Genomic DNA, 40426 nt, shown 5'->3' with positions numbered 1-40426 from the left:
AACCATGAACGCATCAAACAAAAATTGGCCGGCATGAGCCCGGTGAACTACCGGATTCATGCCAGCCAATCAGCTGCATAATTGAAACTCTAACTTTAAGGGGTCACTACCTTAGGGTCTTTTTTTAATTAATAAGATTCCAGTTAAAATCACACCACATAAAAACAAGGAAGCCGTGGTGAGAAGCAATTCATCGGTTCCATGTTTTACTGCAATTCCGACAAATGCCCAGATGAACACCAATGCATATGGAACATCGGAATAATGGAACCGGATATGAAGTGCCAGCGCTGTGGCGATTGTCAGCATGATGACGGCCCAGAGCTGATCGCTCAGTCCCCAGCCGCCCCAGTTATAGTAGGTGAGCACAAAACTGATATTGGCAATGGTGGCTATACTGATCCACCCTAAATTAATCGAAATTGGAAAACGTTCCATAATGCTTCTTTCTTCATTGCCATATTGAAGGTAAAGCCCAATTAAAGAAAGCAGGTATCCGATCATTGCAATAATCGACGATCCGAAAAACTCGTAATGCCAAAGAAACAGCCAAATAATATTAAAAAGGGCACTTAAAGCGAAGAATAGGGCTATTTTAGTTGAGGGAACTTGTCCTTTTTTCAGGCGCACCCAAAAACCGATAATCCAGATAGCAAGCAGTATGTAAATAAGTGACCAGATTGAGAATACATAACCAGCAGGTGTGAACAGTACAGGAACCCGATTAGAAATTTCCCCAGTTGTCTGGCCATTGAGTGGTAGAATATTTGCCAAAGCATTGACAATGATGACAGCTATAAAAGCAATCGTCATCAGCAGTATCCGAAACATAAGAAATCCCTCCTCTTCTTTAAGTATACCTGTCCTTGTTTAGTACAACAAACTGCAATTTCCAAGAAAATTGAAATAAAAGGGAATTTGTGAAATGTCGGACACTTTTCCGCAAAATATTGAATAGTGGGAGTCCGTTCATTTGTTCCGCCTGCCGAATAAAAATGATATACTAATAAGTGTTTTTAGAAAATTTAGTTTACCAGGGGGTAACACAATGACGGTGAAATTTCCGGAAGTATGGGATTTAGATGTGCTTTTCCCAGGGGGAAGCGATTCAAAAGATTTGCGCATACATATAGCCACCACAGAATCTGCCTTAAAGGAATTTGAAGGAATGTCCCAAAGCTTTGAAGTGCCAGCTTCTTTAGAAGATGCTTCACGGATTGTAGACCTGCTGGAACAAGCCAAAAAAGTCATGCAGCAATTGAACCAAGCGGGATCATTTATCGGCTGTTTGATGGCTCAAAATACAGAAGATAAAAAAGCGGCAATTTTGCAGAGTGAAGCATCCGCACTGAATGCTGAATTTCAGACTTCGCTTCAAAAAATCCAGCAGCAATTAGCGAAAGCCGAAGACAGTGTCTGGAATGAGCTTCTTGCGACTGAATCCTTGAAAGACTTCAGCTTCGTGCTGAACGAATGGCGAAAAGAAGCAAATATGCTGCTATCTGAAAAAGAAGAAAATATCATCACCTCGCTTAGTACAGATGGTTACCACGGCTGGAGCCAGCTCTATGATATGCTCGTCGGAGATATCAAAATAAAAATGATCATTGAAGGGGAAGAAAAAATTCTTTCTGTTGGCCAAGCCAATAATTTAAGTTCACATGCTGAAGCAGCTGTCCGACAGCAGTCATACGAAAAACTGGAAGAAGCTTGGACTGAAAAAGAGGAGTTTTTTGCGAAGACGCTGAATTCGATTGCCGGATTCCGTTTGGAAGTATATAAAAAACGCGGATGGGAAAGTGTTCTCCAAGAGCCGCTTCACATCAATCGCATGAAACAAGAAACATTGGATGCCATGTGGGGCGCCATCAGCAAAAACAAGCAGCCTTTTGTCAATTACTTGAACAAAAAAGCCGAGATTCTTGGAAAAGATGGATTGGATTGGTTTGATGTTGATGCTCCTGTAACTGAAAGTACACAGCATTTTTCCTATCAGGAAGGAGCGGAATTCATATTAGAGCATTTTGGAAAATTTGGTCCGGAACTCCAGCAATTTGCTGTTCAAGCATTTGAAAAAGGCTGGATTGAAGCGGAGGACCGGCCGAATAAGCGTCCAGGCGGTTTCTGCACAGGACTTCCGATGACAGACGAATCCCGAATTTTCATGACTTACAGCGGGACAATGTCCAATGTAGCAACATTAGCGCATGAGCTGGGCCATGCTTTCCATACTTATGCCTTGCGTCCTGTCCACCCGTTGAACCGTTCATATGCAATGAATGTAGCCGAAACAGCTTCAACATTTGCAGAAATGATTGTTGCCGATGCTGCAGTTAAAAATGCTCAAGCAAAAGAAGAGAAAATCGCATTGCTTGAAGATAAATTACAGCGAAGCGTAGCTTTCTTTATGAATATCCATGCACGTTTCTTGTTTGAAACCCGACTTTACGAGGAACGGAAAAAAGGAGTTGTTTCATCTGCCAGGCTGAATGAATTGATGGAAGATGCGCAAAAAGAAGGGTTTGCTGGAGGATTAAAATCAACGCACCCACATTTCTGGGCGTCAAAACTCCATTTTTACATTACTGATGTACCGTTTTATAACTTCCCTTACACTTTCGGGTATTTGTTCTCGCTGAGCATTTATGCAAAAGCTTTAGAAGAAGGCAGTGGTTTTGAAGAAAAGTACACAGCATTACTTCGTGATACAGCGATTATGACAGCTGAAGATTTAGCGCTGAAGCATTTGGATGAAGACATCACACAAGAAGCGTTCTGGGAAAAAGGAATTGCTTTATGTGTAAAAGATGCTGAAGAATTTAATGCGCTCGTTTCTTCTGTGGAATAATGCTATGAATTTAACTTTTGAAGGGAATACATGTTATATTCGGAATTTAACAGTTGATGACGCGGAAGAGATGGTACAACTTTTGGTGCGCAACCGGGAGTATTGGGCTGTCTATGAGCCGCGCCATCAAGACAGTTATTTTACTGCCATGGTTCAGCGGGAAAAAATAAGGGAATCAATTTATCAAGCAAGAGAAAACCGTGAATACAGTTTTGGGATATTTGAGCATGAATCTAATAAAATGATTGGCCATATTTCAATATATGGTATCAAACGCCTTCCTTTCCTCAGTGCGCTGGTCGGCTATTCTATCGATCAAGCATGTATCGGCAAAGGGATCGCCACAGAAGCGGTCCAGCTAGTCGTAGCTTTTGGGTTTGAACAACTCCATCTCCATCGGATTGAAGCTTATGTGTCCCCAAGAAATATTGGCTCGATTCGTGTATTGGAAAAATCCAGCTTTCTAAAAGAAGGGTTGTTGCGAGAATTCCTGTATATTAATGGAGTATGGGAAGACCACTTTCAATATGCGTTATTGGAAGGTGAATTTTGAAAGGGCAAGGCCGCCTATAAAAAATGGTGGAAATCAGTTGCCAGATGGTTTTTTGAATAGAAGCAAAGAGAGGGAAGATAAACTATGGATAGAAATAAGCTATTTTCCTATCATCAATGGGCTACTCTTGAATGCCTTCGCCATGTTGGGACTTTTGGTCAAGAGCTTTACCAGAGGGAAGGGCAAAATTCCTTTTCTTCGATTGAAAAAACAATGGAGCATGTGATTGGTGTGGAAAAACTATGGCTGCTTCGGATGATTGGAACAGAGAGCCCGGCATTTGAATATTTTGATGTGTCGACAACTGAAAAAGCAATTGAAGCCTTTATGCTATTGCATGCTGAGATGGAGCTGTACATGTCCTCGCTGTCAGAAGAACAATGGCAGGAGCCGTTGAAATTCAAAAATTTACGCGGTGATGATTTCGAGAATACACGTGATGAAATGCTGTTCACTATCATTAACCATGGGACTTACCATAGAGGGCAAGTAACATCTTTTCTGCGCCAATTCGGTAAGGAAGGAATCGCGCTCGATTATTTATATTTCAAAAAAAGGCGCTAGCCAGTAATCCTTTAATATAACTGCGCTGCTGAATGCAAGCACCGAATCGTTTGAATGAAAAAAACCGCTGAGAAATTTCTCAGCGGTTTTCGTTTCCATCGACGATAATTTCAAGCTTTCCGGTTGTAGGGTCGATGACCAGGCCGTGAACCGGCACTTTACTATCCATTAGCGGATGGTTCTTGACCATATTTACCCCATGTCGGACACTTTCTGTAACATCGTCGAATCCACGGAGCCACTCTTCGAGATTAACTCCGGAATATTCCATTTGTTCAATTGTTTTTTCATCTATTCCACGAGCTTTCATTTTAGCTAAAATGGTGGTAGGATCGATAGCGGCCATTCCACAGTCATGATGGCCGATTATGTAAATTTCCTCTGCATTCAGCTCATAGACAGCTACAAACAGACTGCGCATAATTCCTCCGAAAGGATGGTTGATCACGGCGCCAGCGCTTTTTACAATCTTCGCATCGCCATTTTTTAAATTCATCGCTTTTGGCAGCATTTCGAGAAGTCGGGTATCCATACAAGTGAGAATGACAATTTTTTTATCAGGGAATTTCGTAGTGATGTACTTTTCGTATTCTTTATTATTCACAAACGACTCATTGTACTCTAAAATTTCTTCTAATCTGGTCATGGCGGTTCCTCCTTCAGAAATCTATTCTTATCATAATACTTTTTACTGAAAAAAACAGCCCAGAAGCATATTGCCTCCGAGCTATCTAGATTAACGTGCGATTTTATCCAATTTATTAAGCATTACAAGTGACTTTCCTGTACCGACTGCGACAGATTCAAGCGGCTGTGGTGCAATATGGACGGGCACTGAAATTTCTTCTGACAGCCATTGCTGCATTCCTTTAAGCAAAGCACCGCCTCCGGAAATTACAACTCCTTGGTCTACGATATCGCCGGACAGTTCCGCCGGGCAATTTTCGAGTGTTGCACGAATGCATTCCAAAATGGCAAGCAAAGATTCTTTTAATGTTTCCTGAATTTCAGTAGATGTCAAATTAACGATTTTCGGTAATCCGGTCATAATATCACGGCCGCGAATTTCCATCGTTTCCTCTTTATGCGTAATCAACGCGTAGCCGATTTCTTTTTTTATGTTTTCTGCAGTAGGTTCACCGATCAATACATTGTAATGTTTGCGGACGTATTGGATGATGTCCTCATCCATCCGGTCTCCTGCAACTTTCACTGTATTTGCTGAAACAACTCCGCCAAATGAGATGATTCCAACTTCAGTGGTCCCACCGCCGATGTCTACAATTACACTGGCAATCGGTTCGCTGACAGGAAGATCTGCTCCAATTGCAGCAGCAACGGGCTCTTCAATCAAATGAACGCTTTTCGCTCCGCTTTGCTTAACTGCATCAAGAATTGCACGTCGTTCAACAGATGTGGCTCCACAAGGAGTGCAAATCATTACATTCGGTTTGCGTAAAGATCCACCCATTTGTTTTGCTGCTTTTTGCATAACTAATCTCAATAATTCAGTGGTAACGTCAAAATCTGCAATAACGCCTTCTTTTAACGGACGTACGATCCGGATTGAGCTTGGCGTTTTGCCGATCATTGCTTTGGCATCTTCACCAATAGCAATTACCTTCCCTGTCTTCGTGTCCAATGCTACAACTGAAGGTTCATTCAATATAATGCCTTTTGATTTTGTATATACTAAAATATTTGCTGTTCCTAGATCAATTCCGATATCTGTTGAAGAAAACATGCCTAAACTCCTCCTATTATAAACGACTACCACTCTGCATTTTACCATGTAAAAAACAATGTAAAAAGTACCTGATATGAAAATGATACCTTAGAAAGGTCTATTGTATGTGGAAATTACAAAAAACAGGTAAAAAGATTTACTATATCATTATTTTTTAAAGAAAATGAAACAGAATTATATTAAAATATCCGTATTAGCATATTAAAAACCGTTCTCTAAAATTAGAGAACGGTTTTTTTTAATATTTCTTTTTCGGTAGTGGATCAACGTGCTCCGCATCGTGTACGTGAAGCTCCTTGCCCAAGTAGTGCAACAATGTGAAGAAGAGCAAGAAAATGACAACCATGAACCCTAGAACTATCGTAATGCCTTCTAACATAATGAAAACTCCTTTCATATCTGTAATCATCAAATTTCATTATACATGAAAGTCGAGTAGAAATTAAGTGTCGAAATAATGATACTTAAAAAGCCCAATTTCCAGCTCTGAAAATCGGCTCTCGAGTGCCATCATCTAAAATACCGTCAATGTCCATTTCGTCTGAACCAACCATAAAGTCTACGTGCGTAATGCTTTGGTTTAATCCGTGCGCTGCTAATTCTTCTTTGGACATTGTTTTGCCGCCTTCGATGCAAAATGCATAAGCACTGCCAATAGCAAAATGGTTAGATGCGTTTTCGTCAAACAAGGTGTTATAGAACAAAATGTTCGAAGCTGAAATAGGTGACTGGTGGGGCACGAGCGCAACTTCTCCTAAATAATGGGATCCTTCATCAGTTGCGACCAATTCTTTCAAAACTTCTTCGCCTTGTCCAGCAATGACCTCAACAATTTTTCCGTTTTCGAAAGTAATCCTGAAATCATCAATGATATTGCCGCCGTAACTCAATGGTTTTGTACTGGCTACAACACCGTTGACCCCTGTTTTGTCAGGCACTGTAAACACTTCCTCAGTCGGCATATTTGCCATGAAGGTATGTCCTTTTTCATTCACAGATCCGGCTCCGCACCATAAATGCCCTTTTGGAAGAGCGACTTCCAAGTCGGTATTCGGTGCTGTGTAATGAAGCTTCGCGTATTTTTTATTGTTTAAATAATCGACTTTGGTATGTAGCTTTTCATCATGGTTAAGCCATTCCTGAACAGGGTTGTCCAAATCGGCACGCACCGCTTTGAAAATCGCTTCCCATAAAGCGTCCACTTGCTGTTCTTCCGGAAGCTCAGGGAATACTTTTGCAGCCCATGCTTTAGAAGGAGAAGCCAGGACAGTCCAGCTGATTTTGTCCGATTGGACATACTGGCGATATTTGCTTAAAGCAGTACCGGTTGCTTTTTGGAAAGCGGCAATACGCTTAGAGTCGATGCCTTTTAAGAGGTCCGGGCTTTGAGACATGATGCTGATAAAGGCAGCCCCTTGATCTGCAAGCAATTCACGCTCTTGTACTTTCCATACTGGAAACTCAGAAAACGAGTCTTCCGGAGCTAATTCAAAGCGAAGACGGGTTATTTCATCATCGCTCCAATCCACGTGAACTTGTTTTGCTCCCGCTTCATAAGCTTTTTTTGCAATCAATCGTACCAAAGGTGCAGCATCAAGAGTTGCATTGATATAAAGCGGCTGACCAGGCTGAATATTGATGCCCACGTTTACAGCTAAATCGGCATAGCGGGCTAATTTTTCATCAAAAGTTGTCAAATAAATCTCCCCTCTCATCATTAATATAGTAGCAATTTTCAGTCAGCCTATGCAATCTTTAGGCAGAAAATCACAGTATTATTTACTTGCATTTTTTATTATAAAAGTTTATGATTTAAACAAATGTTCAAAGAGGAGGTGGGGAAATGAATAAAAAAGAGCAGGAAGTTATCGCCTTGATCAAGAAAAACCCTTATCTGTCTCAGCAGGAAATGGCGGATTCTCTGAAAATGTCCCGTCCTTCTTTAGCTAACTTGATATCAGGTCTCATTCGGCAAGGGAAGATTGCTGGCCGTGCATACATACTTCCGGAAGAAGGGACAGTTGTTTGCATCGGCGGCGCCAATGTCGACCGAAAATTCTGGCTCGATAAGGCGGCTCAAATGGGCACTTCCAATCCGGCTTCAGTTTCTGTCAGCATCGGCGGAGTCGCGCGGAACGTTGCGGAGAACTTAGGAAGGATGGGGCACCGCGTAAAGCTGATGTCCATTGCTGGGAATGACCAGGAGTGGAAATTGATTGAGGAAAATTCGTCTCCTTTCATGGATACCGATTTGACCATAACCCATAATGAATTCTCAACCGGCACTTACACCGCAATATTAGAGCCGGATGGAGAGATGATTTTGGCAATGGCCGACATGGCCATCTATGATTCTTTGACAGTGGACTATGTCAAACGCAATGAACCGGCTTTATTGACAGCGGCTTTTCTGGTCATCGATTTGAACTGTCCAAAAGAAACGGTCCAGTATGTGCGAGAACTGGCAAAGGCCAGAGACATTCCGCTCGCTGTCATTCCTGTTTCAACTCCCAAAATCGACCGGCTTGAAAAAGATTTGTCGGGTATTACTTGGCTGATCTTAAACCGGGGAGAAGCGGAGCGCTTTTTAGACATTACGATAGACTCCGAGGAAACTTGGCAGGATGCGATTACTCGCTTATTGGAACATGGAGCGGAAAATGTGGTAATTACCGGCGGCAAAGATGGTGCAATGGCTGGGAACCGGGAACAGGTCAGCCAATTTGCTGCCATCAGTGTTCCTGAACTGCTCGATGTTACAGGAGCGGGAGACGCTTTTTCCAGCGGCATCATCCATAGTTATTTAAAAGGCCATCCGTTTGAAAAAATTATTCAAACGGGGCTGGTCAATGCAGCCAAGACGCTGCAAAGCGAAGCAACAGTAAGAACCGAATTATCGGCAATGCAATTACAAAATGAACTGGAGGAACTTATATGAACTCAATGATTACTTATTCAACAGAAGTACAACAAGCAATGGACAACAACCAGCCAATCGTGGCGCTGGAATCTACCATCATTTCCCATGGCATGCCTTACCCGCAAAACGTCGAAACTGCACGCATCGTTGAACAAATTATCCGTGATAACGGAGCGGTACCAGCTACAATCGCCATTATGGATGGCAAAATCAAAATTGGTTTGTCCGATGAAGAGCTTGAACTCCTCGGCAATAGCCCGGACGTAGCAAAAGTTTCACGCCGTGACCTTGGCCAGTTGATTGCGACACGTAAAATTGGAGCTACTACTGTTGCAGCCACAATGATTTGTGCAGAACTGGCAGGAATCCGCGTATTTGCAACAGGCGGCATTGGCGGCGTTCACCGTGGTGCAGAAACTACAATGGACATTTCTGCTGACCTTGAAGAGTTGGCAACTACTGGAGTAGCGGTTGTATGCGCTGGAGCAAAATCAATTTTAGATATCGGTTTGACATTGGAATTCCTTGAAACAAAAGGCGTACCGGTTATCGGTTATAAAACAGATAAAATGCCAGCATTCTACACGCAGTCAAGCGAATTTGATTTGACTTTCCGTGCGGATGACGTTGACACATTGGCAAAAGTGTTGAAAGCGAAATGGGATCTTGGACTTAAAGGCGGAGCAGTTGTTGCCAACCCGATTCCTGCAGAGCATGCTCTTGAAGAATCCTTCATTAACGGCATCATCGACCAAGCAATGTCTGAGGCTAAAGAAAACGGCATTGCAGGTAAAGAAACAACGCCTTTCCTTCTTGGAAAAGTGAAAGAGTTGACTGAAGGCACAAGTCTAGTGGCGAACATCGAATTAGTGAAACACAACGCTGAAGTCGGCGCGAAGCTAGCTGTAGCATACAACAAACTTTAATAGAGACACTTTAAACCGCGGGGATGTTTTATCCCCGCGGTTTGTTAATTGAAGCAGTCAGAGGTTTTCCTAGGAGAAATGAATAGTGGACAAGAAGAAGTTCTCAATATTTGAGGGCTTCTTTTTTTATGCCTGTAGAAGAAGGTTTTCCTGCCCTTGACTTGCGGGTAAACAGAAATAAGGAGCTGAAACTCATGAAAACAGATGTGTTCATAAGCGGCGGAGGAGTCGGCGGTTTGACGCTGGCGCTGAAGCTGGCACAGCGCGGAGTGGATGTTGTCATTGCTGAACGTCTGGCTTCCCATACTCCGGCTTATAAAGGTGAATTGCTGCAGCCTAAAAGCATGCAGATTTTTGACGGACTTGGACTTTTTGAGGAGATTAAGGAACGCGCCAATGAAATAAAGGTACTTGATATGCTGGAACTGTCGAGTACACTGGCTGTTCGGGACCAGTCATTTCTTGACTACAGTGTATTGCCGGGAAAATACAATGCCGCTTATATGGCGCATCATGAAGAGTTGAAATCAATTATTCTCGGAGCTGCCTCACACTTTTCCAACTTTCATTATTTAGGAGGAACAACGTGCAAAAAAGTTACTGAAGATAAAGCCCTGTTGCGAAAAGGCAAAGAACAAATAGAAGTACAGGCCGATTATTTCATCGGTGCGGAAGGCCGGGCTTCCATCACTCGTAAAGCGATGGGCATCGAAATAAATCAAAGCGCCTACAATCATCATTTTTTAACCGTGACGTTTCCGAGGCCTGAAAATTTCAGAGATGGACAAATCATTTCTACATACAACAGGTTCTTAGGCTTGTTTCCATTGCCTGATAATCTGGTGCGAAGTGTGTACTTGATTCCGGAAGGAGATTATCAGCAATTGAAAGAAAAACCGATCAGCCATTTCCATAAACTTTACACCGATTTGGCGCCTTCTCTTGATGGCTATGTTCAGCAGCTGAAAGACTGGAAGAAAATTCAGCTGATGATTCCAGTCATGTTCCATGCCCCTGCCTATATAAAAGGCAATAAAGCCATTATTGGAGACGCTGCACACGCAGTTCACCCAATGGCTGGTGAAGGCATGAATATGGCCATCCAAGATGCCGATATCCTCGGTGAACTTTTGGCCGATATGATGGATTCCGGGAATCGGCAGCCTGAAAATTTATTGTGGTATGAAAAAGTGCGCTACAAAAGAGCAGAACATGTGCTGCAGCTTAGCCATTTGTCAGCTCTTGCCTATTCGTTTCCTTTCCGCACGGTCAGCTATCTCCGGAAAAAGACCGTTGAACGGATGGAAGAAGACCCGATTCTTCATTTCAAGCAAATGCTCAATGTTTCGGGTCTGGGCATGTGGAAAGAAAATGTCCGTGACCGGTTTATTCAAGGAGGATTCATGCCTGTGCGGAGCAGAGATTTAACCTCAGATACAAAAGAATTGAAATATTTTACCAGAGAAGAAGATTATCCGTGGAAAGTGGAGGGACTTTTATGATAGATGTGATGAAAATGTTTAAGGCCCGGATGTACATGAAACGCAACGAACCGTTTTTGTATAGCTGGCATGCTTATGTGGGATATGAACTGGATTTGTTTAAAGCGTTTGAGCGCCCAGTGACAAAATTTGATGTAGCAGATGCGCTGCAATTGGATGAAGAACTGCTGAACCAATGGGTCAATGTAGGCGTCTCAATCGGGCATTTGAAAGAAGCTGGAAGAGGGCGCTATAAAACATGGAATGCTTGGAAGCTGCCAAAACCGAAAGGCCATAATTCTTCAGGGGTATTGCTGAAAGAAATGATGGAACTGCATATTCCCACGCTTCTCAGCTATCCGGAAATGATGAGGAAACAGAACCGCCGCCATTTCGATGAAGAAAAACATGCACCGACAGTAGCGGAAACCAGCCGATTGCTGGAAGTATTGGCGATGCCTAAAATGTCCAAAATGATCAGGGGGAACAAAAGCAGAACAGTACTCGATATCGGCTGCGGAGAAGCAGGGTACATTAAGAAATTGGCAGACCGCTTCCCGGATACTCAATTTACTGGAATTGAAATCAGTCCTACAGTAGCAGAAACTGCTAAAAAGCTGATTGCAGACAATGACAATATCGTAATAGAAAATGCAGACTTGTGGCATTACAAACCACAAAAACTCCAGGACATGGTTATGATGAACAATGTCATCCACTATATCGATCTGGAAGAACGGCAAGCCTTATTCACCGAACTGGGCAGTTGGCTGGAAGATGATGGAGTTCTATCAATTGTGACGCCAATTGCCGGAACCAGCGATGATCCTCCATTTGCCAACGTCTTCAATAGTTTTTTCTCCTCTTTTGATAATTTATACCGGTTGCCGACTAGACAGGAACTCAAAGAATGGGGAGAAGAAGCAGGACTCGCCATGCTTGGCATCCGAACCGTCATCAAAGAAGGCGGCTGGTACATTGTGCAATATCAAAAGAAAAGCTGAAGCGCCTGATCAGCTCCGACAAGCGCTGGAGGTCTTCCGGAAATGGCGTTCTTTGCCATTCCCGGAAAGACCGAAGCGACTGCAAAGATTCAAAAATATAGAAAAACACCTTGGCATTCCAGAAAAATCTGAATGCCAAGGTGTTTTATTATTGGCGCAATGAACCGAGTTCCTGCGCGATTGCCTGCATTTCGTTTGGTGTGATGCTGTCGCGGCTTGCGACCATTTCATACAGTTCTTTCAAGTCTTCGTATTTCGATGAGTTGAAATGTTCCGGCTTCATCGCGTCGGCATTGACCATGCGCAACTTCGCTTTTATTTCTTCGATCATAAACGAGACGTTTTCATTTGACGGTTTTGATAGGTCCATGATGGATTCCTGCCTTTCGAAGGGTATAACTCATCATTTCACTGTTCAAAATAAAAGTCAATTGCCAGCTCGTGCCGCTTCTTTGTCGGCAATCACTTGTGCTTTTTCTTCTTTGATTTTTGAAACGATCCGTTTTGTTTCCAAAGCGATGACACCCGATAAACCGAGAAGTCCGATTAAGTTCGGAAGAGCCATTAAACCGTTCATGATATCAGAGAACATCCAGACCACATCGAGCGAAACCGTTGCCCCGATGAACACGACTGCAATAAAGGCAACGCGGTACACAATCAAGAGGCTAGGGTTTTTAAATAAATACTGGAAACATTTCTCTCCGTAATACGACCAGCCAATGATGGTGGAAGAAGCGAAGAAAATTAATCCAATTGCAACAACAATCGGTCCAGCCGGTCCTAAAAACTGTTCAAAAGCCGCCGTTGTCAGTGCAGAACCTTCCAGAGATTTATCTGTGTAAAGGCCGGACATAACAATGGTGATGCCTGTAATGGAGCAGATGATCAATGTATCAATGAATACCTGTGTCATGGAAACGAGAGCCTGGCGGCCGGGCATATCGGTTTTAGCCGCTGCTGCCGCAATTGGTGCCGAGCCGAGGCCCGCTTCGTTGGAGAACACCCCACGCGCAACCCCGTAGCGTATAGCGGCCCCTATTGCACCACCTACAGCTGCTTCGCCAGTAAAGGCCGAACTAAGAATAGTGCCGATGGCCGGTAAAATTAATTCGACATTTGTAATCATGATAATAGCTCCGGCAATAATGTAAAACAATGCCATGAACGGAACAAAATAAGAAGTGACTTTTCCGATTGTCGTAATGCCGCCCAAAATGACTGATGCAGCGAAAACGGTTAAGATAATGCCTGTGATCCATGTAGGTACATTAAATGTATCCCGAACCACTGCTGCTACTGAATTTGATTGAGTTCCATTGCCAATGCCGAATGCAGCAATCGAACCGAAAACGGCAAATGACACCCCTAGCCATTTTTGTTTCAGGCCGTGCTCCAAATAATACATTGGTCCGCCAGCCATCAATCCTCTGGCATCAACTACGCGGTATTTTACTGCCAGCACCGCTTCTCCGTATTTGGTAGCCATGCCGAAAAATGCGGACATCCACATCCAGAATACAGCTCCCGGACCACCCAAAATAACGGCTGTTGCAACCCCGACGATATTACCTGTTCCAACAGTCGCTGCCAGAGCGGTTGACAGCGCCTGGAAATGGCTGATGTCTCCTTCTGACTTAGTGTCTTGATTTTTGGTGAACACAAGTTTTAACGCATAAGGCAATAATCGTACTTGTAAAAGACCTAAACGAATCGTTAAATAAATCCCTGTCCCTACCAATAATACTAAAAGCGGTGGACCCCATACAAAACTGCTGATGCTGCTTAAAATTGATTCTAGTCTCTCCATCGTATTTCCCCTTTGTATGTATAATTTTTTGATACTTCCCCTTTGTTCACCACCTTTAGATTCAATATTCCGAAATATTAACCAAAGAGTCAAGGGTTTTTTGAAAAATAAAATTTACTTAGTGTTTAAATTTCTGGAGATTAGGGAAAAATCCAAAAGAGACGCAAGTACTACAATTATTGGGAGGAATTCAGGATGAGCCAAAACAAACTATTAACAGGATTACTTATGGGAGCTGCGGTTGGAGTGATCGTATCTTTATTTGACCGCAATACACGAAATGACGTAATGAATAAATCGAAAAAAGTGGGCAGCAGTGCTCAATATTATGCTCAAAATAGAAAAGAATTAGTGTCTGCTGTACAGCAGCAGACAGAAAGAGTTCAAAATATCTATTCACGAATTTCAGAAGACGCTTCTTATGTAGGGGAAAAAGTGAATGAGTTGAAAGATTTGACTCCACAGGTCAAAGAATTGGCAATGGAAACAAAAGAAGCATTTGTTGACACAAAAGATGCAGTAGTCGACTCGAAAGATGATGTACTGTCTGCATTGAAAGAAGACAGCCCATCTGGTACTTCATCTTTGACAGAAGGCAGTGATTCATCATCATCTGGTTCTGGAAGCAGCTCAGGATCTAATTCAGGGTCTACAACCGGCTCAAGAACTGGATCGACTTCTGGCACGAATAAAGGATCAACTTCTGGAAATACGTCAAGTTCAAATTACTCTGGCACGAACTCTTCAAAAAAGGTCTAATTCCAATAGAAACAGGGAATAAAGACAAAATAACAGAGCCAGAGGAACGGTTGCATAATCTGGCGGTAAGCCATGATGTAACAACCGGAAAAGGTTTTTTAAAAGAATTAATTAAACGTGTCAAAGATATAGATGTAACAGGACTAGGAGCGCAATTGGCGTTCTTTTTCCTGTTGTCGATATTCCCGCTTTTGATTTTCATAGTCACTTTATTGCCTTATTTAAATTTGTCGGAAGATCAAATCTACAGTTTCATGAAAGAAATAGCTCCAATCGAAGTGTATACGATTATTGAAGAGACGCTAAAAGAAATATTGACCAATCAAAATGGAGGTCTTTTGTCTTTTGGTATTATCGCTACTATTTGGTCGGCGAGCCTTGGCATGGATGCACTTATTAAATCATTGAATTTTTCATATGGTGTGGAAGAAAACCGGCCTTTGCTGATAGCACGGGGAATGTCGATCATTTCTACGTTACTATTCATCTTTATCTTAATCGTGGCACTTGTTCTTCCAATTTTCGGACGGCAAATCGGTCTTTTTATTTTCACTTTCCTTGGATTGGAAGAAGGCTTTCTGGAGTTATGGGCTACCATTCGTTTTACTATACCGCCACTGATTATTTTCGGGGTGTGTTCAGTAATTTATTGGGTAGCACCCAACATCAAGCTGGATGTCAGAAGCGTTATGACTGGGGCCGCCTTCACAACAGTAGGCTGGCTGATCATCTCGTACGCCTTTTCCATGTATATTAATAATTTCGGCAATTTTTCAGCAACTTACGGCAGTATCGGAGGAATCATCATCTTGATGCTTTGGTTGTATATATCGGCCATGCTCCTGTTAATAGGAGGGCAGATCAATGCGGTTATGCAAGGGCGTATAGATATGATTGCGACGAAGAAAAGTAAGCGCAGGTGGCTAGTGAAGCGTTAAAGGCCTATTGTAAGCAAAAAACGATCCATGTCAGCAAACTCGCTGACATGGATCGTTTTCTTTATGCATGTTATTCTTCTTCATTCGGGCGTGCTTTGAATTGCTGCATTTTATCGTCCAGTTCATCAACCATGGCGATAAGGCGATCAATATCTTCTAACTCGGTATTTTCTGGTTCAATAGCATCCAACACTTCCAAAAACATATTTAAGCGTTGTTTCATGTATTTTACTTGCTGTTCTTTATTCGTAATGGATTTGCCCATTCGAAACACCTCTTTTCGCATGTTAATGGTAGCTGAAAACAGAGAAGAATACAATAAAATCTGGGTAAAAAGAGCGATTTCAACATTTGGAATGTTTTAAATATTTACTTAATGTAAATCTTATGTTAAGCTGACTTTAATCAATAGAGAGGGGAGGCATTAGTGAAGCGCCAAAACCAATCACTGTAGGAATAAAAAGGAGGTTGTTCGAATATTTCACCGGCGTTTTAAGCCGAAGAAATCGAATTATGAAAATTCAAACGGATATTGCTAAAACCTAGAGGCTCAGCCGGAATCTGAAATTAGATACGGACTGAGCCTTATTTGTGTTTTAAAGGACTTCATAACTTTCAATAATTTCGATTGAATGTTCCACCGAACGGACCATGGAACAATTCTTGCGGGTCAATTCCATCACGCGCGGCATTTTAGCAGGATCAATCTTGCCTTTTAAAGTGAAATGCAAATGTACTTTGGAAACCAGGTTCGCTTCTTCTTCAATGCGTACTATTTCTTTCACATCGATTTGAATATCTTCTGCAGGCATCCGCATTCTCTCCAAAACTTTCCGCATCACTCCACCGCTGCACACGGCTAAAGAAGACACGAGCAGCTGATAGGGACGGAAGCCGTATTCTTCATTGCTTGACACTAATAATTCCCCATATGGCAAATTTCCTGTAAAGCCGTTTTCATTCATCAAAAATTTCATCGAATGACGCCTCCTTATGTTAAAATTGTATCTGAATTCCATTGAAAGTAAAAAAGAACGAGCTTGCGCAGGAGGTACAGATGAAGATTTTCTTAAAAAGCGAGCGTGCCCGGTTTTGGATTTTGGTTGCAATCGTCTCAATATCCGGTTTTTCACAAGGGATGCTGTTGCCGCTAATTGCCATTATTTTTGAACAAGACGGCGTATCATCAGCTTTAAATGGTTTAAGTGCTACCGGTTTATACATAGGAACGTTGGTGGTTGCCCCTTTTATGGAACCGCAATTGCGCAGGTTTGGCTATAAACCGCTAATTTTATTTGGGGGCGGATTGGTGATTGCCTCTCTGTTATTGTTTCCGCTCTGGAAAAGTGTACTGTTTTGGTTCGTGCTGCGGGTATTGATTGGCATTGGTGATCAGGCGCTGCATTTTTCAACTCAGACTTGGATCACCAGTTTTTCTCCGCAGCATCGGCTGGGGCGGAATATTGCAATCTATGGCATGTCATTTAGCGTTGGCTTCGGTGCCGGGCCGCTTTTTGTGCCGCTCGTTGAAATTTTTGAAGCACTTCCGTTTATCGTGTCGGGAATTTTATGCTTAATTGCCTGGTCACTGGTCTTTTTGCTGAAAAACGATTACCCGCAAATGACTGCGGGAGGCATGTCAGAAAAGGGAACTCTTGGGCGATTCAAAACTGCCCTTGTAATTGCCTGGGTCGCGTTTTTGCCTCCGCTTGGATACGGCTTTCTGGAGGCTTCTCTAAACGCAATTTATCCGGTATATGCGCTGCGCCAAGAAATTGATGTCCGTATGGTTTCAATTATGCTGGCCGCTTTTTCATTGGGGGCCATCGCTACACAATTACCGCTTGGAGCTCTAAGTGACCGGATAGGAAGAAGAAATGTGCTGCTCGTTGCGTTAGTAGGGGGCGCCGCCGTTTTTGGGACCGCCAGCTTTTTCGAATCGAACGGATGGCTGACCGTGGCATTTTTTGCTTTGGCAGGAATGTTTGTAGGGTCAACGTTTTCTTTAGGAATTTCCTATATGGCGGATTTGATGCCAAAGGATTTATTGCCGACAGGGAATTTATTGTGCGGCATCGCTTTTAGCATCGGCAGTTTGTCAGGACCGTTTTTAGGGGGGCTTTTTGTCGAGTATTCTGGCGGCTTAAGCTTTTTGCTATTGATTGCAGCTATGCTGCTCGTGCTTTTCTTCATTATTTTGCTGCGGGGAGAACGGGGAAAAGAACAAGTTGCTGAATTCGAATAAAAGCACCTTCGAAAGATGGGCTTCTCTCCATCATCCATTGCTTGTATAGAAGGCGTAAAGAAAAGGACAAGAAAACCGGTTGGTTTTCTTGTCCTTTTGCTATTTCAATATCAATTTTGTTACAGACTCCACTTGCGCTGTCTGCGGGAACATATCGATCGGCTGAATATACTCGATTTTGTAGACTTTCGTTAATTGCTGCAAATCCTTAGCCAATGTAGAAGGATTACAAGATGTATAGACAAAGCGCTTTGGTTTTACTTTCAAAATGGTTTTTATTAAGGATTCCCCGAGGCCGGTGCGCGGAGGGTCAACAGTCAATACATCCGGCACATAACCTTCATTGCGCCAGGTCTCCAGCCATTTTTCAGCGCTTCCAGTTACGTATTTCGCATCATAGCCGTGTTTTTTGGCATTCGCTTTTGCATCCACGACACTTTCGTGAATCAAATCCATGCCTCGGATTTCTTTTGCGCGGTCAGCGAGCCATAAGCCGATCGTTCCGACTCCGCAATAAGCATCGACTACAGATTCGTTTCCGGTCAAATCGGCTGCCCGCTTGATTTCGTCATAGAGCCTAACAGTTTGCTTTGGATTCAATTGGAAGAATGCCCGAGCTGACAAATCGAATGACAGTTCACCAAGTTTTTCGTGAATGGTATCTTTGCCCCAAAGAGTAATCGTTTCCTCACCAAAAATCAATGAAGTTTTTTCTTTGTTGATATTTTGGACAATGGAAACAATGTTAGGGTCCAGCTCTTTCAATAAGTCGATCAGCATTTCCTTTTGCGGCATTCTGGCTCTGGTCGTAATTAAGACAAGCTGGATTTCACCAGTTTCTACACCTGTGCGGACGACGATGGTCCGGACAATGCCTTTCATTGTTTTGCCATCATAAATCGGCATTTTTAAATCTTCCAAAACCCGTTTCACTTCATTCGTGATGCGCGTAGTGTTTGGATGCTGGACAATGCATTGCTCGATGTCGAGCAGTTGATGCGAGCCTTCGGCGAATAAGCCGGCAATGACTTGAGTGCCTTTTAACCGTGTTTGGAATTGGCTTTTGTTGCGGTAATACCATGGGTCTTCCATTCCAATGGTGTTTTCGATTTTGACATTCACGCCTTTTAAGTAGCGGTCGAGTGCTTGGACGACAAGATCGCGTTTCTCGACTAATTGCTGGCTGTAAGTCATATGTTGCAGCTGGCATCCGCCGCATGCCTCGTAAATCGGGCACGGAGGTGTCTGGCGGTGAGGAGAAGGCGTTCGCATTTTTAAAATGCGGGCCTCAGCGAAGTTCCGTTTGACATTCGTTACTTGTGCAGTAATTTCTTCACCAGGCAATGCACCGGGTACAAATACGACGTTGCGTTTAAAAAAGCCGATGCCTTCACCGTTAATGCCGAGCCGTTTTATCGTCAAAGGAAACTTTTGGCCTTCCTCGATAATGGGTTTATCGTTCATTGTTTTCACGTCCTTTAGGTAATCATCCCTCCATTATATGCTTATTTATAGATATCAGCCAGTGCTGACTGCAAATCGGGATAATCGAATTTAAAACCATGACGCTCGAGCACCGTCGGCAATACGCGCTGTCCGGTAAGAACTAACTGGCTTTTGTCGCCAAGCACCGCTTTTAAAGCGAACGCCGGAACAGGGAACCAGTGTGGACGGTGAAGGATTTCGGCAATCTGTTTGCCAAAATCCTTCATTTGTTTTGGGTCGGGAGCTGTGACGTTGAACGGCCCTTCAATTTCCTCGTTTTCCAACGCAAATTGGATGGCTCGCGCTACATCTTTCACATGGACCCATGATAGCCACTGTGTTCCTGAAGCTATCGTACCACCCACGAAAAGTTTATAAGGAAGTGCCATCAATGGCAGAGCTCCATCTTTTTTCCCCAGGATGATGCCAAATCTGCCATAGGCCACTCGTACTCCATGAACTTTTGCATGATCCGCCAGCTTTTCCCAATCGCTAACGGTTTGGGCTAGAAAATCTTTAGCGAAATCTGCCGAAGCTTCCGTGTATGTAACCTGGGTCGAGGGCATATAAATCCCAATGGCGCTTGCGTTGATTAATACACTAGGCTTTTTGTTCAATTTGGCGATAATCCGAAGCACTTCTTCTGTCGCTTCCATCCGGCTATTATAAATTTCTCTTTTTTGCTCTTTGCTCCAGCGTCCGTCATTGATTGAAGTACCGGCCAAATTAATGATGGCATCAACGCCTTCCAACTGCTTCTCCGGGGCTGCTCCTTCTTTCAGCCATTGCACGTATTTGGTGTTCGCAGTAGAGCGTTTTGGGCTTCTTGTCAAAATGTAAACCATATGTCCTTTGGTATGGAATAATCGGGTCAATTCCTTGCCGACAAAACCTGTTCCGCCTGTAATTGCTATCTTCATCCATATCGCCTCCATTTCTTCTAATAATACCCGCAATCCATGCATTTAAGCATTTGAAGGGGTATAATAGGGAAGGAAGAGAGGTGCCGTAAATGCCGATTATTTCGAAAATCACCAGAGGGAAAAGAAATCCGGAAAGGTACAATATCTACCTTGAGGAGAAATTTGCTTTTAGTGTGGATGAAGCGGTGCTGATCCGGTACCAGCTCACAAAAGGGAAAGAGTTAGACCAATGGACCATCGAAGAAATGAACTTTGAAGATGAAGTCCGGAAGGCTTACAATAAAGCGCTGAATTATCTTGGCTTCCGCATGCGCAGTGAAGACGAAGTGCGCACCAAATTGAAAGAAAAAGAATTTGGCAACGCCGTGATCGATGAAGCAATCAAAAAGCTCTACACCCATAAATTTTTGGATGACCAGGCATTTTCAGAAGCGCTCCTCCGAACCCAAGTGAACTCAGGGAAAAAGGGGCCGCGTGCAATTCAGCAGGAAATGCAAAAAAAAGGGATTGATAAACAAATGCAGGAAGACGTTTTAAATTCCTATTCAGAAGAAGAGCAATTGGAAATTGCCAAAGAGTTGGCGATAAAAATTGCGGCTAAAGAAAAGATGAAAACTCCGAGCCAAATCAAACAGAAAATTAACGATTCACTGATGAGGAAAGGCTATTCCTACAGCTTGATTAAATTAGCCATGGAAGACTTGGACTTTGAAAAAGATGAAGACCAGTGGACAGATAGCGTTAAGGAACAAGGCGACAAACTATGGAGAAAACACAGCAGTAAACTGACAGGCTATGACTTGAAATCGAAAGTCAAACAGGGCTTGTATCAAAAAGGATTCCCGAGCGAAGTAATCAATGAATACTTGGAGAAGAAGGAGCAGGAAGATGACTGAAGAAAAGCGTTACAGTGAAATGGATGAACATGAGTTGCGGAATGAGATTGCGCGGCTGAAAGAAAAAGCGAGAAAAGCGGAGCAGTTAGGCATGGTCAATGAATTTGCGGTGCTTGAACGAAAAGCTGTAATGGCAGCCGCTTATATGATCAATCCGGAAGATTTCAAAAAAGGTGAAGTTTACCGGATCGAAGGTGATCCGAATGTCTTTTTCCAAATAGATTATTTAAAAGGCCGGTTTGCATGGGGCTATCGCCTTGGAGGAGAAAAACACACTGAAGCGTTGCCGATTTCCATGCTGCGCCCGCTGAAAGAAGGGAAGTAGGCGAATGAATGAGATGATTGATCAGTTGATTTTGGAACTGCGTGAAAAGAATCCCAATTTAACAGAAGAAAAAGCCCGTACATGGATCGAATTGCTGGTATCTGATTTCGAATCTTCCTATGCAAAAGCAGGATATGATTACCAAGGAAGCGCAGTAGTAGAAAAAGTGATCCGCCAATGGATTACGAGTTACGGCGACAAAATACATGAATTTGCTGGAAGAAACCCGAAGTATGCCCATTTATTGAATGAGCAGAACAATTAAAAAACGCACACTCTAGTTGTGTGCGTTTTTCTCTTTGATTGTTAAAGAGTTAATGTGATTGTCGAACCTGAACGGCCGTTTCCGCTTTTCTTGTCTAGCTGCAGCGTCCAGCCCCTCGAGTCGCTTCGGCCTTTCTGCGAATGGCAAATGACGCCATTCACTTCAAGCCCTCCAGCGCTTGTCGGGGCTTAACGGACGCTTCCGCTTTTCTTTAATTATGGCTGAAGTCGAGTTTTTTCCTTAGTTTGTCTTCGCTGAAGATCCAGCCGGTATAGGAGTTGACGACTTTGCATTGCTCATTCAAATGGGCAACTGCTACGAATGGGTAGTAATCATTGCTTCGGTAGCGCAAGTCAATCAAGCGAACTTCATATAAGTCCTCGTACTCGTTGATTTCCCATCTATAGAGAGGGGAAAAGGAAACGAAGGCTGCCAGGTTTTTGTCTTTTAAGGCGGCTTGGATCAGATTCGATTCCGGTAATGGCTTTTTTAGGAACTTATCGTAAATGTTGATAGAACGCCCATAAGCTCTTCCTACATAATGGTGGCGCTCTGTATCAGCGGCAATCCGCCACTGGAAAAATCGCATTGTAGGTGCGACGATAATATTGGTTGTACCGGGTATCGTGTTGCGCACTGCATGTTTGACTGCAGATTGAACGGCAAACCGTGAAATGTAATAGAAAAACAGCAGCCCATATAAAATGAGCATTGTCCAGACAGGATCAGAACCGAATGCCCAAAACATAAGAGCGATCAAATGGGCACCAAAAATAATGGGATCAAAAGTATTAATAACTCCAAGCGCGACCCAACGGTTGGAAAACGGTCGGAGAGCTTGTGTGCCATAGGAGTTAAATATATCTACAAAAACGTGCAAAAACACAGCCAGGAATGTCCATAGCCATAGATGGAGTGAATTTGCTTCCGGCAGGATAAGCCGCAAAGCGGCGGTTATAAGCAATGGCCATAATATGACCGCCGGAATGGAATGGGTAGCGCCCCGGTGATGGCGGATATAAACGGCGTTGTTTCTCAATTTTAATACGGTATCAATATCAGGTGCCTGGGAGCCGATAATGACCCCGGCAAAAACAGCGGTCATTGTAGCAGGATGGCTCGCAACAACTGGATCTGCCATTGCCAGGCCGCCAAGAGCTATGCCCATGACAATATGTGTACCTGTATCCATGGCCACATCTCCTTTCTTCATTTATGTTAGGAAAATATAAATCCGGCAGAAAAGTTTATAACATATATATACCCCGGAATCCGGTGGTGTAATCTACTGGAATGGAGGCATTCAAAATAGCACTCGATAAATTGCAATTTCAAAAAGATTTAATCAACTGGTTCGCGGAGGAAAAACGCGATTTACCTTGGCGCCGTACATCAGATCCCTACCAGATTTGGATATCGGAAATTATGCTCCAGCAAACAAGAGTCGATACCGTCATTCCTTATTACAAGCGCTTTGTTGAAAAGTTTCCGACTTTGCAGGATTTGGCGGAAGCGGATGAGGAAATCTTGCTCAAGCAATGGGAAGGGCTGGGTTATTATTCCCGTGCCCGCAATTTGCAGGCAGGGGTAAAAGAAGTGGCTGAAAAGTATGATGGCATAGTGCCGGCAAGCCGAAAAGAAATTTCATCATTGAAAGGCGTCGGCCCTTATACTGCGGGCGCTGTGCTCAGCATTGCTTACGGAATCCCGGAACATGCCGTCGACGGAAACGTCATGCGGGTGCTGTCCCGGATCTTATTGATTGAAGAAGATATCGCCAAGCCGAAAACCCGGAAGATTTTTGAAGAGGCGGTGACAGAACTCATTAGCCATGAAGATCCTTCGTCATTTAACCAAGGGCTGATGGAGTTGGGGGCTTTGATTTGTACGCCGACTTCCCCGAAATGCCTGTTATGCCCTGTAAGGGAACATTGTACAGCGTTTCATGAAGGAAAGCAGCATGAATTGCCAACGAAGACGAAAGCGAAAAAAACCAAAGCAGTGCAGTACGCCATGCTGGCCATCCTTTACGGGAAATCTGTGTTAATGGAAAAAAGGCCGTCAACCGGATTGCTTGCCAATATGTGGCAATTTCCAATGATAGAGCTAACTGAAGAAGTGCTGCCTCTTGAAATAGAAGAGCAGCTTTCGGAAAACTTTCAAGGTATCGTCAGCAACGCTGAAAAAATTACTTCTTTCAAACATGTGTTTTCTCATTTAACATGGAACGTGGATGGCTATATTGCAAAAGGCCAAAATCTGAACGTACCATCTCACATGAAATGGGTAACGGCTGAAGAACTGGAATTGCTTCCGATTTCAGGTCCAGTCCAAAAAATGAAAGCAGTCTTAAAACAAAGAGGAGATGTTTGACTATGGCAGAACAAAAAGTAGCATTGGTGACAGGGAGCAGCAGAGGATTAGGAAAAGCATTGGCAATTGCACTTGCGGAACAAGGGTACGACATTGTTGTAAACTACGCACGAAGCAAAACAGCAGCTCTGGATACCGTTAAAGAAATTGAAGCGAGAGGACAAAAAGCACTGCTTGTCCGTGCAAATGTCGGAGATGTGGACAAACTGCGCGGCATGTTTGAAACAATCAAAGAAGAATTCGGCCGGCTGGATGTATTTGTTTCAAATGCGGCTTCCGGAGTGCTTCGACCGATTATGGAGCTGGAAGAATCGCATTGGGACTGGACAATGAACATCAATGCGAAAGCGATGCTGTTTGGTGCTCAGGAAGCAGCGAAACTAATGGATAAAGGCGGAAAAATTGTCGGCATCAGTTCATTGGGCTCGATCCGTTATTTGGAGAATTATACGACAATCGGAGTTTCCAAAGCGGCAGTGGAATCACTTACTAGATATTTGGCGGTTGAATTGGCGCCACAAGGGATATCCGTTAATACGGTTTCTGGCGGGGCTCTCGATACAGAAGCATTAAAGCATTTCCCGAACCGCGAAGAATTGCTCAACGATGCCCGTGTGAACACGCCAGCTGGCCGCATGGTGGAAATAGAGGATATGGTGAAAACCGCTCTTTTCCTTATTTCAGACAATGCGGATATGATTCGCGGCCAAACAATTATTGTTGATGGAGGCCGTTCAGTCACCTTGTAAACCATTCTCCCTTGCCTTTTCGCTGTATGTTTTCAGAATTGATTGATATAATCATGAGGACACTTAAAATATATACGGCTAAGACGAAAAGGTGGGATGGATATGGCGATACCCGTGGAGGGAGAAACGATACAAATCCACAGTTACAAACACAACGGCCGAATCCACCGTGTCTGGCAGGAAACAACGGTACTGAAGGGAACGAATAACATAGTAATCGGTGCAAATGAGCGAACCATGGTGACGGAATCGGATGGCAGGACATGGCTCACGAGAGAGCCGTCCATCTGCTATTTCCATGCAGAACATTGGTTTAATATTATTTGCATGCTTCGTGACGATGGAGTTTATTATTATTGCAATGTGAGCTCTCCTTTTGTTTATAACAATGGATCATTAAAGTACATCGATTATGATTTAGATGTTAAAGTGTTTCCAGATATGTCGTATACCTTGTTGGACGAAGACGAATATGAAGAGCACAAACGGCAAATGGGTTATCCGGAAGTGATCGATCAGATTTTGCATCGGAATGTGGATAAGCTGATTGGATGGATTAAACAGCGAAGAGGTCCTTTTGCTCCGGACTTCATAGAAGTTTGGACCAGCCGGTATGAATTTCATAGACAATACCGGCTCACGGAATAAAAGAAAACCTGTTGCTTGCCAACAGGTTTTTCGTTTGGAATAGAATGGAGTGAATTTTTTGAGTACGACGAAGCGCTATATGAAGTTTGTAAAGCCTTATTACTGGCAAATTGCCTTAACGATAGTTATTGGTATTTTCAAGTTTGCCATTCCGCTTTTCATTCCGTTGCTTATAAAGATTGTCATAGATGATATTATCGGAGCCGATGGGCTATCGAGCGATGAAAAATTGAGACAGCTGTATTTATGGCTTGGCGGAACAGCAATTCTGTTTTTCATCTTCCGCCCGCCAATTGAATATTACCGCCAGTATTATGCGCAATATGTCAGCAATAAAATCTTGTATGACATCCGCCAAAGCCTTTACGCGCATTTGCAGAAGCTGAGTCTCCGGTATTATGCCAATACGCGCGCAGGAGAGATCATTTCCCGCGTCATCAATGACGTGGAGCAAACGAAGAATTTCATCATGATCGGACTGATGAATTTATGGCTCGATCTGGCGACTATTTTGATTGCCATCGGCATTATGTTGACAATGGATGTGCCGCTGACGATTGTGGCGCTGCTGGCGTTTCCTTTTTATGCATTCAGCGTCAAATTTTTCTTCGGCCGCCTGCGCGATTTGACACGTAACCGTTCGCAGGCTTTGGCGAATGTCCAAAGCTATTTGCATGAACGCGTCCAAGGCATGAGCATCATTAAAAGTTTTGCGCTTGAGAAACACGAACAAAAAATATTTGATGCTACAAATGATGAGTTTCTGGACAAAGCAATCGATCATACAAAATGGAATGCCAAAGCATTTGCGGTGGTCAATACCATTACGGATATTGCACCATTGCTCGTTATTGCTTATGCAGGGTATCAAGTGATCCAGGGAAACCTGACGCTCGGAACCATGGTAGCATTTATCGCCTATATTGAACGCCTTTACAATCCGCTTCGGAGACTGGTGAACTCATCTACGACATTGACGCAGTCTTTCGCATCAATGGACCGTGTATTCGAATTGATCGATGAAGACTACGACGTAACAAATAAAGAAGGGGCAAAAGATTTGAAAGTGGTGGATGGCAAATTGGAATTCAGGGATGTTTCTTTTCACTATAACGAAGAAGGAACGGAAGTATTGTCCAATTTGAATTTCACGGTAAAACCGGGACAGACCGTTGCTTTCGTCGGAATGAGCGGCGGCGGCAAATCGACCATTGTTTCGTTAATTCCGAGATTTTATGATGTCACTAGCGGCGCCATCTATATGGATGACCACAATCTGAGAGATGTATCCATCCATACGCTGCGTGACCAAATCGGTTTGGTGCTGCAAGACTCCATTTTGTTCAGCGACTCTGTGAAATCGAATATCCTGATGGGTAAACCGGGAGCGAGCGATGCAGAAGTATTTGCTGCGGCAAAAGCAGCCAATGCTCATGATTTTATCGAAATGCTTCCAGAAGGATACGATACGAAAGTGGGAGAGCGCGGGGTGAAATTATCTGGCGGCCAAAAACAGCGGATTGCGATAGCCCGTGTGTTCTTGAAAAATCCGCCGATATTGATTCTAGATGAAGCCACTTCAGCGCTCGACTTGGAAAGCGAATCGCTGATCCAAGATTCGTTGGAGCGGTTGGCACATGACCGCACGACTTTAATCGTGGCCCATAGATTATCGACTATTACCCATGCTGACCAGATTATTGTGATCGACCATGGCCATTTAGCAGAAAAAGGCACCCATGATGAACTGATGAAGCAGCAAGGAATTTACTATAATTTATTCCAAGTCCAACACTTTAATTGATAGTCCTAAAGACCCTCGAAATCTTCGAGGGTCTTTTTTTTATGAAAAAGGGAAATACTATCAATTTCCAAATACACTATTGCAATAATACTAATCTTACGTATAATTAAAACACATAGAATTTTCAGAATTAAAGGGGTGCCGAGATGGAAGAGCGAAAAATGATACTGGATGTTAAAGGCTTGAAAACATCCTTTTTCACTGATGACGGCGAAATTCCGGCAGTAGACGATATTGATTTTTACATTCGCGAAGGAGAAGTGTTAGGGATTGTCGGCGAGTCTGGATGTGGAAAAAGCGTGACTTCTTTATCAATTATGGGGCTCGTTCCAAGCCCGCCGGGGAAAATTACAGGTGGAGAAATTTTATTTCAAAATAAAGATTTAACCAAGTTTTCCGAAAAGCAAATGCGTGCCATTCGAGGCAACGATATAGCAATGATTTTCCAGGAACCAATGACTTCTCTGAATCCTCTATTCACTATCGGTGATCAATTGCGTGAAGCAGTTAAAATCCATAAACGCGATTGGAACAAAAAACAAATACAAGAACGTGCTGTTGAAATGATGAAACTCGTAGGGCTGCCGCGTGCAGAAGGATTGATGAAAGAATATCCGCATCAATTATCAGGCGGAATGCGCCAGCGGGTAATGATTGCGATGGCACTTTTATGTGATCCGAAAGTATTGATAGCGGATGAACCTACCACAGCCTTGGATGTAACCATACAAGCCCAGATTTTGAAGCTGATTAAAAACCTGAATGAGAGGCTGAATACAGCCGTATTGCTAATAACTCATGATTTAGGCGTCGTAGCAGAAACGTGCGAACGCGTTATTGTCATGTACGCAGGAAAAGTAGTAGAAGAAGGTCCGGTGCATAAAATCTTTAAAGACCCTCAGCATCCTTATACAAGAGGACTGCTCGAATCTGTTCCCGATATGCGCTTTAAAAAAGAACGGTTATATTCCATTCCTGGAAATGTGCCGAAACCGGGAACAATCCGCACAGGCTGTAAATTCGCTGCGCGATGCGAATTTGCCTTTGACCGCTGTATAGTGGAAAACCCCGCGCTTTATCAGACGGAAGAAGACCACCAAACCCGTTGCTTCCTATTTGATCCGAAGGAGGTTCAGGCCCATGACAGAACCGTTGTTAAAAGTTGAAGGGCTGAAAAAGTATTTTCCTATTAAATCAGGAATTCTAGGCCAAGTAAAGAACTACGTAAAAGCTGTAGACGATGTGTCGTTCACGGTCGCTGAAGGAGAAACGCTCGGAATCGTAGGAGAATCCGGCTGTGGAAAATCCACAACCGGCCGTATGCTCATGCGTTTATTGGAGCCGACAGAAGGCAAAGTGTTTTTCGACGGACAGGAATTGACGAATCTTTCAGCGAGCGACATGCGCAAAGCACGCCGTGATATCCAGATGGTTTTTCAAGATCCATATGCTTCTCTGAACCCGCGGCATACCATCGAAAAAATCCTGATGGAGCCATTAAACGTACATAACCTTGGCAATCCGAAAGAACGGAAGAAAAAAGTCCATGAATTTTTGGAGATTGTTGGGTTAAGCAGTTACCACGCCAAACGTTACCCGCACCAATTCAGCGGCGGACAGCGCCAGCGCATCGGCATTGCCCGGGCATTGATGACCAATCCTAAACTCATTATTGCGGATGAACCAGTTTCAGCTCTCGATGTATCGATTCAAGCCCAAGTTTTGAATTTGATGCAGGATCTGCAAAAAGAACTGAAGCTGACTTATATATTTATCGCTCACGACCTTGGCGTCGTTCGCCATATCAGTGACCGGGTGGGAGTGATGTATTTGGGACAGATGGCGGAACTAGCCGACAGCGAGGCGTTATATGAAAAGCCGCTTCACCCGTATACCCAGGCTTTGCTGTCAGCGGTACCGGTGCCTGATCCGGATTTCGTACGTGAAGAAGTAGTGATCAAAGGGGATGTACCGAGTCCTGCCAATCCTCCAAGCGGATGCCGTTTCCACACACGATGCCCGTTTAAGATGGATATTTGCGAAAAAGCTGTACCGATTTTTGCAGAAGTTGAAAAAGGTCATTCTGTAGCCTGCCATCTTTATGAAGAATCCAGGCCGCAATGATAATAAATAACAAAAATGGAGGGGTCAATTTGAGAAAGAAAAAGCTCGTTTCACTGGCGTTTCTGATGCTTTTATTGCTAGCGACAGCATTGTATGGCTGTAGTTCCGATAATGCTTCAGAAAACACCGAAGGGGATAGTGGGAATACAGAAGAATCAGGCGATCCGAAAGTATTGATTTTTGGCCGCGGCGGAGACTCGGTATCACTTGATCCGATTGTTGTTACTGATGGAGAATCATACAAAGTCACAAAGAACATATTTGATACGTTGGTGAATTTCGGTGAACAAGACACAGAAATCCATCCTGGTTTGGCAACTGAATGGAAAGCGGCTGAAGATGGATTATCGTATACTTTCACTTTGGAGGAAGGCGTTAAATTCCACGACGGCACTGATTTCAATGCGGAAGCGGTTGTAGCAAACTTTGAGCGCTGGGCAGGCGGAGATGCTGATAAATTCCCATACTACGGCTCGATGTTTGGCGGTTTCGGCGATGAAGAAGGCCATGTCATCGAATCTGTGACTGCAACTGGCGATTACGAAGTAGAATTTAAACTGAAACGCCCACAGGCACCATTCTTGAAAAACTTGGCAATGAGCTCATTCGGAATCGCTTCACCTACAGCATTTGAAGCTGCTGGAGATAAATTTGGTGATGCACCGGTTGGGACAGGTCCATTCAAATTTGTAGAATGGAAACGCAACGACTCAATCACGATTGAGAAAAACCCGGATTACTGGGTTGAAGGCGAACCAAAACTGGATCAAGTCATATTCCGTGCGATTCCAGATAACTCTGCCCGCTTGAATGCATTATTGTCGGGTGAAATTGATTTGGCAGACGGCATTACACCTTCAGACGGTGAAACTGTAGAAGGAAATGCGGACCTACAATTATTCGAACGACCTTCAATGAACGTTGGCTATCTTGGGTTAACAACAACACGTGAACCATTTGACGATCCGAAAGTTCGACAAGCGATGAACCATGCAATCGACAAGCAAGCGATAGTTGATGCATTCTTCCAAGGCCGCGGAGAAGTTGCTAAAAACCCGATGCCTCCAGTAATCAGCGGTTATAACGAAGACGTCGAAGATTACGACTATAATCCGGAAAAAGCCAAACAATTATTAGCAGAAGCTGGACTGCCAGACGGTTTCGAAATGGAACTTTATGCAATGCCGGTTCCGCGTCCTTATATGCCGGATGGCCAAAAAGTGGCAGAAGCTATCCAGAAGAACTTGGCAGACGTTGGTGTAACTGCGAAAATCGTTTCTTTTGAATGGGCTACTTATCTTGAAAAAGCAGCTAACGGAGAAGCGGATGCTTTCTTGCTTGGTTGGACGGGAGATAACGGCGATGCCGATAACTTCCTATACGTATTGCTTGACCAAGACAATATCGGTTCCAACAACTACACGTATTACAAAAATCAGGAATTGCACGATATCCTGATTGAAGCTCAAACAGAAGTGGATGAAGACAAGCGCAATGAATTGTACAAACAAGCGCAAGTCATTATCCATGAAGACGCGCCATGGGTGCCACTTGCTCACTCAACTCCGCTTTTAGCTGGCGGCAAGAATGTAGTGGACTTTAAAGCGCATCCAACCGGTTCTGACAAATTGGCATCTGTAGATTTGAAGTAGGTAGATTCAGAGGAGAGGTCATTGTGATTTCTCCTCTTTTTTCTTAAACCGAAGTTAACGTTTTCTGTTAGTACCAGCTAAATTATTTAACTTGATCAAGCTGAATGTATACATATGCAAGGGATGGAGAGGTGGAGAAAATGCTTCACTATATCGGACGGCGAATTCTGCAATTGATACCGGTTTTGCTCGGCATGACGTTTATTGTTTTTCTGATTATCCGGGCGATACCAGGTGATCCTGCTCAAGTTATTCTTGGCCAGCAAGCATCCGAAGAAGCAATAAAGGCGCTGCGGACAACTTTAGGATTGGATAGTCCTTGGTATATTCAATATTTTGATTACCTGAAAGGGTTGCTAACTGGTGATTTGGGAGAATCTCTCCGTACTCGGACACCGGTAGTTGACGAAGTTTGGCCGTACTTGGCGGCTACGATTGAATTATCAGTGTTTGCTATTATTATCGCCGTTATTATCGGCATCAATGCCGGCATCATTTCGGCTTGGTTCCAGAATTCCTGGTTTGATTATTTGGCTATGATTATTGCATTGATTGGGGTATCGATGCCCATTTTCTGGCTTGGTTTAATGAATCAGTGGATTTTCTCGATTGAACTGGGGATATTGCCGACAACGGGCCGGGAAAATGTCCGGGATCCGGTAGACGTTATCACCAATTTTTATGTCATTGATACTTTAATAACAGGCCAGTTTGATCAATTATCAACGGTCTTAAAGCATCTGATTTTACCGGGGACGGCCTTAGCGACAATACCGATGGCAATAATTGCCAGAATGACCCGTTCGAGCATGCTGGAAGTGATGCGTTCAGATTATGTGCGTACTGCACGGGCGAAAGGTTTGAAGATGTTTTGGGTAGTTTACAAACACGCTTTAAAAAATGCCATCATCCCAGTTTTAACAATTATCGGCCTTCAGATGGGTTTGCTGTTAGGTGGAGCTATCTTAACTGAGACCATTTTCGGATGGCCAGGAATCGGCCGCTATATATATGAAGCGATTGGGTTCCGTGATTATCCGGTTATCCAGTCAGGCATTTTAATTGTGGCCTTTATCTTCGTTATGATCAATCTGTTTGTCGATTTGCTTTACGGTCTGATTGATCCTCGCATCAAATATGATTAGGAAGGGGGAGGAGCACATTGGCTAATGTAACGGCAAATAAGAACGAAGTGCAGATGGAAAAAGTCGCAGGTCCATGGAAAGAAGCATGGCGCGGATTCCGGAAAAGCAAAGTGGCTGTTGTGGGCATGGGGATCGTGTTGTTCTTTATCTTATTGGCGATTTTCGGCCCTTTGTTTACACCGCAGGGAATCAATGAACAGAATTTATCCCAACGGCTTTTGCCTCCCTCAAGTGGACATTGGATGGGGACGGATGATTTTGGCCGTGATATCTTATCGAGAATTGTTTACGGGGCAAGGATTTCCCTTTGGGTAGGTTTTTTGGCGGTTATCGGTTCGGTAGTGGTTGGCAGCACTTTAGGGATACTGGCAGGTTATTATGGCCGCTGGGTTGATACCATCATATCCCGGATTTTTGATATCATGCTGGCTTTCCCTAGTATTTTATTGGCGATTGCAGTCGTATCGGTACTTGGGCCATCGCTTCGCAATGCCTTGATTGCCATTGCCATTATCAACGTACCGAATTTTGGCCGTTTGATCCGCTCGAAGGTGCTGAGCATCAAAGAAGATGAATACATTATGTCGGCCAAGGCAATTGGCATGAAAGATAATCGAATTTTGTTTTCGCATATTTTGCCGAATTCTATGGCACCAGTTATCGTTCAAGGAACCTTGGCAATTGCCACTGCGATTATCGAAGCGGCAGCTCTTGGTTTTCTAGGATTAGGTGCGCAGGCGCCATCACCCGAATGGGGAAAAATGCTGGCAGATTCAAGATCGTATCTAACCAATGCACCGTGGACAATGATTTTTCCAGGGATTGCAATTATGTTGACGGTTCTGGGCTTTAACTTGATGGGAGATGGCTTGCGTGATGCACTTGACCCGCGCATGAAATCGTAGAAAAACTTAGAAAAACGCGCCAGGCATCTGCCTTGGCGCGTTTTTTATATGATATTTTCCAAATCGGATCCAACTTCTTCGGAATGGTAGTTATGGAAAGACATGATGAGAAGGTCTAAATGCTCCAGTTGTTCTTCGTAATCCAATATAGCAGATAAAATGTGCATTAAACGATAGATGGATAAGTCATCACCTGCTTCTTCGTGAGCAACCGCAATTTCTTTGACAAAAATGGACAGTACTTCGTTGCGTTTTAAAATAACGTCTTCTTCGGAAGTTTCACTGTGTTCCGGGCGCAATTTTCCGACATATTTCATATAAAGTTGATCATGGTAGCTGGTTAGGCTTTCAAGGTGGTCTTGCAGCATCATATGAAAATGCTCGGGAAGTTCTGTCAATTCATTTTCATAGCGGTGAAGCCTTTTTAACAGGTCCAGACTTTTTCTGGTAGTGGTGATCATTTGCCGGTAAAGCACCAATTTTCGGCCTTTTGCATATTGCTGTTTTTTACTATAACTTCGTTCATCTTTATAAAAGGAATACCACTGATCCACTTTTTCGAGTTTTTCAGATAAACGGTCAATATCGTTTTTAACGGAAGTATGGTCTGATACATGCCTTATCGAAACACGGATCCAACGTATGGCTTCTTCCGTCACTTCGTGAATAGAAGTGAATAAGCGCGCTTCATACTTTGGCGGCAAAAAAATGATATTAACAATAAAAGCGGACAGTATGCCGAGGAGGATTGTCAAAAAACGCAACCCGGCAAACTCTAGAAAAGCCTCTTCCTGCGATTCCATAATAACGATAATGGTCACAAGGGTCAGCGACACCGGGTTATTGAGGTTCAATTTCAGCATAATGATTATGGCTAATACTGCTGCAAGGCCGACAGTCAGGTAGTTCGCACCTAGCGTCAGCACGAAAATAATAGCGATAACTGCCCCGATTATATTGCCGTAGATTTGATCTAGCACAGTTAAATAAGACTGATAAATGGAAGGTTGGATTGCAAAGATAGCTGCTATTCCAGCCATGATTGGAATTGGTAAATCTAACCAGTCAGCTAAAAAGAGTGCCAGCGAAATAGCTACTCCGGTTTTAAATATTCGTGCACCTAATTGCATAAACGCGTGGCCTCCTCCCTTTCATTCCGCTGTTTTGGCTATTAAAGCTGCTTGAAGGCTTCACGGACTGCTTGAATCGATTTCGCTACGTCTTCTTCTGTATGTTCAGTCGTTAAGAACCATGCCTCATACTTAGAAGGTGCAAGATTGACTCCTTGTTCAAGCATCAGCTTGAAAAAGCGTGCGAAAATTTCTCCATCGGTAGCTTCCGCTTGTTCATAATTTTCCACCTTTTGGTCTGTAAAGTAAATCGTTAAGGCCCCTTTTAAACGGTTAATTGTAATGGTCACATCAAATTCTTTGGCAGCAGCAAGAATTCCTTCTTCTAACTGGCGGCCAAGCTCATCCATTTTTTCATAGACACCTTCTTCGCGAAGAACTTCAAGGCAGGCGATACCCGCTTGGATAGATGCCGGATTCCCAGCCATCGTTCCAGCTTGATATGCAGGACCGAGCGGTGCAACGGTTTCCATAATCTCTTTTTTTCCGCCGTAAGCACCGATTGGCAAGCCGCCGCCAATGATTTTTCCGAGAGCCGTCAAATCGGGAGTCAACCCCAACAAATCCTGGGCTCCGCCATAATGGAAACGGAAAGCGGTGATGACTTCGTCATAGACAATCAAAGCGCCTTTTTCTTTGGCGATGCGATGCACTTCTTCGAGGAATCCTTTGTTCGGCTCTACGATTCCGAAGTTGCCGACAATTGGTTCTACTAAAATACAAGCGATTTCAGTGCCCCATTTGTCCATGGCTTCTGAAAAAGCGGTTGGGTCATTGAAGGGAATAGTGATCACTTCTTCAGCGATGCTTTTTGGAACTCCAGCAGAATCCGGAGTTCCAAGTGTTGCAGGACCGGAACCGGCAGCCACAAGCACTAAATCGGAGTGGCCGTGATAACAGCCTGCGAATTTCATGATTTTCGTGCGCCCGGTATAGGCGCGGGAAACGCGGATCGTGGTCATAACCGCTTCAGTGCCGCTGTTGACGAAACGGACTTTATCCATATTTGGCATGGCTTCTTTCAGCATTTTTGCAAACGTGATTTCATGTCTTGTTGGAGTTCCGTACAACAGGCCAGTTTCCGCTGCATGTGTAATGGCTTTTGTTATATGAGGATGGGCATGGCCAGTTATGATTGGGCCGTATGCCGCTAAATAGTCGATGTACTTATTGCCGTCTACATCCCAAAAATAAGCTCCTTTGGCGCGTTCCATTGCTATCGGCGAACCGCCTCCGACCGCTTTATACGATCTCGATGGACTATTCACGCCGCCAACGATATGCTGCAGCGCTTCTTCGTGAAGTTTTTCGGATGTGGAATGATTCATTTTTTATTGCCTCCTAGTGTAATCTCTTATCTATTGTAGACAATATCATTGCCGAACGCCAAAGAAATTGAAACTCCACACCAGGTTAGGTACGATAGAAGGAAGAAAAGGAGTGATAATGATGACTACATTAGAAGGTTTAAAAGCACCGGATTTCAAATTAAAAAACGAAGCAGGAGAAACGGTGGCATTAGAAGACTTTGCGGGGAAAAAATATGTAGTGCTTTATTTTTATCCAAAAGACATGACACCAGGCTGTACGACTCAAGCTTGTGATTTCCGAGATGCAAAAGAAGACTTTTCAGAGTTGAACGCTGTGATTCTAGGGGTCAGTGCAGATTCTGAGAAACAGCATGTCAAGTTCATTGAAAAGCATGGCTTGCCATTTTCCTTATTGGTAGACGAAGATCATCAATTGTCAGAAGCTTATAACGTGTGGGTTCAGAAGAAAATGTACGGCAAAGAGTTCATGGGAATTGAACGTTCCACTTTTTTGATTGATCCAACTGGGACAATCGTCAAAGAATGGAGAAAAGTAAAAGTAGAAAACCATATTAAAGAAGTTCTCGAAACATTAAAGACGCTTACCAATCGTTAAAAGGGGAGAAAAGACATGGAAGTCCTGTTCACGTTCATTCCAAAAGAGCATCAGCGGCAACAGCTGATAAATGAGTTTCCAGAAGTGCAATTCTATTTTGAGTATAAAGACAAAGCACGGCTGCCATCTGCAGATATTCTGGTGACGTTCGGTGAGGATCTTTCAGAAGAAGATATCCAGCAAGCCGGGCAGTTGAAATGGATTATGGTCGCGAGTGCAGGAGTGGAAAAAATGCCGCATGCCGCTATTGCGGAACGGGAAATCGTCGTCTCCAATGTAAAAGGGATCCATAAAACACCGATGACTGAATCGGTTCTGGCCCATTTATTATCATTGAAAAGGTCGCTTCCATCTATTTATAACAATCAGCGAAAAAAAGAGTGGAGCCGGAAGACAGGTTCGACGGAACTTCATGGATCTACAGCATTGATCATCGGCCCGGGAGCCATCGGAATGGAAATCGGGCGGGTGCTGCAAGCATTTGGCGTCCGTACCATCGGCTGCAACCGTTCGGGAAAACACGCTGACTTTATGGAAGGGATGGTGTCATTCGATAGCATCCTCAATGTATTGCCGACGGTGGATACCGTGATTTCCGTTTTACCGAGCACGAACGAAACAAAATACTTGTTGAAAAAAGAGCATTTTCAAGCCATGAAAAACACAGCGATCTTTATGAATTTCGGCCGAGGGGATTTAGTGGAGGATAAAGTGCTGATTGATGCGCTGGAAACTGGAGAAATTGCATATGCTGTATTGGATGTTTTTGAACAAGAGCCACTGCCTTCAGACCATCCTTTTTGGACAATGGAAAATGTAGTGGTATCGCCGCATGTGTCCAGCCATTCAGAGAAATATGTAGAACGGGCACTTGATGTATTTATCCCGAATTTGAAATTGTGGCTTGCTGAAGATGCTTATCCAACAAATCTCGTCAATATGGAAAAGGGGTATTGACTGTGAAGATTTATACGAAAACCGGCGACAAGGGCACGACTTCACTCGTATACGGGACACGTGTAGCAAAAAATGACGTCTTAGTTGAAGCATATGGGACTTGTGATGAAGCAAATTCGATGATTGGACTAGCGGTCGGCCATTTGCATAATGAATTCTTTAAAGAAAAAGAAGAATTGGAAGCGGTTTTTCATGAAATACAGACCACTTTATTCCATGTGGGGGCTGAACTGGCTACTCCGAAAGGGAAAGAGGTGAAATGGAAGCTGACTGCAGAGGACATTGCAAAATTAGAGCAATGGATCGATCAGTTTGATGCAGAAGTACCGGCGTTGAAAAACTTTATCTTGCCTGGGGGGCATCCGGCTGGTGCGGCTTTACATGTAGCGCGCACAGTTGTCAGAAGAGCAGAACGAGCCTCCATCTCTATTGGCAATGACGTATCCCCAAACGTTCTAGCTTATTTAAACCGTTTGTCCGATTTCCTGTTCGTTGTGGCTCGTTTAGTCAACTTGCGATTAGGAAGAAGCGAAAAAGACCTGCACCAAAAATAAGTATGAAGCAGTTGGAAATGTAAGCAATATAGTGATTTCTTGACATCGCCCCTCATTTTTGAGTACACTATTTATAACGATTACAATGTAAGAATTATTGATGAAGTGAGGTGCACAGCGATGTCTGAAATACAGTTAAAAGACGCGCTTGATGCTTTGAAGTCAACAGGTGTTCGAATCACTCCCCAGCGTCATGCGATTCTGGAGTATATGATTCATTCAACGACGCACCCGACAGCGGATGACATTTATCGCGCGCTTGAGAAAGCTTTTCCTAATATGAGTGTAGCAACAGTTTACAATAATTTACGTGTGTTCAGAAAAGCGGGATTGGTGAAGGAATTGACTTATGGTGATTCTTCCAGCCGTTTTGATTTTGTGACACACGACCATTATCATATAATTTGTAATGATTGCGGAAAAATTGTCGACTTCCATTATCCAGGACTCGATGAAGTAGAGCATTTAGCTTCTCACGTTACTGGGTTTCAAGTCGATTATCATCGTCTTGAAATTTATGGGACTTGCCAGGACTGCCTTGGTAAAACTGCAAAAGCACAATAAAAACGAGCATGAAATTCATGCTCGTTTTTTATTTGGGCAAAATTACAGAAATAAAAAATCCGCTTGAACTGATCTGTTCAAGCGGACAAGGTATTTATATCTTCGAATTTTTTTTGTTGTAATCTTGGTTAAACTCTTTTCCTTCGAGAGCAGGGTCCATAGTCAAAGGTTCATTGCAATGCATGCAGATATCTACGCGGCCCAACATTTTTGTATGTCTTCCACAATTCGGACATTCAACCGGAACTGTTTTCATCGACAACAAGCCAATCCAAGCATATACGCCTGTACTGCCGACAATTGCGACAACCCCAAGCAGCATGAAAATCACCATGACCAACGGTTGTTCTCTAAAATAAATGCCGACATACATAATAACGATACCGATGAAAATCAGCGCTAAGGCAAAAGTCCGGATACGATTGATTTTATTTTTATAAGGTTTCATTAATTTCTTTCCTCCTTGCATCCATCATACTATATCATAAACAAAGTGAAAAAGTGATAATGATTAACGGATGCAGGAATCCTTATTAAATTTGTCGAAATAAAGAAAAACGGAAACATCTGCATTCATATAGAGAAGAGTGCTGCTTATTTCCGAGGGGCAATAATCGAGTCTCAATAAATTGGAATATAAGCGATAGAATTGCAAGGAGTGGATTTAATGGAACAAATTTTAAGACCCATCTATCAAGAACGTGCCAGCCAGGAAAGTACACTGGGTGTAGTGTTGGTGGAGAAAAGAGAAAAAATGAGCCCCATCACCGATACGTTCGATTCAATTTTGTTAATCATCACAAAAGAAAACGAAACGCCGGTTTTTACGAAACATTACACTTATCTGAATAAGAAAGCTGCTATGCATATTGTGACAGAGAGACAATTGCATAAATGGCTTTTGCTAGGAACAAATCGGAAAATTGTCGACTGGCTATTCCATGGGCGAATTATTTATGACCGAAACGAATTTATGGAAAAACTTAAAATGGAATTGAAAGACTATCCGTTTTATGGCCGTAAGATAAAAATGGGCATGGAGTTTTCGAAACTGATTCGACGTTATTTAGAAGGCAAGGTATTCTTCGAAGAGAAAAACTATCTGGATGCTTATCACCATATAGTAGAATCACTTCACCATTTGGCGAGGCTTGCTGTTCTGGAGAACGGTCTTCCGCCTGAAGTGACTGTGTGGACACAAGTGAAACAGATGGAGCCGGCTATTTATAAACTTTATGAAGAATTGGTTCTGAGCGATGAAGCACTTGAGAAAAGACTGGAGCTTTTATTTCTAGCTAGTGAATTCTTTATCCATTCGCGGACTAAAGATGGAGCCCAGCACATAAGAGAAGTAATGGAACAGAAAGAACGATGGACGATCCAAGAATTGCATGAGCAGGAAGAGTTGAGAAACTATTCATCCAACTTAGAAGTCTTTATTGAATTCCTGGTAGAGAAAGACTTAATTTCGGTAGAGGGTGTTAAAACGAAAAGTGAAGGGATATTCCACCGATATTATTATGTGAAAAACTAAAACAAAATGTTTCCTCGGGAGAATTGATTTCTTTTATAAAGAATCGGTTCTTTTTTTGTGGAAAAGCTGGAGCTTATAAGAATTTAAATAATATTATCGTAAATTCAAAAGATCGGGATTTGTTGACTGCAGCTTTAAGTCTATTCGAAAATGATCTTTCGGCTGATGCGCTTTTCACTATTGAATCTGAATTGCTGTACAAGGTAAGCTGTATTGTTTCACACTGCAAAGCCGTGCAAGAGTAGAAGGGCTTTGTCAGGTGTTCGTTCTATAGTAAAGAACGGCATTGAATTAGCAGCGAAAAAAGAATTAAACTTTTTTTGTTTTTGTTGTTGACAGTTGCTTGTGAACTGTATTATGATTATACACGTCGCCAAGAGAAATTAAGTTTTTCTACAATAATAAAAAAGCTTGACTCTTCTCAGCAACGATGTTAAATTAGAGAAGTCGCTTTTACAAGACACTCGAAACCTGAACCTTGAAAACTGAATGCAAAACGTCAACAACATCGCAACGGCCGCGCAAAACGGCCCGCGCAAACAATTACTGATCAAGCGTGCTAGATCAAAGCGACTCGCGCATCCTTCGGGATGGCGAGACGCCAGCAGAACATTGAGCAATCAATTTCTTCTATAATGGAGAGTTTGATCCTGGCTCAGGACGAACGCTGGC

The 40426-nt window shown here is 43.2% G+C and carries 42 protein-coding genes; 28 read left to right on the top strand and 14 right to left on the bottom strand.

Features of this window, described 5'->3' with window-relative positions; genetic code table 11:
- A partial coding sequence (locus ACSFXN_RS19535) for an IS3 family transposase (protein ID WP_437150464.1) occupies positions 1-81 on the top strand: 81 nt, incomplete at its 5' end.
- A gap of 30 nt (positions 82-111) precedes the next feature.
- Here ACSFXN_RS19535 and ACSFXN_RS19530 read toward each other — a convergent pair.
- Positions 112-831: a tryptophan-rich sensory protein gene (locus ACSFXN_RS19530; RefSeq protein ID WP_437151871.1), complete on the bottom strand. Its 720-nt coding sequence runs from the start codon at positions 829-831 to the stop codon at positions 112-114.
- Positions 832-1048: 217 nt separating this feature from the next.
- On the opposite strand from ACSFXN_RS19530, the gene ACSFXN_RS19525 reads away from it, so the two are divergent.
- From ACSFXN_RS19525 to ACSFXN_RS19515, 3 genes are all read left to right on the top strand, one after another.
- On the top strand, positions 1049-2848 hold the full coding sequence (locus tag ACSFXN_RS19525) for a M3 family oligoendopeptidase (protein WP_437151870.1): 1800 nt from the start codon (positions 1049-1051) through the stop codon (positions 2846-2848).
- A gap of 4 nt (positions 2849-2852) precedes the next feature.
- Positions 2853-3401, top strand: coding sequence for a GNAT family N-acetyltransferase (locus ACSFXN_RS19520; RefSeq protein ID WP_437151869.1), 549 nt, complete (start codon positions 2853-2855; stop codon positions 3399-3401).
- A gap of 84 nt (positions 3402-3485) precedes the next feature.
- Positions 3486-3965, top strand: coding sequence for a DinB family protein (locus ACSFXN_RS19515; RefSeq protein ID WP_437151868.1), 480 nt, complete (start codon positions 3486-3488; stop codon positions 3963-3965).
- A gap of 79 nt (positions 3966-4044) precedes the next feature.
- Here ACSFXN_RS19515 and ACSFXN_RS19510 read toward each other — a convergent pair whose 3' ends face one another.
- From ACSFXN_RS19510 to ACSFXN_RS19500, 3 genes are all read right to left on the bottom strand, one after another.
- The gene (locus ACSFXN_RS19510; RefSeq protein ID WP_437151867.1) at positions 4045-4611 is read right to left on the bottom strand and encodes a beta-class carbonic anhydrase; all 567 of its coding nucleotides are present in this window, start codon (positions 4609-4611) and stop codon (positions 4045-4047) included.
- Positions 4612-4701: 90 nt separating this feature from the next.
- Positions 4702-5709 (bottom strand): rod-share determining protein MreBH, encoded by a 1008-nt coding sequence (mreBH, locus tag ACSFXN_RS19505; protein WP_300991879.1) that lies wholly within the window; start codon positions 5707-5709, stop codon positions 4702-4704.
- A gap of 467 nt (positions 5710-6176) precedes the next feature.
- Positions 6177-7409 carry an aminopeptidase gene (locus ACSFXN_RS19500; RefSeq protein ID WP_437151866.1) on the bottom strand — a complete coding sequence of 411 codons (1233 nt, stop codon included), beginning with the start codon at positions 7407-7409 and terminating at the stop codon, positions 6177-6179.
- A gap of 146 nt (positions 7410-7555) precedes the next feature.
- Here ACSFXN_RS19500 and ACSFXN_RS19495 point away from each other — a divergent pair, with 146 nt between their 5' ends.
- The 4 genes from ACSFXN_RS19495 (at position 7556) to ACSFXN_RS19480 (ending at position 12043) form a co-directional block, all read left to right on the top strand.
- The gene (locus tag ACSFXN_RS19495) at positions 7556-8650 is read left to right on the top strand and encodes a carbohydrate kinase family protein (protein WP_437151865.1); all 1095 of its coding nucleotides are present in this window, start codon (positions 7556-7558) and stop codon (positions 8648-8650) included.
- Entirely contained in the window at positions 8647-9558 is a 912-nt protein-coding gene (locus ACSFXN_RS19490) for a pseudouridine-5'-phosphate glycosidase (protein WP_437151864.1), read from the top strand. Before ACSFXN_RS19495 ends, ACSFXN_RS19490 begins: the two co-directional genes overlap by 4 nt.
- Before the next feature lie 194 nt (positions 9559-9752).
- Positions 9753-11060 (top strand): FAD-dependent oxidoreductase, encoded by a 1308-nt coding sequence (locus ACSFXN_RS19485; RefSeq protein WP_437151863.1) that lies wholly within the window; start codon positions 9753-9755, stop codon positions 11058-11060.
- Positions 11057-12043, top strand: a complete 987-nt coding sequence (locus ACSFXN_RS19480) for a class I SAM-dependent methyltransferase (protein WP_437151862.1) — start codon at positions 11057-11059, stop codon at positions 12041-12043. Before ACSFXN_RS19485 ends, ACSFXN_RS19480 begins: the two co-directional genes overlap by 4 nt.
- Before the next feature lie 148 nt (positions 12044-12191).
- Here ACSFXN_RS19480 and ACSFXN_RS19475 read toward each other — a convergent pair whose 3' ends face one another.
- Together ACSFXN_RS19475 and ACSFXN_RS19470 are read right to left on the bottom strand one after the other, a co-directional pair.
- On the bottom strand, positions 12192-12413 hold the full coding sequence (locus ACSFXN_RS19475; protein ID WP_437151861.1) for a DUF1128 domain-containing protein: 222 nt from the start codon (positions 12411-12413) through the stop codon (positions 12192-12194).
- A 57-nt stretch (positions 12414-12470) separates the two neighbouring features.
- The gene (locus ACSFXN_RS19470; protein ID WP_437151860.1) at positions 12471-13853 is read right to left on the bottom strand and encodes an alanine/glycine:cation symporter family protein; all 1383 of its coding nucleotides are present in this window, start codon (positions 13851-13853) and stop codon (positions 12471-12473) included.
- Between the two features lie 195 nt (positions 13854-14048).
- On the opposite strand from ACSFXN_RS19470, the gene ACSFXN_RS19465 reads away from it, so the two are divergent.
- Together ACSFXN_RS19465 and ACSFXN_RS19460 are read left to right on the top strand one after the other, a co-directional pair.
- The gene (locus ACSFXN_RS19465; protein ID WP_301857672.1) at positions 14049-14612 is read left to right on the top strand and encodes a YtxH domain-containing protein; all 564 of its coding nucleotides are present in this window, start codon (positions 14049-14051) and stop codon (positions 14610-14612) included.
- Positions 14613-14662: 50 nt separating this feature from the next.
- Positions 14663-15550, top strand: a complete 888-nt coding sequence (locus ACSFXN_RS19460; RefSeq protein ID WP_437151859.1) for a YihY/virulence factor BrkB family protein — start codon at positions 14663-14665, stop codon at positions 15548-15550.
- Between the two features lie 70 nt (positions 15551-15620).
- Here the strand turns inward: ACSFXN_RS19460 and ACSFXN_RS19455 are convergent, their stop codons facing one another.
- Both ACSFXN_RS19455 and ACSFXN_RS19450 read right to left on the bottom strand, forming a co-directional pair.
- Positions 15621-15815, bottom strand: coding sequence for an SE1561 family protein (locus ACSFXN_RS19455; protein WP_437151858.1), 195 nt, complete (start codon positions 15813-15815; stop codon positions 15621-15623).
- 331 nt (positions 15816-16146) lie between these two features.
- Positions 16147-16527, bottom strand: a complete 381-nt coding sequence (locus tag ACSFXN_RS19450; RefSeq protein WP_437151857.1) for an OsmC family protein — start codon at positions 16525-16527, stop codon at positions 16147-16149.
- Between the two features lie 80 nt (positions 16528-16607).
- Here ACSFXN_RS19450 and ACSFXN_RS19445 point away from each other — a divergent pair, with 80 nt between their 5' ends.
- Positions 16608-17795, top strand: a complete 1188-nt coding sequence (locus tag ACSFXN_RS19445; protein WP_300991895.1) for an MFS transporter — start codon at positions 16608-16610, stop codon at positions 17793-17795.
- Between the two features lie 99 nt (positions 17796-17894).
- On the opposite strand, the gene rlmD is transcribed toward ACSFXN_RS19445, so the two are convergent.
- The gene (gene rlmD / locus ACSFXN_RS19440) at positions 17895-19259 is read right to left on the bottom strand and encodes a 23S rRNA (uracil(1939)-C(5))-methyltransferase RlmD (RefSeq protein ID WP_437151856.1); all 1365 of its coding nucleotides are present in this window, start codon (positions 19257-19259) and stop codon (positions 17895-17897) included.
- Positions 19260-19300: 41 nt separating this feature from the next.
- Complete coding sequence (locus tag ACSFXN_RS19435) at positions 19301-20200, bottom strand: TIGR01777 family oxidoreductase (protein WP_437151855.1); 900 nt, start codon at positions 20198-20200, stop codon at positions 19301-19303.
- Between the two features lie 92 nt (positions 20201-20292).
- On the opposite strand from ACSFXN_RS19435, the gene recX reads away from it, so the two are divergent.
- From recX to ACSFXN_RS19420, 3 genes are read left to right on the top strand one after another with little or no spacing between them, the layout of a single operon-like run.
- Positions 20293-21099, top strand: a complete 807-nt coding sequence (gene recX / locus ACSFXN_RS19430) for a recombination regulator RecX (RefSeq protein ID WP_300991901.1) — start codon at positions 20293-20295, stop codon at positions 21097-21099.
- Positions 21092-21424, top strand: coding sequence for a YfhH family protein (locus ACSFXN_RS19425; protein WP_300991902.1), 333 nt, complete (start codon positions 21092-21094; stop codon positions 21422-21424). The genes recX and ACSFXN_RS19425 overlap by 8 nt, the downstream gene beginning before the upstream one ends.
- Before the next feature lie 4 nt (positions 21425-21428).
- Positions 21429-21689, top strand: a complete 261-nt coding sequence (locus tag ACSFXN_RS19420; RefSeq protein ID WP_300991903.1) for a YfhJ family protein — start codon at positions 21429-21431, stop codon at positions 21687-21689.
- A gap of 211 nt (positions 21690-21900) precedes the next feature.
- On the opposite strand, the gene ACSFXN_RS19415 is transcribed toward ACSFXN_RS19420, so the two are convergent.
- Entirely contained in the window at positions 21901-22881 is a 981-nt protein-coding gene (locus ACSFXN_RS19415) for a metal-dependent hydrolase (RefSeq protein ID WP_300991904.1), read from the bottom strand.
- Between the two features lie 101 nt (positions 22882-22982).
- Between ACSFXN_RS19415 and mutY the strand changes: the two genes are divergently transcribed.
- From mutY to nikC, 9 genes are all read left to right on the top strand, one after another.
- On the top strand, positions 22983-24062 hold the full coding sequence (mutY, locus tag ACSFXN_RS19410; protein WP_437151854.1) for an A/G-specific adenine glycosylase: 1080 nt from the start codon (positions 22983-22985) through the stop codon (positions 24060-24062).
- A 2-nt stretch (positions 24063-24064) separates the two neighbouring features.
- A complete protein-coding gene (gene fabL / locus ACSFXN_RS19405; RefSeq protein ID WP_437151853.1) occupies positions 24065-24811 on the top strand; it encodes an enoyl-[acyl-carrier-protein] reductase FabL in 747 nt (248 codons plus the stop codon).
- A 102-nt stretch (positions 24812-24913) separates the two neighbouring features.
- On the top strand, positions 24914-25459 hold the full coding sequence (gene ntdP / locus ACSFXN_RS19400) for a nucleoside tri-diphosphate phosphatase (protein ID WP_300991909.1): 546 nt from the start codon (positions 24914-24916) through the stop codon (positions 25457-25459).
- Between the two features lie 58 nt (positions 25460-25517).
- On the top strand, positions 25518-27263 hold the full coding sequence (locus ACSFXN_RS19395; RefSeq protein WP_437151852.1) for an ABC transporter ATP-binding protein: 1746 nt from the start codon (positions 25518-25520) through the stop codon (positions 27261-27263).
- 146 nt (positions 27264-27409) lie between these two features.
- Positions 27410-28429 (top strand): ABC transporter ATP-binding protein, encoded by a 1020-nt coding sequence (locus tag ACSFXN_RS19390; protein ID WP_437151851.1) that lies wholly within the window; start codon positions 27410-27412, stop codon positions 28427-28429.
- Complete coding sequence (locus ACSFXN_RS19385) at positions 28404-29387, top strand: ABC transporter ATP-binding protein (protein ID WP_437151850.1); 984 nt, start codon at positions 28404-28406, stop codon at positions 29385-29387. Before ACSFXN_RS19390 ends, ACSFXN_RS19385 begins: the two co-directional genes overlap by 26 nt.
- Before the next feature lie 29 nt (positions 29388-29416).
- Positions 29417-31039 (top strand): ABC transporter substrate-binding protein, encoded by a 1623-nt coding sequence (locus ACSFXN_RS19380; protein ID WP_437151849.1) that lies wholly within the window; start codon positions 29417-29419, stop codon positions 31037-31039.
- Between the two features lie 140 nt (positions 31040-31179).
- The gene (locus tag ACSFXN_RS19375; RefSeq protein WP_437151848.1) at positions 31180-32184 is read left to right on the top strand and encodes an ABC transporter permease; all 1005 of its coding nucleotides are present in this window, start codon (positions 31180-31182) and stop codon (positions 32182-32184) included.
- Positions 32185-32237: 53 nt separating this feature from the next.
- The gene (nikC, locus tag ACSFXN_RS19370; protein ID WP_437151872.1) at positions 32238-33089 is read left to right on the top strand and encodes a nickel transporter permease; all 852 of its coding nucleotides are present in this window, start codon (positions 32238-32240) and stop codon (positions 33087-33089) included.
- 44 nt (positions 33090-33133) lie between these two features.
- Here the strand turns inward: nikC and ACSFXN_RS19365 are convergent, their stop codons facing one another.
- Positions 33134-34219 carry an FUSC family protein gene (locus ACSFXN_RS19365; protein WP_437151847.1) on the bottom strand — a complete coding sequence of 362 codons (1086 nt, stop codon included), beginning with the start codon at positions 34217-34219 and terminating at the stop codon, positions 33134-33136.
- Between the two features lie 41 nt (positions 34220-34260).
- Positions 34261-35547 carry a glutamate-1-semialdehyde 2,1-aminomutase gene (locus ACSFXN_RS19360; RefSeq protein ID WP_437151846.1) on the bottom strand — a complete coding sequence of 429 codons (1287 nt, stop codon included), beginning with the start codon at positions 35545-35547 and terminating at the stop codon, positions 34261-34263.
- Between the two features lie 121 nt (positions 35548-35668).
- Between ACSFXN_RS19360 and bcp the strand changes: the two genes are divergently transcribed.
- From bcp to perR, 4 genes are all read left to right on the top strand, one after another.
- Positions 35669-36145 carry a thioredoxin-dependent thiol peroxidase gene (gene bcp / locus ACSFXN_RS19355; protein WP_437151845.1) on the top strand — a complete coding sequence of 159 codons (477 nt, stop codon included), beginning with the start codon at positions 35669-35671 and terminating at the stop codon, positions 36143-36145.
- Positions 36146-36160: 15 nt separating this feature from the next.
- A complete protein-coding gene (locus ACSFXN_RS19350) occupies positions 36161-37102 on the top strand; it encodes a D-2-hydroxyacid dehydrogenase (protein ID WP_437151844.1) in 942 nt (313 codons plus the stop codon).
- Positions 37103-37104: 2 nt separating this feature from the next.
- Positions 37105-37656, top strand: a complete 552-nt coding sequence (locus tag ACSFXN_RS19345; RefSeq protein ID WP_437151843.1) for a cob(I)yrinic acid a,c-diamide adenosyltransferase — start codon at positions 37105-37107, stop codon at positions 37654-37656.
- Positions 37657-37776: 120 nt separating this feature from the next.
- A complete protein-coding gene (gene perR / locus ACSFXN_RS19340; RefSeq protein ID WP_300991925.1) occupies positions 37777-38220 on the top strand; it encodes a peroxide-responsive transcriptional repressor PerR in 444 nt (147 codons plus the stop codon).
- Between the two features lie 94 nt (positions 38221-38314).
- Here perR and ACSFXN_RS19335 read toward each other — a convergent pair whose 3' ends face one another.
- On the bottom strand, positions 38315-38668 hold the full coding sequence (locus ACSFXN_RS19335) for a YgzB family protein (RefSeq protein WP_437151842.1): 354 nt from the start codon (positions 38666-38668) through the stop codon (positions 38315-38317).
- A 219-nt stretch (positions 38669-38887) separates the two neighbouring features.
- On the opposite strand from ACSFXN_RS19335, the gene ACSFXN_RS19330 reads away from it, so the two are divergent.
- Positions 38888-39754, top strand: coding sequence for a nucleotidyltransferase-like protein (locus ACSFXN_RS19330; RefSeq protein WP_437151841.1), 867 nt, complete (start codon positions 38888-38890; stop codon positions 39752-39754).
- Positions 39755-40426 lie beyond the last annotated feature (672 nt).

Source organism: Planococcus sp. 1R117A (genome assembly GCF_051417975.1).
Lineage (GTDB): Bacteria > Bacillota > Bacilli > Bacillales_A > Planococcaceae > Planococcus > Planococcus shenhongbingii.
This window is presented reverse-complemented; position numbering and strand designations above follow the sequence as displayed.

Excerpts from the sequence above, each read along its gene's own strand:
- ACSFXN_RS19530 (WP_437151871.1), bottom strand. The coding sequence starts at position 831 with ATGTTTCGGATACTGCTGATGACGATTGCTTTTATAGCTGTCATCATT.
- ACSFXN_RS19525 (WP_437151870.1), top strand. The coding sequence starts at position 1,049 with ATGACGGTGAAATTTCCGGAAGTATGGGATTTAGATGTGCTTTTCCCA.
- ACSFXN_RS19520 (WP_437151869.1), top strand. The coding sequence starts at position 2,853 with ATGAATTTAACTTTTGAAGGGAATACATGTTATATTCGGAATTTAACA.
- ACSFXN_RS19515 (WP_437151868.1), top strand. The coding sequence starts at position 3,486 with ATGGATAGAAATAAGCTATTTTCCTATCATCAATGGGCTACTCTTGAA.
- ACSFXN_RS19510 (WP_437151867.1), bottom strand. The coding sequence starts at position 4,611 with ATGACCAGATTAGAAGAAATTTTAGAGTACAATGAGTCGTTTGTGAAT.
- mreBH (WP_300991879.1), bottom strand. The coding sequence starts at position 5,709 with ATGTTTTCTTCAACAGATATCGGAATTGATCTAGGAACAGCAAATATT.
- ACSFXN_RS19495 (WP_437151865.1), top strand. The coding sequence starts at position 7,556 with ATGAATAAAAAAGAGCAGGAAGTTATCGCCTTGATCAAGAAAAACCCT.
- ACSFXN_RS19490 (WP_437151864.1), top strand. The coding sequence starts at position 8,647 with ATGAACTCAATGATTACTTATTCAACAGAAGTACAACAAGCAATGGAC.
- ACSFXN_RS19485 (WP_437151863.1), top strand. The coding sequence starts at position 9,753 with ATGAAAACAGATGTGTTCATAAGCGGCGGAGGAGTCGGCGGTTTGACG.
- ACSFXN_RS19480 (WP_437151862.1), top strand. The coding sequence starts at position 11,057 with ATGATAGATGTGATGAAAATGTTTAAGGCCCGGATGTACATGAAACGC.
- ACSFXN_RS19475 (WP_437151861.1), bottom strand. The coding sequence starts at position 12,413 with ATGGACCTATCAAAACCGTCAAATGAAAACGTCTCGTTTATGATCGAA.
- ACSFXN_RS19470 (WP_437151860.1), bottom strand. The coding sequence starts at position 13,853 with ATGGAGAGACTAGAATCAATTTTAAGCAGCATCAGCAGTTTTGTATGG.
- ACSFXN_RS19465 (WP_301857672.1), top strand. The coding sequence starts at position 14,049 with ATGAGCCAAAACAAACTATTAACAGGATTACTTATGGGAGCTGCGGTT.
- ACSFXN_RS19455 (WP_437151858.1), bottom strand. The coding sequence starts at position 15,815 with ATGGGCAAATCCATTACGAATAAAGAACAGCAAGTAAAATACATGAAA.
- ACSFXN_RS19450 (WP_437151857.1), bottom strand. The coding sequence starts at position 16,527 with ATGAAATTTTTGATGAATGAAAACGGCTTTACAGGAAATTTGCCATAT.
- ACSFXN_RS19445 (WP_300991895.1), top strand. The coding sequence starts at position 16,608 with ATGAAGATTTTCTTAAAAAGCGAGCGTGCCCGGTTTTGGATTTTGGTT.
- rlmD (WP_437151856.1), bottom strand. The coding sequence starts at position 19,259 with ATGAACGATAAACCCATTATCGAGGAAGGCCAAAAGTTTCCTTTGACG.
- ACSFXN_RS19435 (WP_437151855.1), bottom strand. The coding sequence starts at position 20,200 with ATGAAGATAGCAATTACAGGCGGAACAGGTTTTGTCGGCAAGGAATTG.
- recX (WP_300991901.1), top strand. The coding sequence starts at position 20,293 with ATGCCGATTATTTCGAAAATCACCAGAGGGAAAAGAAATCCGGAAAGG.
- ACSFXN_RS19425 (WP_300991902.1), top strand. The coding sequence starts at position 21,092 with ATGACTGAAGAAAAGCGTTACAGTGAAATGGATGAACATGAGTTGCGG.
- ACSFXN_RS19420 (WP_300991903.1), top strand. The coding sequence starts at position 21,429 with ATGAATGAGATGATTGATCAGTTGATTTTGGAACTGCGTGAAAAGAAT.
- ACSFXN_RS19415 (WP_300991904.1), bottom strand. The coding sequence starts at position 22,881 with ATGGATACAGGTACACATATTGTCATGGGCATAGCTCTTGGCGGCCTG.
- mutY (WP_437151854.1), top strand. The coding sequence starts at position 22,983 with ATGGAGGCATTCAAAATAGCACTCGATAAATTGCAATTTCAAAAAGAT.
- fabL (WP_437151853.1), top strand. The coding sequence starts at position 24,065 with ATGGCAGAACAAAAAGTAGCATTGGTGACAGGGAGCAGCAGAGGATTA.
- ntdP (WP_300991909.1), top strand. The coding sequence starts at position 24,914 with ATGGCGATACCCGTGGAGGGAGAAACGATACAAATCCACAGTTACAAA.
- ACSFXN_RS19390 (WP_437151851.1), top strand. The coding sequence starts at position 27,410 with ATGGAAGAGCGAAAAATGATACTGGATGTTAAAGGCTTGAAAACATCC.
- ACSFXN_RS19385 (WP_437151850.1), top strand. The coding sequence starts at position 28,404 with ATGACAGAACCGTTGTTAAAAGTTGAAGGGCTGAAAAAGTATTTTCCT.
- ACSFXN_RS19375 (WP_437151848.1), top strand. The coding sequence starts at position 31,180 with ATGCTTCACTATATCGGACGGCGAATTCTGCAATTGATACCGGTTTTG.
- nikC (WP_437151872.1), top strand. The coding sequence starts at position 32,238 with ATGGAAAAAGTCGCAGGTCCATGGAAAGAAGCATGGCGCGGATTCCGG.
- ACSFXN_RS19365 (WP_437151847.1), bottom strand. The coding sequence starts at position 34,219 with ATGCAATTAGGTGCACGAATATTTAAAACCGGAGTAGCTATTTCGCTG.
- ACSFXN_RS19360 (WP_437151846.1), bottom strand. The coding sequence starts at position 35,547 with ATGAATCATTCCACATCCGAAAAACTTCACGAAGAAGCGCTGCAGCAT.
- bcp (WP_437151845.1), top strand. The coding sequence starts at position 35,669 with ATGACTACATTAGAAGGTTTAAAAGCACCGGATTTCAAATTAAAAAAC.
- ACSFXN_RS19350 (WP_437151844.1), top strand. The coding sequence starts at position 36,161 with ATGGAAGTCCTGTTCACGTTCATTCCAAAAGAGCATCAGCGGCAACAG.
- perR (WP_300991925.1), top strand. The coding sequence starts at position 37,777 with ATGTCTGAAATACAGTTAAAAGACGCGCTTGATGCTTTGAAGTCAACA.
- ACSFXN_RS19335 (WP_437151842.1), bottom strand. The coding sequence starts at position 38,668 with ATGAAACCTTATAAAAATAAAATCAATCGTATCCGGACTTTTGCCTTA.
- ACSFXN_RS19330 (WP_437151841.1), top strand. The coding sequence starts at position 38,888 with ATGGAACAAATTTTAAGACCCATCTATCAAGAACGTGCCAGCCAGGAA.